Here is a 57,671-nt window from a genome sequence, read left to right as displayed (position 1 = left end):
CGGGCCGAGGGTCGCAGCAAGTTCAGCACGTTCTGGCACCGCGACGCGTCCGGCAAACTGGTGGTCAATACCTTCTGGAACAGTGACGCCGCGCCCAACTATTACGAACAACCCTGGCACAAGGGCGGCATGGCCACTCCACCGGGCAAATGCGCCTGGGCTGCGGCCTATAAAGATGACGCCAGCGCCGAACCGCGCACCAACTGCGCCATGGCCATCCAGAAAAACGGCGTGCCTTACGGCGTGTCCACCATCGACGTGACCCTGGGCTTCTTCAATGAGCTGGTGGCACGCAAGGAAGCCGACCTGAGCGCCGAGATGCTGATCGTCGAAGGCGACGGCAAGATCATCAGCAACAGTTCGCGCATCAGCGGGCCGATCGTGCTGAAGAACATCAGCGAACTGGCGGCCACCTCGCCATTCGCCGCCCAGGTCAAGGCGGGCCTGGCCCAGCGCGACCAGCCGTTGCAGCGGGTCGAGTTCGACAACAAGGGCGAGGCCAGCACCTTCTTCATGCGCCCTATCGAAGGTTCGCCGTGGTTCCTGGCGACCGCATTGCCAACCCGCCTGATCACCGCCCAGCGCGACGATGTGCTGAGCACGCTGAGCCTGCTGCAGATCCCGATGGTGATCCTGCTGGTCTTGATGCAGCTTTACGCGATCCGCCAGTTGACCCATCGCATGAAGGTGCTCAAAGGCAACATCGACGCCTTGTCCACCGGCGATGCCGACCTGACCCGACGCATCACCATCCGGGCCGAGGATGAATTGGGGGCGATCGGTCATTCGGTCAACCGCTTCATCGCCTACCTGCAAGGCATGATCGGTGAAGTCACCCAGGCCACCGGCGCCATGGCGTCGAGCCTGGGCGATCTGCAACGGACCTCGGCCCATACCAGCGAAATCCTGATGCGCCACGCCTCGGAAACCGACCAGACCGTGACCGCCATCACCCAGATGAGCTCTACGGCTGAAAGCGTCGCGCAAAACGCGGCCGAGACTGCGGCGTTCACCCAACGCGCCAACGAGCATGCCGATCGCTCCCGCGTCGTGGTCGGTGAGGCCTCCAGCAGTGTGGTGGCGTTGATCGATGAAGTCGCCAGCGCCACCCGCAAGGTCGAGAGCATGCAACAAGACGCCCAGCGCATCACCGAGATCCTGGGCGTGATCGGCGCCATCGCCGGGCAGACCAACCTGCTGGCGCTCAACGCCGCTATTGAGGCTGCCCGTGCCGGGGAGCAAGGCCGTGGTTTTGCCGTGGTGGCCGACGAAGTCCGCGCCCTCGCCGCCCGTACCCAGGCCAGTACCTCGGAAATCAACGAAATGCTGACCCGCCTGACCCAAGGCGTGAGCTCGTCGGTCTCGGCCATGGAAAACACCCAGGCCAGTTGCCAGTCGGCGGCCGATGCGACCTCTAGGGTCAACTCGGGCCTGGACGAAATGGCCGGCTCGGTCAGCCAGATCAACAGCCTCAGCACCCAGATCGCTACGGCCGCCGAGCAACAGAGCGCGGTGACCGAGGAGATCAATCGCAGCATGGTGCAAATCCGCCACATGGTGGAGGAACTGGTGGAAAGTGGCCTGGCCAGCGAGGCCAACACCCGGCAACTGCTGGACGCCAATAGTCGGGTGAATACGATCATGGGGCGGTTCAAGGTGCGCTGAAGCGTCTCCATTCACCTGTGTCAGATCTGTGGGAGCAAAGCTTGCTCGCGATAGAGTCGGATCAGTTGCAAGATTGTGACTGACAAACCGCTATCGCGAGCAAGCTAGCTAGCTCCCACAAGACTGCGTTCGTCCTTCCAGCCTGACAATTGTGTAATCCCCGCCTCAGCCCCCTGTCAGCTTGCCCTCGCTACTCTGTTATCCTCCCGCCAAACCGTTCGACACGAGACCTTCTTCATGGCCAACCCCCTGCACCTGCTCGCCTTGAGCACCCTGTTCATGACTACCTTGGCCCAGGCCGCCGAACCCGTCGCCATCGATGTGCACCGCGACGCCAATTGCGGCTGCTGCAAGAAGTGGATCTCGCATCTGCAAGAAAACGGCTTCAAGGTCAACGACCATGTCGAGGCCGACATGAGTTCGGTCAAGCAACGCCTGGGCGTGGCGCCAAACCTGCGTTCCTGCCACACCGCCGAAATCAACGGCAAATTCGTCGAAGGCCATGTCCCGGCCGATCAGGTGCTGGCGTTGAGCAAGCGCGATGACTTGCTCGGCGTGGCCGCGCCGGGCATGCCCATGGGCTCGCCCGGCATGGAAATGGACGGCATGAGCGATGCCTATCAAGTGATTGGCCTGAAGAAAGACGGGACCCAAACCGTAGTGGCGGATTACCCGGCCCACTGATGGGCGAAGCCTATATCGGCTTGTTCCTGGCGGCTTTCGGTGCGGCGACCTTGTTGCCGCTGCAGTCGGAGGCCTTGTTGGTCGGCCTGCTGCTCAGCGAGCGCCACGAAACCTGGCTGTTGCTGGGGGTCGCCACTGTCGGCAACGTCCTGGGTTCGCTGGTGAACTGGTGGCTGGGCACGCGCCTGGAGCACTTCAAGGACCGACGCTGGTTCCCGGTCAGCCCGGCTCACCTGGACAAGGCTCGCGTGCGTTACCAGCGCTTCGGCCGCTGGTCGCTGCTGCTCAGTTGGCTGCCGATCATCGGCGATCCGTTGACCCTGGTGGCCGGGGTGATGGGCGAGCCGTGGCGGCGCTTCCTGCTGATCGTGACCCTGGCCAAGGGCCTGCGCTATGGCGTGCTCGCCCTCGCCACGTTGGGCTGGATGGGTTGAACATTCGGTCCGTTCGGTTGCCTGTGGTTAATACCGCCATAATCGGGTCGCGCCAGGATCGGCCGCGGCCACAAGGAGATTGACCATGTCCCGAACCCCCACGCGCTGGTTGCCCAGCCTGCTCTTCACCGCCGCCCTGCCCCTGCTCGCCCAGGCCGCCACCCCGCCGGAAGGCCCGGCCTACGGCGCTCAGCTGGAGGGCTTCGAATACCCCTATACCCTCAAGCACTTCGCCTTCCAGTCCCAGGGCAAATCGTTGCAGATGGGCTATATGGACGTGCCGGCCCAAGGCAAGGTCAATGGCCGTACCGTGGTGCTGATGCACGGCAAGAATTTCTGCGCCGCCACCTGGGGCGATTCGATCAAGGTGTTGAGCGAGGCCGGCTACCGGGTCATCGCGGCGGACCAGGTCGGTTTCTGCACCTCGAGCAAACCCGAGCATTACCAGTACAGCTTCCAGCAACTGGCGACCAACACCCAAGCCTTGCTCAAGGCCCTCGGTGTACAGAACGCCATCGTCCTCGGCCATTCCACCGGCGGCATGCTCGCCACCCGCTACGCCTTGCAGTTTCCCGATCAGGTCGAGCGCCTGGCAATGGTCAACCCCATCGGCCTGGAAGACTGGAAAGCCATGGGCGTGCCCTATCGCACCGTGGACCAATGGTACGCCCGTGAGCTGAAAGTCACCGCCGAGGGCATTCGCAATTACGAGCGCACGACCTATTACGCCGGCCGCTGGAAGCCTGAGTTCGACCGTTGGGTGGACATGCTCGCCGGCTTGAACAAGGGCCCGGGTCATATGCAAGTGGCGTGGAACTCGGCGCTGATCTACGACATGATCTTCACCCAGCCGGTCTATTACGAGTTCAAGGACCTGACCGTGCCCACCCTGCTGTTGATCGGTACCTCCGACACCACCGCCATCGGCAGCGACATCGCGCCGCCGGCGGTCAAAGCCAAACTGGGCCACTACGAGGTACTGGGCAAGCAGGTGGCCGGGCTGATTCCCCGCTCGACCCTGGTGGAGTTCCCCAATCTGGGGCATGCCCCGCAGATGGAAGAGCCGGATCGATTCCACAAGGCCCTGCTGGGCTGGCTGGACAAACCCATTCCCTGACGAGGTGTTCCATGGCGGTGCAAATAGCAGTCATAGACGATTGGCAAGATGTGGCACGCGATGTGGTGGACTGGTCGGTGCTGGACAGCATCGGCCAGGTGACGTTTCTCCACGACTACCCCGCCGACCGCGACACCCTCGCCGAACGCTTGCAGCGCTTCGAAGTGATTTGCGTGATGCGCGAACGCACCGTGTTCGACGAAGGCCTGCTGCACCGCCTGCCCAATCTCAAGCTGCTGCTTACCGGCGGCATGCGCAATGCCGCCCTGGACCTGAAGGCCGCTGCCGAGCTGGGCATCCAGGTGTGCGGCACCGATAGCTACAAGCACGCCGCACCCGAATTGACCTGGGCGCTGATCATGGCCCTGACCCGCAACCTGGTGCCGGAAGCCACTGCCTTGCGCGCCGGCCTGTGGCAGCAAGGCCTGGGCGGCGACCTGCACGGCAAGACACTGGCGATCCTCGGCCTGGGTAGCATCGGCACACGGGTGGCGCAGTTCGGCCAGGTGTTCGGCATGCGGGTCATCGCCTGGAGCCAGAACCTCAGCGCCGAGCGGGCTGCCGAAGTCGGCGTGACCTACGTCAGCAAGCAGGCGTTGTTCGAACAGGCCGACATTCTCTCGATCCACCTGGTGCTCGGCGAACGCACTCGCGGCCTGGTGGATGCCCAGGCGCTGGGCTGGATGAAACCCGAAGCGCTGCTGGTCAACACCTCCCGCGGGCCGATCGTCGACGAAACCGCCCTGATCGACGCCCTCCAGCACCAGCGCCTGGCTGGCGCCGCCCTGGACGTCTTCGCCCAGGAACCCCTGCCTGCCGACCATCCCTTCCGCACCCTGGACAACGTACTGGCCACGCCTCATGTGGGTTACGTCAGCCGACAGAATTACCAACAGTTCTATTCCCTGATGATCGAAGACCTGCAGGCCTGGGCAAAGGGCACGCCGATTCGATTGCTGACGCCGGCGGGTTGAACCCGCTACATCACCCACCATCATGCCCCTTGTGGGAGCGAGCTTGCTCGCGATAGCGGAGGATCAGTTGCAAGGTTTGTGGCTGACACACCGCTATCGCGAGCAAGCTCGCTCCCACAGGAGACAGTGTGTTTCCCAGGGTGTTATTGGCCATTAAAACGCCTCTATTCCACCCGCCCCTTGATGGTGCAACACGCCATTCCATCGCGCACGCCAATGAACCAACCCCCTCCCCCTACACTTTTTTCTTTGCAGGAAACTGCACTTCGTCGGTGCGTATTCCTCTTCGTCGTGTAAGACATTGCCGCTAAAAAACGTGATTGTCGGACAATGCGACGAACCGAGGCGCACCGCTCTAGGATCTGACCTAGACTGCCTAACCGGGGGGAAAACCGACCGGTCATCCAGACGAAAAAAAGTCGAAACTTTTCGCAACGGCGACAGGTCAGGTTAGAGGTAGGGCAACAGCGACTGGTGCAGTCCTTGCACTGGTCATTGCAACAGCTCCTTCAGCTGATTCGCTTCGCCGCGTTTGGGTAGCCGTTCGCTTTCCTTGCGTTGCGCTTGTGCGCCTGGCCGCAGGATTTGGCCAATGAAACAACAGCTCTGGCGCGTGCCGGAAACAGATCGAGAAAATGGGAGATATGTATGATCAGTGCTGCCTTGGAACCACAACACGTCCGTTCTCAATTACCGCCGGCGGCCGAATCGCCGACGGCCCCGGTGCTGGCCACCGGCGGCAAGGCACTGCTCCCCGTCGTTCGACAGAACCCCAATCGCAAGAAAGTCCTGTTCGTCACCTCGGAAATCGCCGACCTGGTCAAGACCGGCGGCCTGGGCGACGTGTCCTCGGCACTGCCCCGGGCCATGGCCGGGCTGCATGATGTCCGGGTGTTGATCCCTGGTTATCCGCAAGTGATGAACAGCGGCAATCCGATCCACGTCGTCGGCGAGCTGGGCGGCCACGCCGCGCTGCCGCCCTGCAAGATCGGGCGCATGGACATGGCCGACGGCCTGGTGATCTACGTACTGATCTGCCCGGAACTGTTTGCCCGCGAAGGCTCGCCCTACGGTGCCAACAACGGCCGCGACTGGCCCGACAACCACATTCGCTTCGCCCGCCTGGGCTTGGCGGCTGCCGACATCGCCGCCAACCTGGCGCAGATCCATTGGTGCCCGGACCTGGTCCACGCCCACGACTGGCCAGCCGGGTTGGCGCCGGCGTACATGCACTGGCGCGGGCAACGCACCCCGACCCTGTTTACCATCCACAACCTGGCGTACCAGGGTGTGGTCAGCTTGGCCTCCTGCCCGGAACTGGGCATCCCCGAGCACGCCCTGCAACAGGAAGGCATGGAGTTCTACGGCAAATTGTCGTTCCTCAAGGCCGGGATGGCCTACTCCAGCCATATCACCACCGTCAGCGCCACCTACGCCCAGGAGATCACCACCCCGGCGTTTGGTTGCGGGCTCGACGGTTTCCTCGCGGCCAAGACCCAACAAGGCTTGCTCAGCGGCATCCCCAACGGCATCGATGAAAGCTGGGACTCGGCCACCGACACTCACCTGTTTCGCCAGTTCGCCATGGGCGACTGGGAAGGCAAGTCCGTCAACGCGAGCCATGTACGGGAACTGTTTGGTCTCGACGATTCCACGGGCCCATTGTTCGCCGTGGTGTCGCGCCTGGTCTACCAGAAAGGCCTGGACCTGACCGAAGCGGTCGCCGAGTTCATCGTCGAGTCCGGCGGCCAGATCGCCATCATCGGCCGCGGCGAACCCGAGGAAGAACAGGCCATGCGCGAGCTGGCGCTGCGCTTTCCCGGCCGCATCGGCGTGCGCATCGGCTTCAACGAAACCGATGCGCGGCGGATGTTCGCCGGCAGCGATTTCCTGCTGATGCCGTCGCGCTATGAGCCCTGCGGCTTGAGCCAGATGTACGCCCAACGTTTCGGCTCGCTGCCGGTGGCGCGCAATACCGGAGGCCTGGCGGACACCATCGAAGATGGCATCACCGGCTTCCTGTTCGATGAATCCACCGTAGAGAGCTATCAACAAGCCTTGAGCCGAGCCTTCAAGGTCTTCGAATTCCCCGACCTGCTCAACGCCATGCGCTGCCGGGCCATGTCTGCGCCGTTCAACTGGTGCAAGGCCGTGGAACCCTACGCCGAACTCTACGAACAGCTGGTGGCGAAGTCACTGGGAAAATCGGCCAGACAATGAGGTAACAATGACGTCAAGGACGCCTGAGACATGGACCCACGGGGCGGTCATGCTGGATGACGAGCACACCCGCTTCGCCCTCTGGGCCCCGGATGCTTTTTTTGTCAGTGTCGAACTCGACACTGGAGATTCAATACCGCTACTGCCCCAAGCCGACGGCTGGTTCATGATCCAGACCCGTTGCCCCGCCGGCACCCGCTATCGCTACAACATCGATGGCGAGCTGGAGGTGCCGGACCCGGCCTCTCGCGCCCAGGCCGGCGACATCGACCGCCACAGCGTGGTGGTCGACCCGCATGCCTACCCGTGGCGGCACACCCAATGGTCCGGCCGCCCCTGGCACGAAGCCGTGATCTACGAATTGCACGTGGGCGCCCTGGGCGGCTTCAACGGCGTCGAACAGCATTTGGCTCGCCTGGCCGGGTTGGGCGTCACCGCCATCGAGCTGATGCCACTGGCGCAGTTTCCCGGCGATCGCAACTGGGGCTACGACGGGGTCCTGCCCTACGCACCCCAAGCCTCCTACGGCACACCTGAACAGCTCAAGCATCTGATCGACAGCGCCCACGGCCATGGGCTGTCCGTCATTCTGGATGTGGTCTACAACCACTTCGGCCCCGACGGCAATTACCTGCACCGCTATGCCAAGGGCTTCTTCCGCGAAGACAAGCACACACCCTGGGGCGCGGCGATTGATTTCCGCCGCCGCGAAGTGCGGGACTTCTTTATCGACAATGCGCTCATGTGGTTGCTGGAGTACCGTTTCGACGGCCTGCGCCTCGACGCGGTACACGCCATCGAAGACCCGGACTTCCTCCAGGAACTGGCGGCCAGGGTGCGCGAACAGGTAGATCCGATCCGGCATGTCTGGCTAACCGTGGAAAACGAACACAACCAGGCCAGCCTGCTGGAACAGGGCTACGACGCTCAGTGGAACGACGATGGCCACAATGCCCTCCACGTGCTGCTGACCGGTGAGACCGACGCCTACTACGCCGACTATGCCGAGCAACCGACGGAACAACTGGCACGCTGCCTGAGCCAGGGTTTCGTCTTCCAGGGCCACCTCAATCGCCACGGCGAATCCCGGGGAGAACCCAGCGGTCACTTGCCACCGAGCGCGTTCGTGCTGTTCCTGCAGAACCACGACCAGGTTGGCAACCGTGCCCTGGGCGAACGCCTGCATCAGCTTGCCGCGCCCCAGGCCGTGCAAGCGGCGACGGCATTGTTGCTGTTGTCACCGATGATCCCACTGCTGTTCATGGGCGACGAGGTGGCGGCCGAACAACCGTTCCTGTTCTTTACCAGTCATCACGGCGAGCTGGCAGAGCTGGTGCGCGAAGGCCGACGCAACGAGTTCAAGGCGTTCAGTGCCTTTGCCGATCCGCAGACACGCGAGCGGATTCCCGACCCGAACGCGGCCAGCACCTTCGAGGCTTCACGGCCAAGCCTGGAACCGCAACGAGCGGAACAGCAGGCCAGCGAGGCGCTGTATCGCCAACTGCTGAAAATCCGCCGTGAAGAGATCGTCCCGCGCCTGCCCGGCGCCCAGGCCCTGGGGGCCGATGTGCTGGGCAACGGCGCCGTCTGCGCGCGCTGGCGACTGGGCGATGGCAGTGTGTTGCGCATCGACCTGAACCTTGGTGATCAGCCCGTCGAACACCACGCCCCGGAAGAGGCACGCATTCTTTTCGAACATCCGCAGCACGTCATGGGTCTGTTGCAACAGGGCGTCCTTGCGCCCCACAGCGCGCTGGTCAGTCTGACGCAGGCGACAACCTTGCCCAACATCACTGGAGAGCGCCTATGAGCGATGCGCAATTGGAAATCCTCGCCAGCCGAGCGGGCCTGGCGGTGGATTGGATCGATGCCAACGGCCGGCCCCAGAAGGTCTCGCCGGCCGTCTTGCGTTCAGTCCTCACTGGCCTGGGCCATCCCGCCGGCAGCGCCCAGGAAATCGACGCCAGCCTGCTGCAGTTGCAGGAAGATCAACAGAACCATCAGCTGCCACCGCTGATCACCGCCGACGTCGGGGCCAGCCTGGACTTGAGCCGCTACTTCGAGGCCGGGACACCTTGCGAAATCAAACTCGAAGACGGCGCGACACTGAACCTGAACCTCGATGCCGACGCCAAGCTGCCGGGGATGATCCCAGTGGGTTATCAGCACGTCAGCATCCGGGACCAGCATTTCACCCTCGCCGTCGCGCCCGCACGCTGCTACAGCGTGGCCGATGCCGTGGACGACCCGACGCCACGGGCCTGGGGCCTGAGCGCGCAGCTGTATGCCTTGCGACGCCCCGGTGACGGTGGCTTCGGTGACACCCAGGCCCTGGAAGAACTGGCCCGTGTGGCTGGCGAGCGCGGTGCCGAAGCCATTGCCATCAGCCCGATGCACGCGATGTTCAGCAGCGACACCGGGCGCTACAGCCCTTACTCACCGTCCAGCCGACTGTTCCTCAACAGCCTGTACGCCGCGCCCGGCACCATCCTCGGTGAACGCGCCCTGCGCTCCGCTATCGACGCCACCGGCTTGACCAACCAACTGCGCGCCCTGGAAGAGCAGCCGCTGATCGATTGGCCGGTCGCCGCCCAGGCCAAGCAGAAAATCCTCCGCGCCCTGTACGACGGGTTCAGCCAGGGTGCGCACCCGCTGCACGAAGACTTCAGCAGTTTCCGCCACACCAGCGGCGAAGCCTTGGAAAACCATTGCCGCTTCGAGGCCTTGCAGGCCGAACGCGCCGCCCGGGGCGAAAGCCTCGACTGGCGGCAGTGGCCGGAGGAATGGCGCGATCCGCGCAGCTCGGCCCTGGCCCACTTCGCCGAAGAAAATGCCGACGAGATCGGTTTCTACGCCTTTTGCCAATGGTTGATCGCCCGTTGCCTGGAACGCGCCCAGAGCGCAGCCAAATCCAGCGGCATGGGCATCGGCTTGATCGCCGACCTGGCGGTGGGGGCCGATGGCGGTGGCAGCCAGGCCTGGAGTCGCCAGGACGAACTGCTCGCATCGTTGACCGTGGGCGCCCCGCCAGACATTCTCAACCGCTCCGGCCAAGGCTGGGGCATTTCGGCGTTCTCCCCGGAAGGCCTGGTGCGCAACGGCTTTCGCGCCTTCATTGAAATGCTGCGGGCCAACTTCGCCCACGCTGGTGGCTTGCGCATCGATCATGTCATGGGTTTGCAACGGCTCTGGGTGATCCCTAACGACGCCCCGCCCAGCGACGGTGCCTACCTTTATTATCCAGTGGACGACCTGCTGCGCCTGCTGGCACTGGAATCCCATCGGCACCAGGCCATCGTCCTCGGCGAAGACCTCGGTACCGTACCGGAGGGCTTGCGGGACAAACTCAGCGCACGCTCGATCCTCGGCATGCGCGTGCTCTTGTTCGAACAGGACAACACCCACTTCAAGCCTATCCTCGACTGGCCGGACAACGCCTTGGCGACCACCAGCACCCACGACTTGCCGACGCTCAACGGCTGGTGGCACGGTCACGACATCGACTGGAACGCCCGGCTGGACCTGATCGATTCCCCCACCGAAATGGACTGGCGCAAACACCGCGAGCGCGAACGCGAAGGCCTGCGCCAAGTGCTCAACCAGGATCCGCAGAACTTTCGCGAAGAACATCGCGAGACCGACCAGGTGCTGGATGCCAGCGTGCGTTTCCTCGGCCACACCCGCGCGCCGCTGGTGTTGTTGCCGCTCGAAGATGCCCTGGGCATCGAGGAGCAGGCCAACCTGCCTGGTACCACCGACACCCATCCCAATTGGCGCCGCCGCCTCGCCGGGCAAAGCCAGGCGTTGCTGGATCACCCGGACGCCGCCCGGCGTCTGGAAATACTCGCCTGCGCGAGGCTTCAGGCGAACGAGCGTGACCGATGAAACAGACGTTGATCCAACCCCTGCGGGCAACATTGCGCCTGCAGTTTCATAAAGGCTTCACCCTGGACGATGCCATCCCCCAGGTGCCGTACTTCGCCTCGCTGGGCATCAGCCACATTTATGCCTCGCCGCTGCTCAAGGCCCGCGCCGGGTCCATGCACGGCTACGATGTCGTCGACCCGACCCTGGTCAACCCCGAGCTGGGTGGCGAAGCCGCGCTCAAGCGTCTGGTCGCCGCCTTGCGCGAGCACCGGATGGGCTTGATCCTCGACATCGTCTCCAATCACATGGCCGTTGGCGGCAATGACAACCCCTGGTGGCTGGATCTGCTGGAATGGGGACGGCTGAGCCCGTACGGCGAGTTCTTCGACATCCAGTGGCATTCCCCGGACCCGCTGATGGAAGGCCAATTGTTGCTGCCGTTCCTGGGCAGCGACTACGGCGTGGCCTTGCAGGAAGGCACCTTGCAACTGCGCTTCGACGCCACCCACGGCAGCTTCTACGTCGAGCACTATGAACACCGCTTCCCGATTTGCCCGATGCACTACGGCGAACTGCTCAAACCGGCCGAAACGCTGCCCGTCGAGCAAGCCGAAGCGCTCAAGACCCTGGCTGAGCGCTTCACCACGCTCAATTACCAGACCGATGCCCACACCCTCGCCCGCCCGTTGCAAACGGAGTTGCAGGCGCTGGCGGCACAAACCGGGATCCTGGCCGCCATCGAGGACAACCTGAGTGGCTATGACTCCACCCAGCCCCTGGGTTTCGAACGCCTGCATCAGTTGCTGGAGCGCCAGAGCTACCGCCTCGCCAGCTGGCGCACCGCTGCGGACGATATCAATTGGCGGCGTTTTTTCGATGTCAACGAACTGGGTGGGCTGCGGGTCGAGCGTCCAGCAGTATTCGAAGCCACTCATGCAAAGATCTTCGAGTTGATCGGCGAGGGACTGGTGGACGGGCTGCGGATCGATCACATCGACGGTCTCGCCGACCCTCGGGGTTACTGCCGCAAACTACGCCGACGCGTCGATTCACTGTCGCCGAACCGACACTTGCCGATTTTCGTCGAAAAGATCCTTGGTGATGGCGAGACCTTGCGGCGGGACTGGAACATCGACGGCAGTACCGGTTACGAGTTCATGAACCAGGTCTCGCTGCTGCAGCATGACCCGGCCGGCGCCGCTCCCCTCGCCGAGTTCTGGAGCCGGCACAGTGAGCGGCCGGCGCACTTCATCGAAGAAGCCCGCCTGGCCCGCCAGCAGATACTCAATGGCTCCCTGGCCGGGGATTTCGAAAGCGTCGCCCAGGCCCTGCTGCAAGTGGCCCGGGACGATGTGATGACCCGCGACCTGACGCTGGGCGCGATTCGACGGGCCTTGCAGGAGTTGATCGTGCATTTCCCGGTGTACCGCACCTACATCACACCCCTGGGACGCGCCGCCGAAGACGAAGTGTTTTTCAACCAGGCCCTGGAAGGCGCCCGGCAAACCCTCAGCGAAGCCGACTGGCCGGTGCTCGATTGCCTGGCCGGCTGGCTCGGTGGAATGCCCTGGCGGCAACGCCCGCGCGGCAGCCAGCGCAAACGCCTGCGTCACGCCTGCGTGCGCTTCCAGCAACTGACCTCGCCGGCCGCCGCCAAAGCCGTGGAGGACACCGCCCTCTATCGCTCGGCGGTGCTGTTGTCGCGCAATGACGTGGGCTATAACACCGAGCGTTTCAGCGCCCCGGTGCAGGAATTCCACCAGGCGTGTCTCGAACGCCTCGAGCATTTTCCCGACAACCTGATGACCACCGCCACCCACGACCACAAGCGCGGCGAAGACACCCGCGCCAGGCTGGCCGTGCTCAGCGAACGCGCCGACTGGTACGCCGCCTGCGTCGAACAATGGCGCATCCTCGCGCCTTCACTGCACAGCGATCCGGCGGCGCCCTCGGCCGGTGATGAGCTGATCCTTTACCAGGCACTGCTCGGCAGTTGGCCGCTGGACCTTGACCATCAGGAACACAAGGCATTGGCCGCCTACAACGAGCGCCTGTGGCAATGGCAACGCAAGGCCTTGCGTGAAGCCAAGCTGCAAAGCAGTTGGGCGGCGGTCAACGACGCTTACGAACAAGCCACACAGATGTTCCTCGAACGCCTGCTGCTGGGCGATGAGGGGTTGCCCTTGCGCAGCGCCATCGCCGAGGCGGTCCAGGCCGTGGCCCCGGCGGGTGCCCTCAACAGTCTGGCGCAAACTTTGCTGCGCATGACCGTACCCGGCGTACCGGACCTGTACCAAGGCAACGAGTTCTGGGACTTCAGCCTGGTGGACCCGGACAACCGTCGCCCGGTGGATTTCCAGGCACGCCGCGAGGCGATGCGCGCCGAGAACACCCCTACCGCGTTGGTACGCGATTGGCGTGACGGCCGGATCAAGCAAGCCTTGATCGCCAGGACACTAGCCGTGCGGGCCGAGTATCCGCAGTTATGGCGCCAGGGCCGCTACCAACCGCTGGAAGTGCTCGGCGAACAGGCCCAGCGGATACTGGCCTTCATGCGCGAGGACTCGCAACAACGGGCGATCATTGTCGTACCGGTCCATGCGGCGCACTTGCTGGAAAACAGTGCCGTGCCGCTGGTGGCTGCGTCGGATTGGGGCGATACCCGCATATCGTTACCGTTCGCCGCCCAGGATGAAAAACTGAAGGGACTTTTTTCAAGCGTCACAGTCACACCCCAAAGGGAGCTGCTGATCAGCACCGCGCTGGGGAATTTCCCGGTCAATGTCTTTATCCAATCTTGAGTTGAATCAGGAGCACTGCGATGAGTACCGACGATAAACGCATTCGCGAATTTGCCTATCAGATCTGGGAGTCCGAGGGTAAACCCACCGGGCAGGAAAAACGCCACTGGGAGATGGCGCGCAAACTGGCCGAAGCCGAAGCGCTGGCGCCCAGCAAGCCACCCAAGGCCGCGAGTAAATCGGCGGCCAGCAAAACCGACGGCGCCAAGCCTGCTGCCGCCAAGAGCACCACGGCCAAGCCTGCCGCAAAAAACACCACACCCAAGGTCAAGCCAGCGGCCAAGCCTACTGCGGCGACTGCCGCGACAGTGCCACCGGCGAACAAGACAGCCGACAAGAAGCCACGAGCACCGCGCAAACCGCCGGCGGTTTGATTCATCCTATCGGTCTCTTCGCCAGGTGGGAGCAAAGCTTGCTCGCGAAGCAGGCGCCTCGATGTCTGAAGGAGCGCATCTCTTCATCGCGGGCAAGCCTTGCTCCCACAAGGAAGCAACTTTGTCCCACATAACGGGATAAATCCCCTCGCTACAGGTGAAGGGTGATGCCATCCCTTTCAAGTGAACCGCACCGCTGTATCTGTCTGTTTTTTGCAGGAGCAACTATGACCCGTCCAAACAAAACCACGCCGCCGCCCGTTATCGAGGCCTCGCGGATTCGTGAAGGGCTGCCTTTTCCACTGGGTGCAACCTGGGATGGCCTCGGGGTCAATTTCGCGCTGTTTTCAGCCAATGCCACCAAGGTCGAACTGTGCATTTTCGATGATGCCGGCGAAGTCGAGCTCGAACGCATCGAGCTGCCGGAGTACACCGACGAGATTTACCACGGTTATCTGCCGGATGCCCATCCGGGATTGATCTACGGCTATCGGGTCTATGGCCCGTACGACCCGGCGAACGGCCATCGCTTCAACCCGAACAAACTGCTGATCGATCCTTACGCCAAGCAACTGGTCGGCCAATTGAAGTGGTCCGAAGCCCTGTTCGGCTACACCATCGGCCACCCCGACGGCGACCTCAGTTTCGATGAGCGTGACAGCGCACCGTTCGTCCCCAAGTGCAAGGTCATCGACCCCGCACACACCTGGGGCCACGACCATCGCGTCAGCGTGCCCTGGGACAAAACCATCCTGTATGAAACCCACGTACGCGGCCTCACCATGCGTCACCCTGCGGTGCCCGAGAACCTGCGCGGCACGTTCGCCGGGCTGATGGTCGACGATGTGCTGGAGCATATCCGCAAGCTGGGCGTTTCTTCGGTGGAGCTGCTGCCCATCCATGCCTTCGTCAATGACCAGCACTTGCTGCATAAAGGCATGACCAATTACTGGGGTTACAACAGCATTGCCTTCTTCGCGCCCGACCCGCGCTACCTGGCCAGCGGCAAGATCGCCGAGTTCAAGGAGATGGTCGCCCACCTGCACGAGGCCAACCTGGAAGTCATCCTCGACGTGGTCTACAACCACACCGCCGAGGGCAACGAACAGGGCCCCACCCTGTCCATGCGCGGCATCGATAACGCCTCGTACTACCGGCTGATGCCCGACGACAAACGCTATTACATCAACGACTCCGGCACCGGCAATACCCTGGACCTGAGCCACCCCTGCGTGCTGCAAATGGTCACCGACTCCCTGCGCTACTGGGCCACGGAAATGCACGTCGATGGTTTCCGCTTCGACCTGGCGACCATTCTCGGTCGTTACCATGACGGTTTCGACGAGCGCCACAGTTTCCTTGTCGCTTGCCGCCAGGACCCGGTGCTGCGCCAGGTGAAAATGATCGCCGAGCCTTGGGACTGTGGCCCCGGTGGCTATCAGGTGGGGCACTTCCCGCCGGGCTGGGTCGAGTGGAACGACAAGTTTCGCGACACGGTGCGGGCCTTCTGGAAGGGGGATGACGGCCAGCTCGCCGACTTCGCCAGCCGAATGACCGCCTCGGGCGAGATGTTCAACCAACGTGGTCGGCGCCCGTACGCCTCGGTGAACTTCGTTACCGCCCATGATGGTTTCACCTTGCATGACCTGGTGTCGTACAACGACAAGCACAACGAAGCCAACGACGAGAACAATCAGGACGGCAGCAACAACAACCTGTCCTGGAACCATGGCGTCGAAGGCCCGACGGATGATCCCGAGATCAACGCGCTACGCCATCGGCAGATGCGCAACTTCTTCGCCACCCTGCTGCTGGCCCAAGGCACGCCGATGATCGTCGCCGGCGACGAATTTGCCCGTACCCAGCACGGCAACAACAACGCCTATTGCCAGGACAGTGAGATCGGCTGGGTCAACTGGGACCTGAGCGAGGATGGCGCGGCGCTGCTCAAGTTCGTCAAACGCCTGATCAAGTTGCGCCTGACCTACCCGATCCTGCGCCGCGGACGCTTCCTGGTGGGCAACTACAACGAGGACATCGGGGTCAAGGATGTGACTTGGCTGGCACCGGACGGCAGCGAAATGAGCATCGAACAGTGGCAAGACGGCAATGGTCGCTGCCTGGGCATGCTGATGGATGGCCGCGCCCAGGAGACCGGCATTCGACGCAAGGGTGGCGATGCGACGCTGCTGCTGGTGGTCAATGCGCACCATGACATCGTTAACTTCCGCTTGCCGGAAGTCCCCGAGGGCAGTTTCTGGACCTGCATGGTCGACACCAACCAGCCGACCGTTCGTGGCCAGGAGCGCTTCGATTTCGAATCCGAATACTCTGTCACCGGACGCTCGTTGCTGCTGTTCGAGCTGCAACGCGAAGAAGAGGATTGAACGATTCGCAGTTAACCGATGGGAACCGCAAGGATGCGGTTTTTCCAGCCACACCATTCAGTTTGAAGAAAAAAATGCAGTTCAGACGCACATGTCACGAGACGAATCGGCTGACATGGTCAATACTTCCCCTGCGGTAGTCTCCAGGATTCGGAGCGCTGTGAATCGCAGTCATGCCCACATCGGTGCCATCGGACAGTAGGCCCGGTGCATGGCTGAAAGATTGAACACATACAAGGATGTCATTTATGAAGCCCGCCTCTCGCTTGCCTGGCCGGCAGCACCCGCAAATCTGGAACAGTGCTGCGCAACTGGCCGATATTCCGATCATCAGTACCCAGACACTCATTCCCGCTGGTGCTCGCGCCGTCATCCTTGCCCCGCACCCGGGCGATGAAGTCGGGGCCTGTGGCGGATTGCTGCAATTGCTGAGCAACCTGGACCAGCCTATGTTGCTGATCTCGGTCACCGATGGCGCCCTGGCCCACCCCGGCTCACCGTTGTGGAACGACGAACGCCTGCGTACGCACCGTCCCCACCCCCAGGAAAGCGTCGACGCCCTGCATCGCCTGGGCATCGCCGCCCATGGCCTGCAATGGGTGCGCGGCGGTTTTCCGGAAAAAAACCTGGCCGAACACGAAGCCGAGCTGACCTCTTTTATCGCCCGTCACCTGCGCCCCGGTGACGTGGTGTTCAGCACCTGGCGCCTGGATGGCGACAGCGACCACGACACCGTCGGACGCGCCGGGGCGCTGGCCGCCGACAGGATCGGGGTGGCGTTCAACGAGCTCCCGGTGTGGGCCTGGCACTGGCCGGTCCGCGAACAAAATAAAATCCCCTGGCACCGGGCCCGCAAACTGCGCCTCGACGTCTGGACCACCGCCCGCAAACGTCACGCCATGCACGCCTACGTCAGCCAACTCGCCGGCGAACCGGCGAGCGGCATCGCCCCCTTGTTGCCCAGGGTCATCCTTGACCGGATGGGTTTGCCCTATGAGATTGTCTTCATCTGAACACGCACCTGTAAAAGCTGGGTTTGTTCGCGGATGGCGGCGGTTCAGACCCACTGCCATCGCGAGCAAGCTCGCTCCCACATTGGAACTGCTACTTCTGTACGCCACCAGTCCCTGTGGGAGTGAGCTTGCTCGCGATGGCGATCGACAAGGGTATGAAAAATCCGGAACTGCCGGTGCCTTGGGTCAGTCGCATGAACAAGTACGTCTGATTCAGGAGTGAACGTGACTCAAGATCCCGATTGGCGAGCCGTCGAACCAATACAAAAATCGGACGCGCCTGCGGCGGTTCATCGACTGCGGGTCCTGACGGTCAACACCCACAAGGGTTTTACCGCCCTCAACCGGCGCTTCATCTTGCCCGAATTGCGCGAAGCGGTGCGCAGTACCGGCGCCGACCTGGTGTTCCTGCAAGAGGTACTGGGTGAACATGACCGCCACGCGTCACGCTACGACAACTGGCCCCAGACGTCCCAGTACGAATTCCTCGCCGACAGCATGTGGAGCGACTTCGCCTACGGCCGTAATGCGGTTTACCCCGATGGTCATCATGGCAACGCCTTGCTCTCCAAATACCCGATCCGCCAGTTTCGCAATCTCGACGTGTCCATCACCGGGCCCGAGCGGCGCGGGTTGTTGCATTGCGTGCTGGATGTGCCGGGCCACGCTGCGGTCCATGGGATCTGCGTGCACCTGAGCCTGTTGGAAAGCCATCGCCAGTTACAACTCAAACTGCTTTGCCAATTGCTCGATTCGCTACCCGAGGATGCCCCGGTGATCATTGCCGGTGACTTCAACGACTGGCAACTGCGCGGCAACCTCGCCCTTGCCCGCCGAGGTTACCTGCACGAAGCGTTCGAGCAGCACCTTGGCCGCCCCGCCAGGACCTACCCGGCCCGCTTCCCGCTGTTGCGCCTGGACCGCATTTACCTGCGCAACGCCAGCAGTCATTCCCCGCAAATACTGGGCAACAAACCCTGGACCCACCTGAGTGACCACCTGCCGCTTTCGGTGGAAGTGCATTTGTAAAGCGAGCCTTCCCTCCCTCTTTCTGAGCGTTGACCTGTAAGTTCTGACAGTAGCGACGCCCTTTAATCGTTGCTAGGGTGCCTTTCCATACAGCGAGCGTTGCCAGGCCCTGTGTGCCATCTGTTGCGCAACCGATGCTGGAACCGGTGTCCATGGGGATGCCGATGCAGAGGGATAGCACATGATTCGGCACGATAAAGGATTCAATCGGCTGTTCAACGCCTTGTGCGTATCGGCCCCCTTCCTGTTACCCGCATCCTCCGCCATGGCGGCCTGCACGCTGGTACCGACCGCAGGCAATGATTCCTATGTCTGCGACAGCGGCACCAGCCCCGGGCTGACGGACCTTTCGGGTAACAACAGCCTGACCATGCCCGCCAACGGCAGCGGCCTCATTACTGGCGACGTCACGTTCGGCGCCGGCGTCGACAGCATCGTGATCAACGCCAACGGCGTGATCGACGGCGATGTACAGCAGGGCTCTGGAGTGGACGATTTCATCATGAATGGCGGCAGGATCCTGTCCCTGGCCCAAGGGGACGGCCTCGATACGTTCGAAATGAACGGTGGAATCATCGTTGACGCATTCGAAGACGGCGACGTTGCGAAGATGACCGGCGGTACCATCGGCCGGGTCGACATGAAACTCGATGACAACGTTTTCGACATGTCAGGCGGCAATATCATTGGCAACCTGGTGACCGGTTTCGGTCAGGACACCATCATCCTCTCCGCGGGACGCATCGGCGGCAATGTCAGCGTCAGCGGCGGCAACGACAGCATCACCGTCAGCGGTGGCGAAATACTCGGCGAGGTCCGGGCCAGTGCCGGCGATGACCAGTTCCAGTGGAGCGGCGGCCTCATTCACTCCGCCGTTTTAATGGGTGTGGGCAACGACACGGCGCAGTTGAGTGCTCTCGATGAAACAACGCTCGCCACCACGCCCAGCGTGGACGGTGAGTTGGGCCAGGACGTCTTGACCTTCGAAGGCAGCACCTCCAGCACCGGCGCCCGTTACCTCAATTGGGAAACGATCAACCTCACCCAAGGCTCCCAACTGGACCTTAACGACACCCTGACCTTGGGTGACAGCGCCACCGCCACCGGGACGCTCAACATCGAAAGCGGCAGCACGCTGACGGCGACCCAAGGCGTCATCGCGCCTTTTACCGCCGGTCAACTGGCGACGCTCAACAACGCCGGCACGATAGACCTTACCCAGGGCAACACCCGCACCAACGACACGCTTACCGTCCAGGGCAACTACGTCGGCAACAATGGCCAGCTGCATGTGCAAACGGCCGTTGGTGCCGATGGTTCTGCCAGTGACAAACTGGTGGTCAATGGCGGGACGCTCACCGGCACTACCACCATCATAGTCACGAACCTCGGCGGCACGGGCGCACAGACGACCCAGGACGGTATCGAAGTGGTCCAGGCCCTGGGTGGCGCGGTCAGTGACATCAACGCCTTTTCGCAGGGGCAGTCCATCTCGGCCGGTGCGTTCGATTACCGCCTGTTCAAGGGCGGCGTGACCGGCAATGAAAACAACTGGTACCTGCGCTCCACCGTGGTCGCCGGACCAGTACCAGCCCCCATCCCGACCGCGCCTCCCGCGCCGGGTGCGCCACCCGTGCCGACGCTGCCGCCCTTGCCAACCGCAGTGCCCGGCGCGGCGCCCATCCCGTTGTATCGCCCGGAAGTGCCGACCTGGTCGGTGCTGCCTCCGGCGGCGGCGCAATTGACGTTGATGGCCCTCGGCACATTCCATGACCGTCAAGGTGACCAGCGCCTGCTCACGGAAACCGGCGCATTCGGCGCGGGTTGGGGCCGGGTCTATGGCACAGACCTGAATAAAACCTGGGCCGGCACGGTGACGCCGCAGTTCGATGGGTCGATCAAAGGGTTCCAGGTGGGAAACGATCTATACAGCTCGCAACTATCCGGCGGCCAGACCCAGCGCATTGGCTTCTTCGTCGGGCACACGGAATTGAACGGCAAGGTCAAAGGCTTCAACCTGGGTTTCGAAGGCCGACACGCCGGCAAGATAGAACTCGACGGCGACAGCTATGGGCTCTACTGGACGCTCACCGACCCTAGCGGCGGCTACGTCGATGCCGTGGTGATGGGCACGCGACTGAACGGCGACAACCGTTCCGAACGCGGCCTGAAAATCGATAATCGCGGGCACGCCCTGACCGTTTCGGCGGAGGCCGGCTATCCCTTCGCGGTAACCTCCGACTGGGTCTTCGAACCCCAAGCCCAGGTCATCCACCAGAAGGTTTCCCTGGATACGCAAAACGATGGGATCTCCAAGGTCGAATTCGATTCCGACGGCGCCTGGACCGGCCGTGTCGGCGCTCGTCTGAAGGGTCGCTATCAGGTCAGCGGCATGCCCGTGGAACCGTACTTGCGCGCCAATCTCTGGCACACGTTTTCCGGCACCGATTCGGTGACGTTCGACGATACGGAGCGGGTCGAGACCCAACAGCGCGCCTCCACTGGCGACTTGGGCGTCGGCGTCATCGTTAGCCTGGCGCCTGCGGTCAATGTTTACGCCGCTGTCAACTACAGCAACAACCTCGACAGCAACCAGCAACAGAGCACAAGCGGCAATATTGGTGTGCGGATCAGTTGGTAGGCAGACGCTGCGACGGAGGTCTTACGCTTAAACAGCCTTCTTAATAACCAATTTAAATCAGCGCTTTATTGGCGCTGATTTCATCTTGCCATTCATCGTTCAGTTTCTTGACGCACTGCCATCAGTCTTCTTGACTACACCGTACTACCCCCGGAAATACAGTCAGGGGCAGGCCTCTGGAACCCGTCAAGACGGGCCGCCAAAGGCTTGCCTCAATCCATTCGGTCGCCCCTCATTCGGGGTAGGAGAGACGCCAAAAAGCGAGAAATGCATGCGATTGCAAGGCAGGCCCCCATGAAAACTTCCCCCCGTCCACAAGCGTTCACCACCCCTTTCCATACCGTTTCTACGTCGTTGCTGCTGCTTTCATCCATGGAGGCCCAGGCCTGGCCTGCCGAGGAAACCGTGCAACCCTGGTACGACCGAACACCGCCCACCCACCTCGATACGGCACTCATCGGAAGTGAGCCTGCTTCCGGCAAAAGCCCCGCCCTGTTCACCTTGCGAAACGACAGCGGCCATACCCAGCGCATGGGGCTGACCAACGGGCATAACCAAATCATTTCAACCGGCGGCGGCGTGTTGGTGATGCCCGCGCAGGCCGAACCGGGCAAAGATGCCCTCAACCTGAAAGGTTCGAGCCTCGGTGCCTATTGGAGCCTCACCGGCCCTACAGGCTGGCACATCGACCTGAGCGCCAGCGGCGGCCGGGTCAACGGCTACAGCCGTACCGAACAAGGCCAGCGCCAGGCCACCGAAGGCCATGCGGTAACACTGTCGGTTGAAGGTGGCTTTCCCATCGGCATCAGCACCCACTGGGTGGTCGAACCCCAGGCACAACTGATCAACCAGCGCGTCACTCTCGACACACCGAACGCCGAGAACGGCAACGGCGATGAACTGAGCAGTTGGAGCGGTCGTGTTGGCGCACGACTCAAAGGGACCTATCAGGTCAACGGTCTCGGTGTGGAACCCTACCTGCGAACCAACCTGTGGCACACCGTCCAGAACGTTGGCACCGTGTCCCTGGATAAGGTCGACAAGATCAGCAGCAGCCGAAAATCCTCCACCGTCGAAGTCGGCCTGGGCCTGGTGGCACGGGTCACGCCGGCGGTCAGCCTGTATGTCAGCGCCGATTACAGCAGTGACGTCGACGACAACGACCTCAACGGCGTCATTACCAGCATGGGGGTGCGGATGCGCTGGTGATCCCTATCACGTAGCAGAAGCTGTGTAGGAGCTGTCGAGCGAAGCGAGGCTGCGATCTTTTGATCTTTCACTTGGGACTCAAGTGTTTGGGAAAAGATCCCAGCCTCGCTTCGCTCGGCGGCTCCTACAACGTCGTCCGGCGCAAGCAATCTGCCGCCACTTAAAAAAGGCGTATAACGCTAAAAGCGTTTCCTACCTGCAAGCCGTCCGCCCATGGCTCATTTCATTGATGGAGTAACGACATGACCACCGCCCCCTTCCTCACCAACCTGTTCCCCGGTGCCGCCGACATCCCCGACGCCTACCGCCTCGAAGGGCGGATCGAGCAGCGCGAATACCTGGTCGACGGCGTCTTGAAAACCTGGCAAGGGCCGCTGGCCGTTGTCCGCAGTCCCGTCTACCTGACCGGCGAGTTGGGCGATGAACAAGTGATTCTCGGCAGCACGCCGCTGCTGGATGCCGAGACCGCCCTCACCGCCCTCGACGCCGCCGTCCGGGCTTACGATCGCGGCCAGGGCCAATGGCCGACGATGCGCGTCGCCGAGCGCATCCGTCACGTGGAAACCTTCCTGGCGCGTATGCGCGAACAGCGCGAGGCCGTAGTCAAGTTGCTGATGTGGGAGATCGGCAAGAACCTCAAGGATTCCCAGAAGGAATTCGACCGTACCTGCGATTACATCGTCGACACTATCAATGCCCTCAAGGAACTGGACCGCCGCTCCAGCCGTTTCGAACTGGAACAGGACACCCTCGGGCAAATCCGCCGCGTTCCCCTCGGCGTGGCCTTGTGCATGGGGCCTTACAACTATCCGCTGAACGAAACCTTCACCACGCTGATCCCTGCCTTGATCATGGGCAACACCGTGGTGTTCAAGCCGGCCAAGCTCGGCGTGCTGTTGGTGCGGCCGCTGCTCGAAGCCTTCCGCGACAGCTTCCCGGCGGGCGTGATCAACGTGATCTACGGCAGCGGCCGGGAAACCGTCAGCGCGCTGATGGCCAGCGGCAAGATCGATATATTCGCCTTCATTGGCACCAACAAGGCCGCAAGCGACCTGAAGAAACTCCACCCGCGCCCGCACCGCTTGCGTGCCGCCCTGGGGCTGGATGCGAAAAACCCCGGGCTGGTGCTGCCGGACGTGGACCTGGACAACGCGGTCAGCGAGGCGTTGACCGGCTCGCTGTCCTTCAACGGTCAACGCTGTACGGCGCTGAAAATCCTGTTTGTCCATGAAGACGTGGCGCCGGCATTCATCGAGAAATTCAACGCCAAGCTCGCCAGCCTGAAACCCGGCATGCCGTGGGAAGACGGTGTGGCGCTGACGCCGTTGCCTGAAGCGGGCAAGGTCGACTACCTGCATTCTCTGGTGGCCGATGCGGTCGCCAAGGGTGCGCAAGTGAAGAATGCCCACGGTGGCGAGTCGCGCAACTCATTCTTCTATCCGGCGGTGTTGTACCCGGTGAACACGGCGATGCGGGTCTACCACGAAGAACAGTTCGGCCCGGTCGTGCCCATCGTGCCGTACCGCGACCTCAATACGGTGGTCGATTACGTACTGGAGTCCGACTTCGGCCAGCTGCTCAGCATTTTCGGCACCAACCCGGCACAAGTCGGCAAGCTGGTGGACACCTTCGCCAACCAGGTCGGCCGCATCAACATCAACGCCCAGTGCCAGCGGGGCCCAGACACCTTCCCGTTCAATGGCCGCAAGAATTCGGCCGAGGGCACCTTGTCCGTTCACGATGCGTTGCGCACCTTTTCCATCCGCACACTGGTGGCGACCAAGTTCCAGGACAGCAACAAGGCGTTGATCAGCGACATCATCCGTGAGCGGGGATTCCAACTTCCTGACCACGGACTACATCTTCTGATCCACGCCCGGACGGTGGGCTACGGCAGGGCTGGGCGACGCCACTTGATGCTCCAGCCCTGTTGCATGCCGGCAGCCGCCAGCAGGATCGCCGCCACCCCCAGCCATTGCAGCGGCTCGAGGCGATGGCCGAAGGCGAACCAGTCGACGAAGATCGCTGCGATCGGATAGATGAACGACAATGCCCCGGTCAACGCGGTCGGCAACCGTTGAATGGCGCTGTACAACAGCACGTACATCACGCCGGTGTGCACCATGCCCAGGGTCAATAGGCTGGCCCAGGCCTGGGCGTGTTGCGGCAACACCGAGAAGTTCGCCCAAGGTGCCAACAGCAGCACGCCAGTGCTGACCTGGATCAGCGCGATCAGATGGGGTGGCGTGCCGGTCAGGCGTTTGATGATCAACGCCGCGATGGCGTACAGCAACGCAGCCCCGAGCGCCAACGCAATACCCAGCAGATAGTCACCGCCGCCCTGCCCTTGGTCACCATGGGCACTGACAATGGCCAGCATTCCGAGAAACGACACCGCCAGCCAGAACAGTTTTTGCACGGTGATTTTCTCCCCCAGGAACAACGCCGCCAGCCCTACCAACATGAACGGCTGGACGTTGTACACCGCCGTGCCGATGGCAATCGAAGCACGGGAGTAAGAGGCAAACAGCAATACCCAGTTGCCGACGATCGCCACACCACTGAGCACCGCCAGCAGGAAGGTGGTACGGGTGAGGATGCCGGGGCGCAAAAAGCCGAAACCGGCGCAGATCAATAACAAGGTCACGGCGCCGAACACGCAACGCCAGAACACCACGTCCAGCACCGGCAAACCGGAAACCAGCACGAACCAACCTATGGTTCCGGAAATCAGCATGGCGGCGGTCATTTCCAGCGAACCGCGGCGTAAGGTCTTGTCCATCTTCAGGCTCCTTCAGCAAGTGGACACAGTATGCCGAGCCGACCGGGGCCTTCTCCATGGCTTGAAAAAGGCTAAACTGCCTTTCGACCTTTTTTATCAAGGCAACTTCACGCATTCGCCTAATGGAGCTGAAATGACTGACGACATTGACCAGATCCTCATCAGTGCCCTGATGGAAGATTCCCGACGCTCTCTCAAGGCCCTGGCAAATCTCAGTGGCCTGTCCTCCCCCAGCGTCGCCGAGCGCCTTCGCCGGCTCGAGGAACGCGGCGTGCTCAGGGGCTACACCGTCGAGGTCGATCCCAAGTGCTTCGGCTATCAACTCCAGGCCATCGTGCGTATCCGCCCGCTGCCGGGACAGTTGCAGGAAGTGGAGCGGCAGATCCAGGGCATCGCTGAATTCACCGAATGCGACAAGGTCACCGGCGACGACTGCTTCATCGCGCGCCTGCACGTGCGCTCGATGGAACAGCTGGATACGGTGTTGGACAAGCTCAATATCCACGCCGAGACCAATACGGCCATCGTCAAGAAGACCCCGGTCAAGCGGCGGTTGCCACCGATGGCGTAGGCGTCTGCCTGGTTTGCCCTGTGGGAGCGAGCTTGCTCGCGAAGAGGCCAGCCTGTTCAACCTCTTCATTGACTGCGAAACCGCTATCGCGAGCAAGCTCGCTCCCACAGGTTTTGCAGTGCACACGGATTTTGTGCCAGCCAAAGATCCAGTGTGGGAGCGAGCTTGCTCGCGATAGCGGTGGCTCAGCCACATAGATGCTGGGCATCCCCCCGCTCTTGCTTTGCTTTTGATCTTGATCTGGACGCCCCGTTAAACCACGCTGGCCGAACGCAGGCATTGCGCAGTGGGCTCTTCCAAAAGTGCCCCGCCGTCAGGGCGGAACCCTAAGTAGTCGTTACCGAAGAAACGGATATACACACCAACCCATCCAAAAAATGTCAAAAAAAACGGCGCTTTTCATCTCTGAAAAACGCCGTTTCCACTATGTGAACAGCATCACGCCGAAGCGGGCTGTTCACTCATCACAGTACAATCAGTCGTCACGCCCCATCAGGCCAAACAGCTGCAGCAAGCTGACGAACAAGTTGTAGATCGATACATACAGGCTGACAGTCGCCATGATGTAGTTACGCTCGCCGCCATGGATGATAGCGCTGGTCTGATACAGGATGCAGACCGACGAGAACAGCACGAAGCCAGCGCTGATCGCCAGTTGCAGGCCGCTGATCTGAAAGAAGAAGCTGGCCAGCACGGCCCCCATCAGGACGAAGAAACCTGCGGTGATGAAACCGCCGAGGAAACTCATGTCCTTGCGGGAAATCAGCACGTAGGCCGACAAACCACCAAATACCAGGGCGGTCATGGCAAAGGCCGAGCTGACCACTTCGGCGCCGCCCTGCATTTGCAGGTAGCGATTGAGGATCGGGCCGAGCAGGAAGCCCATGAAGCCGGTCAGGGCGAAAGTCGACACCAGGCCCCAGGCCGAATCACGGAGTTTGTTGGTGAGGAAGAAAAGGCCATAGAAACCGATCAGCACGACAAAGATGTTCGGGTAACCCACCCGCATCTGTTGTGCGACGTAGGCCATCACACCGCTGAAAGCGAGTGTGAGTGCCAGCAGGCCATAAGTGTTGCGCAGGACGCGGCTAACCTCTAGCTGCTCAGCCTGCACGCTGTTGTTCACTGCGTAATCCTGTTCGCGCATGGCGACACTCCTCCGGTTTTGAAACATTCAGTGGCAAGGATCATAACAGACGCTCTGTAACAAGCTACGTAGAGAGTTTGACAGTGTGTTTCATTCGGGTATTATGGCGCCCGCAACGCAATACGGAGGTGTGGCCGAGTGGTTTAAGGCAACGGTCTTGAAAACCGTCGACTGTAACAGGTCCATGAGTTCGAATCCCATCGCCTCCGCCATCTTCTAACGTTAAAGCCCTGATTATTCAGGGCTTTTTCGTGTCCGGCATTCGAAATACCTATTGCAGCTTCAGCATTGGAGATCGCTATGGCAAACCCCACCCCGCCACTCAAGGAAAGAAAAGTGACCAGCAAAACCATCGGCTCCATCGTTGCTGCAATCGTCGGCATCGTCTTGTTGTGCGTGCTGTTCGGCAGCTGGTACACGGTCGACGAGACCGAGCGCGGCGTGCTGCTGCGTAACGGAGCGCTGGTCGGGGTGGTTGAACCGGGTCTGTCCTTCAAGACGCCCTTCATCGAATCCGTACGTATGATCAGCGTCCAGAGCCAAGTCACGGCTTATGAAGACCTGCAGGCCTACAGCAAGGATCAACAGTCCGCCCAGCTCAAGGTCTCCGTGTCCTGGCATATCGCCCCTTCCGATGTGGCGAAGGTCTATACCCAGTTCAAGGACCTTGAAGGCATCCGTGACCGGATGATCAGCCGCCAGGTGCCGACCCAGGTGGAAAACGTCTTTGGCAAGTTCAACGCCGTGGCTGCCGTGCAGAACCGCGTTCAACTGGTCAACGATATTTCCACGGCCATCAAGGCCACCATCACCGGGCCCGTGATCATCGACAGCGTCCAGGTCGAAAACATCGACTTCAGTGACGCCTACGAGAAAGCCATCGAAGCGCGCATGGCCGCTGAAGTCCAGGTCAAGACCCGCGAACAACAGCTCGCCACCGAGCAGGTCCAAGCACAGATCCGGGTGACCCAGGCTCAGGCGGAAGCTGATTCGCAGGTAGCCCAGGCCAAGGCAGACGCGCTGGCGACCGAACTGCGCGGCAAAGCCGAAGCCGAGGCTATCAAGGCCCGGGCCCAGGCCTTGGCCAGCAACCAGAACCTGGTGGAACTGACCAAGGCCGAGCGCTGGAATGGCGTGCTGCCCACCACCGTATTGCCGAACAGCGCCCTGCCCTTCATAGACATCAAGTAACGCCACGGGCGCGGCCTGCCTGGTCGCGCCCGCTCCATCCCGGAGCGTCCTCGCAAGCATCGCCCCTCTCGTAGCGCTACACTCGGCAATGAACCCGACGTTCATCGTTAGCAGGGAGCTCAACGTGTACCCAGGCAAAAGCAGACCGACACGATCCACCGTACGACGATTACCTTGCCTCCCCTTCGGCTCATGCCTTGAGCATCTCCCTCTCCCCGGAAATTCACCGAATCCTTCGATCAGTGCCCACAGGAGAACAGCGTGACCACGCTTATAAAAAAATATAAATGGCCCGCCCTGCTGGCCGTCGCGCTCATTGTGTTTTCCGCACTGATATTCTTTTTGATCAAGTCATACACGTACGACTCGTCGACCTACTTCGAATCCCGCGACTTCATTCGTCAGCTCAAACAATCCGACGCGAACTGGAACAGCAAGATCCTGAGGAAAAAGATCGGCGTGAACAGTAACCTGTCACTGGCGCCGCCACCCGAGGCCGACAGTCGCTGGCAGCAGTTGGAACAGCTCAATAACTCCGGTCCTTTGTCGGCGCTTTGGGCGTCCCGGCGCAAGGGTTATGTGGATGCCGTCAAGAACAAGACTTTGCTGGTGGAGCAATTCGAACAACACAACGCCAATCTACGCACGTCCCTGGATGCGTTGCCGCAGGTCGAAGACCAGATTCAAACGCTGCTCAAGGACATGAATATCGAAAGCCCCATGGAGCGCCTGACCGCGGCGTCCAATGTGCTTGAATTGGCCCTGACAACGCTGGAGTTCGCGCTTTATGCCACCACGGATAAAGCCAAGGAAGTGCAAGGCAAGTTAACTGAGCTGGAACCGTACATCGACCGGTTGCCCGCGACCGATCAGACGCTCTTCATTAGCCTGATCCAGCACGTCAAGACCGTTATCCAGGAGCAACCGGTCGTCAATGACCTGCTTGACCGCATCAGCGTCATCCCGGTTGCCCAGGAACTGGACAACATCAATGAGCTGTTGAACGAGACACAGCGCAGGACGGCCGCAACCGACCGTCAATACCACATCTACCTGGCCGTGTGCGCGAGCCTGATGGCGCTGTTGATGATCTACCTGGCAGTGCGGTTGGTTCGCAGCTACGCCGTGATCAATCAGATCAACCAGGCGTTGCAATCGTCCAACGAACGCCTGGAAGAGCGCGTGCAGGAGCGCACCCGTGAGCTGATGGAAGCCGAGCGCGAACTGGTGGATGCGGCCCGAATGGCGGGCATGGCCGAAATCGCGACGAATGTGCTGCACAACGTCGGCAATGTGCTCAACAGCGTCAATATTTCTGCCGAGTTGGTGACCCGCAAACTAAGGAGCAGCAAAACGCTCGGACTCACGAAAGCGGTCAACATGATGAATGAACACGCCGAAGATCTTGGCCGGTTCATGACCTTCGATGAAAAAGGCCGGTTGCTGCCGCGTTACTTCAACGAGTTGGTCGACTCCATTGCCGCCGAGCAGAGACTGCTTATCGAGGAATTGGCACAGTTGACCAAGAGCATCGATCACATCAAGGAAATCGTCACGACTCAACAAACTTATGCAGGGGCCGCCAGGCTGATCGAACCGCTCAATATCAGCGACCTGTTCGAAGATGCGCTACGCATGAACTCGGGCGCCCTCAGCCGGCATCACGTCACCGTCATCAAGGATTACCAGGACGTACCCGCGATCATGGGGGACAAGCACAGGTTATTGCTGATCCTGATCAACCTGATCAGCAACGCCAAATTCGCCATGTCGCACATCAGCGAGCATCCGCGGGAAATGACCCTGGGAATCCGTATCCTCGACGAAACGACGTTGTGCCTGAGCGTCAAGGACCGTGGCGAAGGCATTTCCCCGGAGAACCTGGCGCGCATCTTCAACCATGGTTTCACCACCCGCAAGGACGGCCATGGCTTTGGCCTGCACAGTTGCGCCCTGGCGGCGGTTGAAATGAACGGCCGTCTGCATGTCCATAGCGATGGACCGGGGCAAGGGGCCCTGTTTACCCTGGAGATCCCGTTGGAGCTGGCGCGCGCCTGACTGTGTCGCAGCCCCTGTGGCCAGGGAGCTTGCTCCCGCTGGGCTGCGCAGCAGCCCCTTTTGTGAGCGCTTCGCACTCAAGCGGGAGCAAGGTCCCTCGCCACGGGTTTGTCGACTAAACAGTATTGGCGAACATCCACCTATTTGGTGTTTACAGGCCGGCCGCTACGGCTTCTCCGGGTCGGCAACGCAGCCGCGTAGGCCAGCGCTTCCTCGCGGGAAGCAAAGGAGCCCAACCGGTCAGCCTGGGTACAGACTCTCCAAGGGCCGCTGTTTACGCTGAGCACGTCATAACCGTTGATGTGCATTTTCGTCATCATCGCAGTACTCATACTCACCTCCGACTTTAACAAGGGTTCACCGCCTACCATACACGCTGATTGCCCATCGGGACCGACCGGACGTCGCAACACCGACTGCACTCGCGGTGCCTTCAATGGGAATCCGAATCCCACAACCAGTCCCACAGCCCCGGCAAATGGACGGGCTCAGCGCTGTGATCGACCGTCCGGGCCAAGGCCGCTCGCTCCAGTGCCTGGCGGTCATCATAGAACGGCCTGGCGGCGGTCCTCAGACCGGTCGCCTTGGCGCTATCGAGCAGGATCTGCAGGTATTCGCGGGCATGTCGGGCGGTATAACGATTGATGTCGTGAAAGGTCACCACCACCGGGATGACCCCATCCACCGCTGGCAATTGCCCGGCGGCGATGCGCTCGCGCACTTCGGAGAGTTGTCGGGTCAGGTTGATCCGCCGCCGAGGGCTCATCGTAATGCCCCAGACCTTGCCGTCATTTGCGCTCAAATCGGTCAACAAAATGTGCAGGCCATGTTGCCGATAGGCCGCAGCGGTGCGCCTGTCGAAGCTCCAGAAGGGAGGCCTTACCAGGGACGGTGGCGCGCCAGTCATGGCGGCAATATCACTCCCGCCCTGGGTAAGCGATTGCTCCAGCTCATCAGGGCTCAGGAACCGGTGATTGGTGTGCCAGTAGGTCGCCGTATGAAAGGCCAGCACATGGCCCTCCTGCTGCTCACGATGCATCACCGAGCGGCCAATATCGCTGCCACCGGCCCGTGGCGAGCGGGTCTGCAGAAAAAACACCGCCTTGATGCCGGGCTGTACCGGGTTGTCTGCGAGTGCGTCCAGCACCTCCAGGCTGGGGTTCCAGATAGACGAGGCGCTGGGCCCATCATCGAATGTCAGCAGGAAACGGATTGGGGGTTGTTCGTGCAAGCGTTGTTCGGTTTGCGGCGTCAGTTCGATGGGGGTGCCAATGCAACCCGATAAACCGATGGCGAGGGCTGCTATAAACAGGACCCTGGCGATTTTTTTCATGTTTTGCCTTTAGTTGATGCCGCGTTGCTTCGCCTTTGATCCCTGGCCGACGGTGTTTAAGCCCACCTTGGAGAAGGGTAACCGGGTTTGGTTCCTTGCTGTGAACAATGGCTGTGCGCAAAATTTGCCGTTGCCCCTCGCTTGAGCCTGGTCGGTATTAATGCGACCGTCTGGAAATTCGATGGAATTTTCCGATTGCCTTTGTATCCATCCGTATAGGACTAATTAGGGAGGATTTATGGGCGGGCCATCGCTTTACATCATTGACTACATGCTTCATGGCGAACCCAAGTCATTCATTATTCGCGCAGAAACGATGAATAACTCTGAGGCTTGGCATTGGGCCAGTTGCGACGCGGGGGTCGGGCGCATACCGAAATTCGGCAGGGAGAAGGTCAAGCGGGTTTCCAAGCCCCTTGCGGAAAAATACGGCATTACCGATGTGCGCTGGCGGGCGAGCGTCGCGCCAGCCTGGGTCAAGGAATCCGGCTGACATCACGCGTACCGTTTCCGGCGCGCCGGTTGTCTGACCGGGCGCCGGATTCTTCGACAGATCCGAAATAACTCAACTACGCTTAAACCACAGCATGACCCGCCCCTGGCGGGTTTCGTGCTGCCTCATCAACCCTGAATGGAGGTGTGACATGTCCGAAAAAGAGTCCATCACCACCCTGCTCACCCTGCTGGAATCCCGCCAGGCCCGGCTCACGGCAGCCTGCAAGGAAATCGCCGATTGGGTCGACCACCAAGGCGGTCACCCTACCGCAGTGCGTATCCGCGACCGACTCAACGACATCGAAAAAGACGCTCCGTCGATCCAGAGCGCGTTGACGTCACTCAAGCCCGCTGAGCCGCCGCTGCCCAAGTTCCGCTGACACGCCCCGTCAGAGGTGTTCCCCTTGAGTTCTACCGGTTGGAAAACCGATGGAACGCGGACATTTTTTGCGCCTCGAAATGGATAGGTACTGGTGCAAAAGCCGCAAAGGGAGAACCACATGAATGCCAGAATCCTGCTATTGATCGCTTGTGCGAGCCCCGCCGCCGTCATGGCCCAAGGCTGCGACGTCATCACCCAGTCCCAGAGCCAGTCGGTTCCGGTAATCGAAAACCATAGCTGCTACGAATACAAAGGCGTGCCCGCCGAGACCCTGGATTGGTCTTGCAGCAACGAAAGCAAGGGAACACTCAGCACCCAAAAACGTAAAGTCGAGCGTTGTGCCGAAGGATATGTAGCGACCTGCCAAGCCAGGCTGACCCAGGAAGCGTTGGCCAACCCGCGCTCAACCAGCAAAGACAAGCGCGGTGGATCGGCCAACCTTCCCGATAATGCCAAAGTGAACTGGTATTACTACGGTGTCGAGCAGTTGCAGCAGGCCCAGAAAGACTGCGAAAGCACCGGCGGTGAGTGGAAAAACCAATGACGGGCCGGCGCGTGCAGCGCAAGTTTTTTCGTTTCTAGCCCTTGCTGTGCTCCGGTGACGACGGCCCCTCCTTGACGCCACGAGGCCCGGCTACGCCCCAGATGACCAAGCCCAACACTGGCAGGATGATCAGCAGCAGCGCCCAACCAGCCTTGGTGCCGGCCGACTTGTCGCTTCGAAAGACGCTGACGATCGCCCACAGGTCCACGAGCAGCAAAAGCACCGCAACAGCGATCCAGAAGTAACTGGCTAATTCAGACATGGCCTAATCCTCTTGTTGGTCCAAGGATTAGGCCCAGCCGTTCAGGCGCCGTTCAAAGATTTTTCGCCCATGGCACCTAACTCCGCTCATTCAGATAAGCGACCCACTGCTCATAGGCTTCATGTTGACGCTGGACCGCTTCATCCCAAGTCGATCCGCTCATTTGATGGACACATATGAGCTTCATCATTTCCGCTGTCGCCGTATCGAGCTCCACCAGGAGCTCATGGGATTTGATCTTGAAGTCTTCAACGGTGGTCATATCTCGCTTCCTTCCCCTGGAGGGGCCGGCCAATGCACCCAACATGGATTCATTTTTTTGAAGCTGATTCATTTGAGGCGATAACCGGTCGAAAGCCTAGTGCTGGTGGTCGGAGAGATGGGATAGGGCGATGACTGCCTCAAATAAGCTCGGTCTTTCTCGCGCCGTCGCGGTCGTACTGGATAAGACATTGAAAAAAATCGACAGTTTGAGCAAAGCCAATTGATGTCAGGCTCAAATATTGCAGTTATATTTCAATTTAATGACAGTCACTGATTGAGCACGGCCATGAAAATTCGAGCGACCGTCATTTGCGAGGAAGATCGCCACGTTCTGCTGGTTCGCAAAGCCAACAGCAGCTGGACACTGCCGGGAGGCACCGTCGAGCGCGGAGAAACCCATGCCGAGGCTGCACTCAGGGAGCTGGCTGAAGAAACCGGGCTGTGCGCCGAACATCTGCTGTATCTGATGCGAATTTGCGACGGCGGAACCGAACACCATGTATTCGAAGCGTCGGTCAGCAACTCAAGGGCAGCCAGGCCACAGAATGAAATCAGCGATTGCCTTTGGCACCCACTGGAGGCCATTGCGCAATTGCAGATGAAAAAAGGCACCCGGGAAATTCTCGATGCGTTTCGGCGGCGGTTGTAACTCACTTTCCGTGATAGACGCCGTGGCGACGCCAGGACACCCATCAAGTCAGCAGCCAGGCTTCGCCGGACGGCCAAGGCTTGCATAAAGTACCGACGACTGTGGACAAGTTAGCTGGAAACGGCTACTCAGTTTGCGTGGTACAGGGATTGAGACTGAGGATTTCCTTGAGAAAATCGATAAATACATTGATCCGACTGGACCCACGATGATTGGGTAAATACAACGCGTTGATGCAAGTGCTGGCACTGCCGGGATTGACCTCGTAATGCTCAAGTAACCGGGTCAGCCGGCCGGCTGCAACATCATCGCGCACCAGCCAGTCAGCCAGCAACGTCACCCCGCCTCCGCCGATGGCAGCTTCGCGCAGGATGTCGGCATTGTTGCTTTGCAGGCGCCCGTGGACGTTGAGCTGAATGGGCGCTTCTTCATTTTGAAAGGTCCAGTGCTGGTGTGTGCCCCCGTAGTCGAAACGCAGGCATTGATGCTCAAGCAAATCCCGTGGGTGACACAGCGCCCCACTCCGGTCCAGATAATCTGGACTGGCCACCACCCACCGTTCGAAATGTCCCACGCGTTTGCTAACAATGTCTTCACTGACCACGGACGATCCCAACCGGACCGAAACATCGATCTGCTCGCTGAGCAGGTCACTGACCTGATCGCTCAGCGACAGACTGATCTCAAGACCCGGATGCCGCTCGAGCAAGCGATTCAGGTGCGGCGCGATAAGACGCCGACCGAACTCCACCGGTACGCTGATGCGCAGACGGCCCTGCGCTTCGCTGCCACGGTCAGCGACTACGGCATCGGCTTCGTCGATAGCCTCGAGAATTGCCACGGCTTTTTCGAAATAGGTCTGGCCGGCAACGGTCACGCTGGTGTTGCGCGTGGTGCGATTGAGCAGGCTCGCGCCAAGCTCGTGTTCCAGCCCAGCCACTTGCCGTGTCACTGACGACGTTGAAATCCCGAGTTTGCGCGCTGCCGAGGAATAGCCCCCGCAACGCACGGTTTCAACAAACATTTTCAGTGCCAGCAACTTGTCCATCAGCGAGGTCCGGTCGAAAGGGAACGCGGATAATTGTGCATCACTGTTCGCCTGTCGTCTTGTACCGCCGTGCTTGAACGCACCCGCCGGGAGTTCAGACATCGGCCTTGCGGCTCAGGAACAACCCGAGCGCGAGCGCTGGCAGTAGCGCCACCGCGACGGCGGACAGGTTCCAGCCGAAATGCTCGTACAGCGGGCTCGCGACCAGAGATCCCACCGCGCCGCCGACGAAAATGCTGGTCATGTACACCGCGTTAAGGCGCGCACGGCTGTGTGGATCGAGGGCGTACACCTCACGCTGGCCGAGCACCATGTTCAATTGCACGGCGAAATCCAGCAGCACCGCACACACCACCAGCCAGATATAGCCACTGCCCGGTAGCGCGGCGATCAACAGCGACACCGGCGCCAGCCACAACGCGACCAACGTGCCACGGCGACCATGTCCGGCATCGGCCAGACGCCCGGCAATCGGCGCCGCAATGGCCCCCACCGCACCGACCAAAGCGAAGATCGCCACTTGTGACTGGGTGAAGCCGTGGTGACGCATCAGTTCAATCGGTGCGAGAGTCCAGAACAGGCTGAAACTGGCAAACAGCAGTCCTTGATACAGCGAGCGCTGACGCAACACCGGATAACGCCGGGCCAAGGCAAACACCGAACCGATCAACGCAGCATACGTGGCTTTATGAGTTGGCAGCCGACGCGGCAGTGCCACCGCGGTAATCAGAGCGATGACCGCCATCAGGGTCGCAGCGCTGTAAAACACCCCGCGCCAACCGAACACTTCGACCAACAGGCTCGACAGTGGCCGCGACAACAGAATTCCCAACAGCAGACCGCTCATGATGTTGCCGACGACGCGGCCACGGCTGGCCTCGGGCGCCAGGTGCGCCGCCAGTGGCACAAGGATCTGCACGGCCACCGACGTCAGGCCGATCAGCAAAGACAACACCAGGAACATCGATGGCGAATGGGTCAGGCCGGCGCACAACAACGTGACACTCGCCGCGAGGGTGAAGCCGACGACCAGACGGCGGTTTTCCATCAGGTCGGCCAGCGGCACCAGCAACAACAGGCCCAGCGCGTAGCCAAACTGCGTAAGCGAAACGATCAGGCTGGCATTGGTGCTGGACAGCCCGATCTGCGGTGCAATCAGCTCAACGATCGGCTGAGCGTAATAGAGATTGGCCACGACCGCACCACAGCAGAACGCCAGGAACGCGACCATCAGGCCGGAAAGTGACGCCGACTGTTCGGCGTTGGTCGCAACGGCCGGGTTGCCCGTGAGCATGATGACACCTCATTAAGTTCAAGAAAGTGCTGCCAAGGCTACGGCCATGTGTCGATGCGCAGAATCCATGTGGCAGGCAACGCAGTAATGCGTCCCGCGCAACGTCACAGGCATTGCTTCTGGCGCAACGCGCTGTTGCGTGCGCGGCTAATTCTCCAGCGCTGGTGGTTTCTCTACGCTTTGGCCCTTGGCGCAGCCGTCCAGGTCGGCGCCCTTCCCCGGCCGTCACAAGGAGCGTTTTCATGACCCGTATCCCATCCGTTCTGCCATTGCCTGCCGCGTTTTTCTCCGTCCCATGAACAGCCACTTCCTGAAATCCAAAACGCTATGGATCTGCGTGGCGCTGGTCGCCGTGCTCGGCCTGATCAGCGCCGTTTTGCTGATGTGGCGCCCGCCGATTGCGCCCATCGAACGCCCGACAACATTCGATGCCGCGCAGTTGCAACGCGGGGCGCGGGTGGTGGAGGCAGGCGATTGTGCGGTGTGCCATACCCGCCCCGGCGGTGAATATCTGGCCGGCGGGCTGCCGCTGGTGACGCCGTTCGGCACCCTGTTCAGCACCAACATCACCCCGGATGCGCAGACCGGTATTGGCCTGTGGTCAATGCCGGCGTTCGAACGGGCGATGCGTCAGGGTATTGCTCGCGATGGCCACTTCCTCTATCCGGCGTTCCCCTACGTACACTACCGGCGCATGAGCGAAGCAGACATCGCCGACGCCTATGCCTACTTGATGAGCGGTCCCGCCGTGCACGCGCAGGCCAAGCAAAACCAGATGAATTTTCCGATGAACATTCGCCCACTGGTGTCGTTCTGGAACTTGCTGTACCTGCACGGAGAGCCACTGACGCCGGTAGCACAGCGCAACGAGGCGTGGAATCGCGGGCGTTATCTGGTCGACGGCCCGGGCCATTGCGCCGGCTGTCATTCGCCGCTGAACCTGATCGGCGCGGAAAAATCATCGGAATATTTGCAGGGCGGCAGCGTTGACGGCTGGCAAGCGCCAGCGCTGGTCGGTCTGGGCCAACGCGACAACCCGTGGAGTCGCGAGCAACTGGTTGGCTATCTGCGCGCAGACATAGTCGATGGCCACGGTACGCCCGCCGGCCCGATGCGTCCGGTCAGCTTGAGTCTGGCACGCTTGCCAGCCAGCGAAGCCGAAGCGATTGCCGAATTCCTGCTCAGCCTGGAGAGTCCGCACACAGCGACGCAGACGCCGCCGAAGACGCCCGCCAGTGAACCGGCAGGCCATGCGACCGGCGCCCTGCTCTTCAGCGCGGCCTGCGCCGGGTGCCATGGCCCGGCGGCGCCGATGCGCGTAATCGATGGTCGCCCGGGACTGCAAAGCACCTCGGCGCTGCAAGCGGCCAGTCCACGCAACTTCCTCAAAACCGTGCTCGAAGGCTTGTCCGCCACGCCCGGATCGCCCGGCCCGGTGATGCCTGCGTTCGCCGCCAGCCTAGACAACGCGCAACTCGGCGCCCTCGCCGCGTATCTGCGCCAGCAAGCCAGACCCGATCAGCCTTGGGACGAACTCTCTTCCACTATTGAAGCGTTACGTCAGGAGACGAAATGAGCCAGATCATTCTCAACGTCAACGGAGCCGTCCAACCGCTTGAGCTGGAGCCGGACATGCCACTGCTGTATGCGCTGCGCAATCACTTGAACCTCAACGGCGCCAAGTACGGTTGCGGTCTCGGTCAATGCGGCGCCTGCACGGTGATCGTCGATGATCAGCCGGTGTTCGCCTGCCTGACGCCCTGCGCCGGCCTCGATGGCAAAAAAATCCGCACCGTGGAAAGCCTCGGCAGCGCGGAAAAACCTGGCCCTCTGCAAGCGGCGTTCATCGAGAAACAGGCCGCGCAATGCGGCTACTGCATTGCGGGCATGCTGATGCGCGCGCAAGCGTTGCTTGAACGCAATCGACACCCGGACGAGACCACCATTCGCGAACACATGGCCGGCAACCTGTGCCGCTGCGGTACGCACTTGCGGATCATCGAGGCGATCAAACAGGTGGCCGGGCAAAACGGGAGCCTGACATGAGTGAGTCGAATGGTTTGAACCCGAGTCGGCGCGCCTTCCTGCGCGGCGGTGCGTTGCTGATGGCGTTCACCCTGATGCCGGTGGCGCGGCGCGTTTTGGCTGATACGGAAGTCGATACGCTCGGCACCGTGGTACTCGCCCCCGACCTCCCCGGAAGCCTGCGCACCAACCCCTATCTCGACGCCTGGATCCGCATTGGCGCCGACGGCATTACCGTCTACACCGGTAAGGTCGAATTGGGCACCGGGGTGAAAACCGCACTGCTGCAAATTGCCGCCGAGCGTTTGCAGGTGCCGGCAACATCTATCGACTTGCTCACCGCCGACACTGCGCTGACGCCCAACGAAGGCTACACCGCCGGCAGCCACAGCATTTTCGATAGCGGTACCGCGTTGTATAACGCTGCCGCGCAGGTGCGAGAAATGCTCGTCGATGCCGCTGCGCGCAGTTGGCATGTCGATGGGGCGCTGCTGAGCACCCGCAACGGTACGATCGAAGGCCCAGCCGGTCAGCGGATGAGTTACGCCGAGGCGATCAAGCATGTCGATTTGCACCAATACGCCAAGGCTCAGTCACCGGCGATGGCCACCGCCGACTTCAAACTGATCGGGCATTCGTTGCCGCGCCTCGACATCCCGGCGAAAGTCAGCGGCGGCGCGGCATTCGTCCAGGACATGCGCCTGCCGGGCATGCTGCATGCGCGGGTGATCCGCCCTCCGCGTCCGGGCTGCATGCTGCAAGCATTCGATGAAGCGTCCATCGAGGCGCTGGCTGGCGTGGTCAAGGTGATCCGCGACGGAAATTATCTGGCGGTGGTCGCCCGTGATGAGTGGCAAGCGATCAAAGCCATGCGCAGTGCCAGCGAAGTTGCGCAATGGAGCGGCGGCGAGGCGATTCCAGAGGCGGTGGAGATTCATGGCCTGCTCAAACGCCTGCCCTCGCGGCGCTATCCGATCAGCAACAACGGCACGCCAAGCGGCGAGGCCGGCACGCGTTTCCAGGCGCGGGTAACCAAGCAATATCTGATGCATGGTTCGATAGGCCCGTCGTGTGCGGTGGCCTGGTTCAAGGACGGCGCTCTCACCGTCTGGACCCACACCCAAGGCGTTTACCCGCTGCGCGCCGGCATTGCCGAAATGCTGCGCCTGCCCTCTGCGCGGGTGCGCTGTATTCATACCGAGGGCTCAGGGTGTTACGGGCACAACGGTGCCGATGATGCCGCCGCCGATGCGGCATTGATTGCCATGCGCGTGCCCGGTACGCCGGTGCGCGTGCAATGGATGCGCGAACAGGAAAATCTTTGGGAGCCCTATAGCTCGGCAATGGTCACTGAGGTCGACGCCGGCCTCACGCAGGGCCGCTTGCAGGACTGGGCCTACGAGCTATGGACCACTCCGCACAACGAACGCATCGTCAACGCTGGACGCCTGTTGCCGGCACGCCTGCTGGCGCAGCCCTACACCTCTGCGCCGTCGGTGCCGATCGCACAGCCCGAAGGGGATGGTGATCGCAACGCGGTGCCGCTGTACGACCTGAACTCGACGCGCATCAACATGAACTTTGTCACCGAAATGCCCTTTCGCACCTCGGCCATGCGTTCGCTCGGTGCGCATATCAATATATTCGCCATTGAGGCGAGTATCGACGAGTTGGCGATCAAGGCCGGAATCGACCCGGTCGCTTTGCGTCTGACCCATCTGAGCGACCCACGTGCCCGCGCGGTCGTGGAACGTGTACGTGATGCTATCGGCTGGCCGCAAAAAAGCAGCGAGCCCGGCGCAGGCATCGGTTTCGCCTTTGCCCGCTATAAAAACATCATGGGTTACTGCGCCATCGCGGTGAAGCTGCGGGTGCATCCGCAGAGCGGCGAAATCCGCATCGATCATGTGGTCACGGCGGTGGACGTCGGCCAGATCATCAGTCCCGATGGCCTGCGCAATCAGATCGAGGGCGGAATCGTGCAGTCTGCCAGCTGGACCCTGTACGAAAAAGTCGCTTACGACGCAGGGGGCATTCACAGCTACGACTGGAGCGGTTATCCGATTCTGCGTTTCACCCAACTGCCGAAACAAGTCGATGTGCATTTGCTCGACCAGCCCGGACAACCCTTTCTCGGTGCCGCTGAAATCGTGCAGGGACCGATGGCCGCCGCCCTTGGCAATGCCGTCGCCAATGCGACCGGGCGCCGCTGGCTGAACCTGCCGCTGACCCGCTCGACACAACCAGCCTGAGCCACGCCCGTGTTCATCGGTGATGAGCATGGGCGCCATTGCGTCATGCGCAAAACAGCGTGGCGTCGGTCACGGATTATCACCCTCGCGGCCCCCGGTTAATTTACCTGCACTGATTCGCAGCGCTGCTGCGTTTGAATCCCACTTATTAAAATCTGGAGCTACCCATGACCCGTCGTTTGTTCCAACCCATCGCACTTGGTCCTTACACCCTTGCCCATCGCGTCGCCATGGCGCCATTGACTCGCTCACGCGCCGGCCAACCGGGCGATGTGCCGACGGCGATGAACGCCGAGTACTACCGCCAACGTGCCAGCGCGGCGCTGATCATCACCGAAGCCACACAAATCTCTCGCCAGGCTCAGGGTTACGCGTGGACGCCGGGCATCTACACCCCGGGACAGGTCCAGGGGTGGCGAGAAGTCAGCACCGCGGTGCACGAGGCCGGCGGGTTAATCTTCATGCAACTGTGGCACGTCGGTCGTGTTTCCCATCCCAGCTTTCAACCCGACGCCGGCCTGCCCGTAGCACCTAGCGCTCTGCCGGTGCCCGGCAAGACTTTTATCGTCGATGAAAACGGCAACGGCGTCTGGGGTGATGTACCCGTGCCGCGCGCTCTGGAAACGGCGGAAATCGCAGACATCGTCGAGAACTACCGCCTGGCCGCGCGCAACGCGCTGAATGCGGGCATGGACGGCGTGGAAATTCATGCCGGTAATGGCTACCTGCTCGAGCAGTTTCTCAACAGCAACAGCAACCAGCGTGACGATGCCTATGGCGGCAGCGTGGAGAATCGCGCGCGTTTTCTGCTGGAAGTGGTTGCGGCAGTTGCTGAAGAAGTCGGTGCCGAGCGCGTTGGCGTGCGCCTGACGCCGATGGGGCGCTTCATGGGCATGGGCGATAACACCCCAGAGGCGACGTTCGGCCACCTTGTCGAAGCGCTCAACCAATGGGATCTGGCGTACCTCCACTTGGTCGAGCCAGCGATGGTCGGCACAGTCAAGGACGAACATTTCGACCCGCGCTGGGACGCGATCATCGCCCAACTGCGCCACACCTGGAACGGCGTGTTGATACTTGCGGGCGGATATGACGCCGACTCCGCCGAACAAGCGCTGACCTCGGGCCGCGCTGACATCATTGCATTCGGCAGACCATTCCTGGCAAACCCTGATCTGCCGCGTCGGCTTCATGATGGCCTGAGACTCAATACGGCGGACCCGAGCAGTTTTTTTGGAGGCGATCAGCATGGTTACATTGACTATCCATTTCATGCCTGACAAGAACATGCCGTTACGGGTTAATAACTTTTAAGGCGTGCTTAAGGACTTTAAATCTCGGCGGCGGACAGAACGCCCTAACGACCTGGAGAGCCGCCATGACCCCGCAATCGTTGAAGTCAGACCATCCCAGCGCGAAGCTTGGGACCCGTCGGGACACGCAACCGTTGGGATGACAGAGCAATACATCCGAATGCGAAAGGGCTTGAAGGTACCCCTACGAAGTAACTGACGGTCGCGAATTGTGGAAAGGGTTTTGATTGCGGAAAAAATAAGGGCCTGCATGAGGTATGTCATACAAGCCCTTGATGTTCATGGTGCCCGAAGCCGGAATCGAACCGGCACGCCCTTACGAGCGGGGGATTTTAAGTCCCATGCGTCTACCAGTTTCGCCATTCGGGCGGTAGCGCGGTAAGCCATGGGAACGTCGGCAAAATCCAATGGCCGAAGTCCTGGCTGGTGCAGCAAGAGGGGGAATATATACATCCCTCCCCCGTGAAGCAAGGTAGCTTGTGCCCTTTTCAACACAAAACCTTTCATTGCTTCGAAAATAAAAAAGCTCCGTAAATCATAGATCTACAGAGCTTTTTAAAAGTGGAGGCCGAAGTCGGAATCGAACCGGCGTAGGTGGATTTGCAATCCACTGCATAACCATTTTGCTATTCGGCCTCAAGACGTTTGATGCGATGCAGCCACATCAATCGCGGTACAAACCTGATCAGGAAATCAGCCACTTACTCAGTGCTATCTCCTTGAAAACATTGAGATTTTTTACGTCCCAGTGCGTTCGATGGGCGCAATTATGTACTCATTTGCCTAGGCTGACAACCCCTTGATTTCAAAAAAAATTCGTCCAACGGTCAGCTTCCGTCAGACAGCCACATGGGTGCGAAGGTTTTGGGCTGCTTCGCAACCCAGCGGGAGCAAGCTCCCTCGCCACGGGACCTTGCAGGCCTTGGAGGCAGTCGCAGCCCTGCACCATTATGGGTAACATACCGGCCTTCCCCGCAGCCCTTCTGCGACCTGCCAAATAAGCCCATTCCATGCCTTTCGAACTCAGCGTTGACCTCACTACCCTCGCTATCCTTGCCGTTGTCGCCTTCATTGCCGGTTTCATCGATGCCATCGCCGGTGGCGGTGGCCTGCTGACCACGCCAGCGCTGCTGACCGCGGGCTTGCCGCCCCACCTGGTCCTGGGCACCAACAAACTCAGTTCGACCTTTGGCTCGGCGACGGCCAGCTTCACCTTCTACAAGCGCAAGCTGTTCCACCCGAGGCAGTGGACCCACGCCCTCGTCGGTACACTGGTCGGAGCCCTGAGCGGCGCCATCGTCGCCCATTACCTGCCCGCCGAGTGGCTGAACAAGATGCTGCCGGTGATCGTCTTCGCCTGCGGCCTGTACCTGTTGTTTGGCGGCACGCCCAAGGCACCGTTGGACAGCGATGCACCGATCAAAAAGACATGGCAGTCGCCCCAGGGCTTCAGCCTGGGTTTCTATGACGGCGTGGCCGGGCCGGGTACCGGTGCGTTCTGGACCGTCAGCAGCCTGCTGCTCTACCCCATCGACCTGGTCAAGGCCAGTGGCGTGGCGCGCAGCATGAATTTCGTCAGCAACATCGCGGCGCTGTCGGTGTTCATCTTCTCCGGACAAGTGGACTGGGTCATCGGCCTGAGCATGGGCCTGTCGGTGATGGTCGGTGCGTTCTTCGGGGCTCGCACCGCCATCAGCGGCGGCGCGAAGTTCATCCGACCGGTGTTCATCACCGTGGTGCTGGGCTTGACCGTGCGCCTAGCCTGGCAGCACTGGTTCAGCGTGGCCTAAGCGCCGCGCCACGTAAAGGTCGATCAGGTAGCGGGCGATCGAGCGCGAGGCCGGCAACGGCGGCAGGTCGTGGACGTTGAACCATTGGGCGTCCTCGATTTCATCTTCCTGAGGCACGATGTCGCCGCCGGCATATTCAGCGTGAAAACCCAGCATCATCGAATGGGGAAACGGCCAGCATTGGCTGCCCATGTACTGGATGTTCTTCACCTCGATACTGACTTCTTCACGGACCTCGCGCACCAGGCAATCCTCCGCCGACTCGCCGGGCTCGGCAAACCCCGCCAGGGTGCTGTAGACGCCCGTGACGAAACGCGGTGAACGGGCCAGCAGCACTTCATCGCCGCGGGTAATCAACACGATCATGCTTGGTGAAATCCGCGGATAGTGGCGCAGCTCGCAGGCGTCGCAATACATCGCCCGCTCCAACGGAATCTGGCTCATGCGCTTGCCGCAACTGCCACAAAAGCGATGCTCCCGGGCCCAGGTGCCGATCTGCGCCGCATAGCCCAACACCTTGTACAGCGTGTGGTCGTCCTCGAGCATGAACGCCCGCAGGCCTTTCCAGTTGCAGCCGGGGATGTCCAGCGGGCTGTGCAATTCCAACAGGTAGACCGGCTCGCCATCCAGGTGACCGATGCCATGCTCGGCGAGGATCGCCAGGTCTTGGCGCTTGAGCCATTCGCGGGGAAACAGCGCGCCGTTGTCATCGAACAGAAAGCCTTCCGGGCTGCGGGCCACGGCCCAGCCGCCAGGAAGATCGGTATCGAGTACTGCGGTGGTCCAGCGTGAAATCATGGTCAGTCAATCCAGAAATTCGGGTTTCTGTTTGCTCATATGGGCGGCCATGGCCACGCGCAGGTCGGTCGATTGCAACATGGCGGCGTTCCAGGTGGCGACGTATTCCAGGCCGTCGTCGATGCTATGGTCGCGCATGTAGCTGATCATGGCCTTGGTGCCGGTCACGGCAATCGGCGACTTGGCGGCGATTTCCCGGGCGATGCCCATCACGCCGTCGAGCAGGCTGGCGGTATCACTGTAGACACGATTGACCAGGCCGATGCTGCGCGCTTCGTCGGCACCGAAGTTGCGCCCCGTATAAGCGAGTTCACGCAGCATGCCGTCCCCGATGATCCGGGGCAAGCGTTGCAATGTGCCAACATCGGCGGCCATGCCGATATCGATCTCCTTGATGGAAAACTGCGCGTCCTCGGCGGCATACCGCATGTCACACGCGGCAATCAGGTCGATGGCACCGCCCAGGCAATAACCCTGGATGGCCGCGAGCACGGGCTTGCGGCAATTGTCCACGGCGTTGAACGAAGCTTGCAGTTGCAGGATCTTGCGCCGCAGCAACCGTGCATTGCGTCCTACGTCCTTGCCCAGCTCGTTGGCCACGCCTGCCAACATCATCAGGTCGATCCCTGAGGAAAAATGCTTGCCGGCACCGCTGAGCACTACCACCCGCGCCTCATCGGTGTCTTCGATCCATTGGAAGATCTCGATGATCTCGCTCCAGAATGCGGCGTTCATCGCGTTGATCTTTTCCGGACGATTGATCTGCACATGGGCGATGTTGTCTGCAAGTTCGACGTGGAACGCTTGGTATTGCGACATGGCAGTGATCCTTTACCGGTTGAAAAGAGGCCTGAACTATAACAAGCCATCGCGACGGGACGTAGGCAGTGCATCGGCCAAAAGCGGGACTGACCTCACCGCAAGCCATTGTGGGAGCGAGCTTGCTCGCGATAGCGGTGGTTCAGTTTGCAGTGATGTCGATTGTGCCGCCGCCATCGCGAGCAAGCTCGCTCCCACAGGGAATCACAGCGTTCAGCCGTTATTCACTTGCCTGCAACTGCCCATCCCACCCACCACCCAACGCCGCAATCAACTGTACGCTGGCAATCAAGCGGCTCTGTTGCAGGCTCAGCATGCTGCGTTCGTTGCTCAGCGCGGTGGCCTGGACGGTGACCACGTCGAGGTAGGCAATCAGTCCGGCCCTGTACTGGTTCTGGGTCAGGCGCAGGGATTCCCGGGCGGCGTCCAGGGCTTCCTGGCGCACGCGGGCTTCGTCTTCCAGCACCTTGAGCTGGATCATGTAGTTTTCCACTTCACGCAAGCCGTCGAGCACGGTCTGGCGATAGGTGGCGACGGTCTGGTCGTAGGCCGCGACGGTGCGGTCGACTTCCGCCGAACGCTGACCGCCATCGAACAGCGTCATCGCCAATTGCGGCCCTACCGACCAGAAGCGGTTCGGCACGCTCACCCAGTTGTCGTAGGTACTGCTGCTGTAGCCGCCACTGAGGCTCAGGGTCAGGTCCGGGTAATACGCGGCCTTGGCGACACCGATGTTGGCGTTGGCGGCCATCACCGAGCGCTCTGCCGAGGCGATGTCCGGCCGGCGTTCGAGCAGTTGCGACGGCAGCGCCACCGGAATCTGCGGCAGCGACGGAATATCTCCAGTCTCGGCCAGGTTGAACTCGGCCGGTGGCAGGCCGATGAGTACGGCGATGGCGTTTTCGAACTGGGCCCGTTGCCAGATCAGGTCGATCAGGTCGCCCTGGGTGGTCTTGAGCTGGTTCTGCGCCTGGGCCACCGCGTCCTTGCCGGACACCCCGGCGCGGTACTGGTTTTCGGTCATTTTCAGCGAGCGTTGATAGTTATCGACGGTGGTCTGCAACAGGCGCTTCTGTTCATCGATCACCCGCAACTGCAAGTAGTTCTGCACCAGTTCCGATTGCTGGCTCAGACGCATCGCCGCCAGATCGGCGAAACTGGCTTGCGCGCTCGCCTCATCGGCTTCCAGGGTGCGGCGCAACTTGCCCCACACATCGGCCTCCCAGCTGACACCAGCCTGGGCACTGTAGGTGTCGCGAATGCCGCTGGACGAACTGCTCAAGCTCGAACTGCTGCTGCCGGTGCCCTGGCTGGAGCGCGTCTTGCCAACGGTCAGGTCCACGGTGGGGAAAAAGGCGCCACGGGCATTGCGCACCAGTGCCTGGGCCTGCCGGTACTGGGCTTCGGCCTGGGCCACGGTCTGGTTGGACGCGTTGAGCTTGTCCACCAGGCCATTGAGTTGCGTATCGCCGTAGAGCTCCCACCAGGCGCCTCGGGCCAGCGCATCGCTGGGGTTGGCCTGGCGCCAGCCCTGGGCCTCCTTGTACTGCACCGGGGCGGCCGCCGCGGGACGCTGATAATCCGGGCCGATGGCGCAGGCACTGAGCATCGCCACGCACAGCGCCAGGCTCAGCGCCCGCGAACCACGGACGGTCGCCAGTGTTGCGGCAAGATTGAAAGGCGAACGGTCGGTCATAGCGGAGTTTCCAGGGCAGCATCAGTGCGCACGCCACGCCAGCGGTTGAAGCGATGGCGCAGCTTGTCGAGATAAAGGTAAACCACCGGCGTGGTGTAGAGCGTCAGCACCTGGCTGAACACCAGCCCACCGATGATGGTCAGGCCCAGCGGCTGGCGCATTTCCGAGCCTTCGGCGGCGCCGAGCAGCAGCGGCAAGGCGCCAAGGATCGCCGCCAGTGTGGTCATCAAAATCGGCCGCAACCGCAGCAGGCAGGCGCTGCGGATCGATTCCAGCGGCGTCTGCCCGGCACGCTCCAATTGCAGCGCCAGATCAATCATCAGGATGGCGTTTTTCTTCACCACGCCGATCAGCAGGAACAGCCCCAACAGCGAGATCAGGCTGAACTCGCTACCCAATGCGTAGATCGACAGTAAGGCGCCGACCCCGGCCGATGGCAAGGTGGACAGGATGGTCAGCGGATGAATGTAGCTTTCATACAGCACTCCCAGCACCAGATACACCGCCAGCAACGCGCCGAGAATCATGAACGGCTGGCTCTTCTGGGTGGCCGCGAACGCGTCGGCGGTGCCGGCCATTTTCGCGATGACATCCTCGGGCATCCCGAGCTTGGTAATCGCCCGCTCGATGGCCGCGGTGCCCTGCTCCACCGTGACACCTTCGGCCATGTCGAAAGAAATACCCTCGGACGCAAACTGGCCTTCATGGCTGACCCGGTCATCCTCCAGGCTGTTCTCGTAATGGGCAATGGCCGACAGCGGCACCCTCGCGCCATCGGCGGTGATCACCTGGACCTGTTCGAGCGTACTCGGGTCCTGGGCGTACTTGGGATTGACCTCCATCACCCACCTGGTACTGGTTGAGGCTGTCATAGATGGTGGAAATCTGCCGCTGGCTGTAGGCGTTATTGAGCACCGCGGTGACCATATCCATGTCGATGCCCAAGCGCTTGGCCTGGTCGCGATCCACCACCAACGTCACCTGCTGCGCCCCGCCACCGTCGCGGGCGTCGATGGCAGTCAGCTCCGGCAAGGCCCGGAAGGCCGCCACGACCTTGGGGTACCAAGTGCGCAACGAGGCCAGGTCGGCGCTTTGCAAAATGTAGGAGTACTGCGAAGTGGTCTGTTCGCGACCGCCACCGAACTGCAAATCCTGGTCGGCCATCAACATCAATTGGCCGCCGGGGGACCTTGGGCATTTCCTTGCGCAGGCGCTCGATGACTTTCTGCGCGGAAATCCCGCGCTCCTTGATCGGCTTGAGGCGCACCAGCATGAAGGCGTTGTTGGTGCCGTTGTTGCCGCCGATGAAACCGGCGACGCTTTGCACCGCCTCGTCCTTGAGCACGGCACGACGGAAGATCTCCATCTTCGGCTGCATCACGTTGAACGACAGCCCATCGTCGCCACGCACGAAACCGATCAGTTGGCCGGTGTCCTGCTGCGGCATGAAGGTCTTCGGCACCACCACATACAACGCGACGTTCACGCCGATGGTCACCAGCAGGCTCAGCAAGGTCAGGCGCCGATGACGCAGCACCCAGTCCAGGCTGGTGGCGTAGCCACGGACCATCCGCTCATTGAGCCCCTGGCTCCAGCGCTGCAAGCGGTTTTCCTGCCCTTGCAGGTGGGGCTTGAGCCAGCGGGCGCAGAGCATCGGCGTGAGGGTCAGCGAGACCACCAGCGACACCACGATGGACGCCGCCAGGGTGATGGAGAATTCACGGAACAGGCTCTCGATGATGCCGCCCATGAACAGGATCGACAGGAACACCGCCACCAGCGAGACGTTCATCGACAGCAGGGTAAAGCCCACCTCCTCGGCTCCCCGGTACGCCGCCTCCATCGGTGGCACGCCTTCGTCAATGTGCCGGGAAATGTTCTCCAGCACCACGATGGCGTCGTCCACCACCAGCCCGGTCGCCAGGATCAGCGCCATCAGCGACAGGTTGTTCAGGGAAAAACCGTACAGGTACATCACCGCAAACGTGCCCACCAGCGACACCGGCACCGCCAGGGTCGGGATGAGTGAGGCGCGGAAATTGCCGAGGAACAGGAACACCACCAGCACCACCAGGGCCACGGCGATCAGCAAGGTCATTTCCGCTTCATGCAGGGTGGCCTTGATCACCGGCGAGCGGTCCATCGCCAGGTTCAGCTTGACGCTAGCCGGCAGCACCGCCTGCAACGCCGGTAGTTGCGCCTTGATCTCGTTGACCGTCTCGATGATGTTGGCGCCAGCCTGGCGGTTGATCACCAGCAGCACAGCGGCATCGTTGTTGAAGAAACCGCTGTTGTAACGGTCCTCGACGCTGTCGGTGACTTTCGCCACGTCCTTGAGCCGTAGCACCGAGCCGTCCTGGTAGCGGATGATCAGCGTTTCGTAGTCCTTGGCTTTTTCCAACTGGTCGTTGGCCTGGACCTGCCACATGCGCCGATCATCCTCCACCGAACCCTTGGGCCGGCGCACGTTGCTGTCGGCAATGGCCTTGCGCACATCGTCCAGGGCCACGCCGTACTGATTGAGCAACTGTGGCTCCAGCTCGATACGCACCGCCGGCAACGAGCTGCCACCGATCTGCACCTCACCTACGCCCGACACCTGGGACAGGCTCTGGGACAGGATGGTCGACGCCAGGTCGTAGAGCTGGCCTTTTTCCAACACATCCGAGGTCAGCGACAGCACCATGATCGGCGCCTGGGACGGGTTGACCTTCTTGTAGGTGGGCATGCTGCGCATGCCGCTGGGCAACAGGTTGCGCGACGCATTGATGGCCGCCTGCACTTCCCGGGCGGCGCCGTTGATGTCGCGGTCCAGGTCGAATTGCAGGATGACCCGCGTAGAACCCTGGCTGGAACGGCTGCTCATGGTATTGACCCCGGCGATAGCGCCGAAGGAACGCTCCAGAGGCGTTGCCACCGTCGATGCCATCACCTCGGGGCTGGCCCCTGGCAAGTTGGCCTGGACCACGATCACCGGGAAGTCCATTTGCGGCAGGGGCGAAACCGGCAGCAGGCCGAAACACACGCCACCGAGGAGCATGATGGCGAAGCTCAGGAGCATGGTCGCTACCGGGCGGCGGATGAACGGGCCGGAGAGGTTCATAAACGGCCGCCCCAGGCTTCAGGCGACAAACGATAAAGGCTTTTGTGGCGAGGGAGCTGGCTCCCGCTATGTGGGAGCAAGGCTTGCCCGCGATGGACGCGATGCGGTCTTGCAGAATCGAGGCGCCTGTTTCGCGAGCAAGCTTTGCTCCCACAGCCCAGCGGGAGCAAGCTCCCTCGCCACAGAAAGCCCTCAAGCTCCGGAATGCCGTGGGCTGCCGTCATACCCCCACCTCTTTCGCATCCGGCCTGGCGAACCGCCGCCCCAGTCGATCGAAGTACAGGTAGATCACCGGCGTGGTGAACAACGTCAAGACCTGGCTCACCAACAACCCGCCCACCATCACCAAGCCGAGGGGCTGGCGCAGTTCGGCGCCGGAACCGGTGGCGAGCATCAGCGGCACCGCGCCGAACAAGGCCGCCAGGGTGGTCATCAGGATCGGCCGGAAACGCAGCAACGCCGCCTGGTAGATCGCCGTCTGTGGGTCCATGCCCTGGTTGCGCTCGGCGTCGAGGGCGAAGTCGATCATCATGATCGCGTTCTTCTTGACAATGCCGATCAACAGGATGATGCCGATGATCGCGATCATGCCCAGGTCATTGCCGCTGAGGATCAACGCCAGCAAGGCGCCGATGGCCGCCGAGGGCAAGGTGGAAAGGATGGTGATCGGGTGGATGTAACTCTCGTACAGCACGCCCAGGACGATGTACATGGTCACCACCGCCGCGAGAATCAGCAGCAAGGTACTCGACAACGACGCCTGGAACGCCTGGGCCGCACCCTGGAATTCGGTCTGCACACCCACCGGCATGCCAATGTCCTGCTGGACCTTTTCGATCACCTCCACCGCATGCCCCAAGGCCACGCCCGGCGCCAGGTTGAACGACATCATCACCGCTGGAAACTGGCCGATGTGGGCAATCGCCAGTTGCGCCTGGCGCTCTTCGACCCGGGCCAGGCTCGACAACCGTACCTGCCCGCCCATCGGTGGTCTTGACGTGGATCTGGTCCAGCGCCTGCGGCCCGAGCCGCTCCCCGGCCTGGGCCTGCAATACCACGCGGTACTGGCTGGCCTGGGTGTAGATGGTAGAAATCTGCCGCTGGCCGAAAGCGTCATACAGCGCATCGGTGATGTTCGACACCGAGACGCCCAGGCGTGAAGCCGCGTCGCGATCGATCACCAGGTAGACCTGCAAGCCCTTGTCCTGCAGGTCGCTGGCCACGTCTGTCAGTTCCGGTTGGCGGCCCAGGGCCTCGACCAGGCGCCCACTCCAGAGACTGAGCAATTCGGCGTCCGGCGATGACAGGCTGAACTGGTATTGGGTACGGCTGACCCGGTCTTCGATGGTCAGGTCCTGCACCGGCTGCATGAACAGGCGAATGCCCACCAGTCGATCCAGCTGTGGCTGCAAGCGGGCAATGATTTCGGTGGCGCTGTCATCCCGCTCGCTGTGGGGCTTGAGGTTGATCAGTAGGCGCCCACTATTGAGCGTGGCGTTGTCGCCGTCCACGCCGATGTAGGACGACAGGCTCTGCACCGCCGGGTCGGCGAGAATCACCTTGGCCAGTTGCTGCTGACGCTCGCTCATGGCGGCAAAGGAGATCGATTGCGGTGCCTCGGAAATGCCCTGGATCACCCCGGTGTCCTGCACCGGGAAAAAGCCCTTGGGCACGGCCAGGTACAGCACCACCGTCAGCACCAGGCTGCCCACCGCCACCAGCAGGGTCAGCGGCTGATGCTTGAGCACCCACTGCAACTTGCGCCCATAGGCGGCGATCAGCCAGTCGATCCAGGCGCCGCTGGCACGGTAGAAACGGCCCTGCTCGGCCTCCTTGGGCTCACGCTTGAGCAAGCGGGCGCACATCATAGGCGTCAGGGTCAGGGACACCACCAGGGAAATCAGGATCGCCACCGCAAGCGTGATGGCGAATTCGCGGAACAAACGCCCGACCACATCGGCCATGAACAACAGCGGGATCAGCACGGCGATCAGCGACAGCGTCAGGGAAATCAGCGTGAAGCCGATCTGCTTCGCGCCCTTGAGCGCGGCCTGCAACGGGCTGTCGCCCTCCTCGATGAAGCGGGCGATGTTCTCCAGCATGACGATGGCATCGTCCACCACGAAACCGGTGGCGATGGTCAGGGCCATCAGGGTCAGGTTATTGATGGAGAAACCAGCCAGGTACATCACGCCGAAGGTGCCGATCAGCGACAACGGCACGGCCACCGACGGGATGATCGTGGCACTGACGCGACGCAGGAACAGGAATGTCACCATGACCACCAGGGCGATGGCGATCAGCAACTCGTGCTGCACGTCGGTGACCGAGGCGCGGATGGTCTGGGTGCGGTCGGTCAGCACGGTGACGTCCAGGCCGGCCGGCAGGTTATCGGTGATGCTCGGCAGCAGCGCCTTGATCCGGTCCACCACCTCGATGACATTGGCCCCCGGCTGGCGCTGGATGTTCAGCAGCACGGCCTGGTTTTCGTTGGCCCAGGCGGCAAGGCGTTCGTTTTCGGCCCCGTCGACGATCTGCGCCACGTCCTTGAGCCGCAACGGCGCGCCATTGGCGTAGGCCAGGATCAGCTCGGCGTAGTCCTTGGGCGAGGTCAACTGGTCGTTGGCGTCGAGCATCGAGACCCGGGTCGGGCCGTCGAAGTTGCCCTTGGGCTGGTTGACGTTGGAGGCACCGATCAACGTGCGCACATCCGCCAGGTTCAGGCCGTTGGCCGCCAGGGCCTCGGGGTTGACCTTGATTCGCACGGCCTGGCGCTGGCCACCGGCGATGGTGACCATGCCGACGCCGCTGATCTGGGCGATTTTCTGCGCCATGCGGGTGTCCACCAAGTCATTGAGCTTGGGCAGCAGCATGGTCTTGGAGGTGATCGCCAGGGTCAGCACCGGGGTGTCGGCCGGGTTGACCTTGTTGTACACCGGCGGCGCCGGCAGGTCCGTGGGCAGCAGGTTGGTGGCGGCATTGATCGCGGCCTGCACCTGCTGCTCGGCAACGTCCATGTTGATGTCGAGGTTGAAGCGCAGGGTAATCACCGACGCGCCGCCGGAACTGGTGGAGGCCATTTGCGTCAGGCCCGGCATCTGCCCGAACTGCCGCTCCAGGGGCGCGGTGACCGCACTGGTCATCACATCGGGACTGGCGCCCGGGTACAGGGTCATCACGCGGATGGTCGGGTAGTCGACCTGGGGCAATGCCGACACCGGCAGCAACCGGTAAGCGATCAGGCCGGCGAGGATGATCGCCAGCATGCTCAGGGTAGTGGCGACCGGGCGAAGGATGAACAGCCGCGAGATATTCATGCGCCGCCCTTGTTCGCCTTGTCGGCCGTGGCCGGCTCAGCAGGCGCCGCCGCGGACTTGCCCTGCAGGTGCTCGGTCGGCGTGGTGGGCACGTCCTGGCTGTCGTTGACCACTTCCACTTCACTGCCTTCCTTCAAACGATCGGTGCCTTCGAGCACCACCCGGTCGCCAGCGACCAGGCCTTCGGTGACCACGGTGTTCGCACCGTCGCTGGCACCGATCTTCAGCTTCTTGATGGTGACCTTCTTGTCGCCCTCCAAGGCGTAGACGAAGGTGCCATTGGTGCCGAACTGGATGGCCGCCGTCGGCGCCAAGACCACGCCTTTGAGAGTGTCGGCCAGTAGGTGGACATTGACGAACTGGTTGGGGAACAGCGACTGGTCGCGGTTGTCGTAGCGTGCCTTGAACTTCAAGGTGCCGGTGGTGACATCGATCTGGTTGTCCAAGCTTTGCAACACACCGCTGGCCTGGAGTTTCACGTCGCCCCGGTCCCAGGCTTCGACGGGCAGCTTCGCCCCGCTGCGATAACGGGCGAGCACCGTATCGAGGTTGTTCTCCGGCAAGGTGAACACGACGCTGATGGGTTGGGTCTGGGTGATGACCGCCAGGGCCGTGGTGTCGTTGGCCGCCACCAGGTTGCCGATGTCCAGTTGCCGCAAGCCTACGCGGCCGGCAATCGGCGCGCGGATCTTGGTGAATTCCAGGTTGAGCTTGGCGTCGTTGACCGCCGCCTGATTGGTCTTGACCGTGCCCTGGTACTGGCCCACCAGCGCGGCTGCAGTGTCGAGGGTCTGCTTGGCAATACTGTCTTCGGCGTACAGGCCGCGATAGCGCTCAAGGTCGACCTGGGCATTTTTCAGTTGGGCCTGGTTCTGCAACAACGTGCCTTCGGCCTGGAGCAAGGCGTTCTGGTACGGGCGTGGGTCGATCTCGGCCAGCAAGTCCCCGGCCTTGACCATTTGCCCCTCTTCGAAGGCGATCTTGACCAACTCGCCACCCACGCGGCTGCGCACGTTGATGGTGTTGAGGGCCGTGACCGTACCCAGCGCCTTGAAGTACAGCGGGAAATCCCCGGTCACCGCCGGCGCCACCCGCACCGGGATTGGCCCCGTCGCCCCGCCGAACCCTGGTCGCATGCCACCGGAGCGGCCCACGTGCCCCGCCGCAGCCTTGTCCCCTGCCCCAGGTTTCTGGGCCGAGCCACCGGGCCAGAATTTCCAGGCCAGCGCCGCAACGACCAGCAGGACGAACAGGCCGAACAGCCAGCGACGGGAATTGCGGGAAACAGAGGATTGCATGGAGTGATCAACCATTGGGCGCGTGAACTTCTTTTACGGGAGGCTGAACGATAAGCACTGGCGGGTATTTAGCAAAGCGCCTTTACCGGCAATTTACGTTGGGCTTACCTTTCGAATAGACAGCTAAGGCCTTGAAGCACAAAAGAAAACGGCCTGGACAAGGCCAGGCCGTTAACAATTGTAATAAATACCTTATTTCATGCCATTTATTTCAGAACAGCCAGGGCCGCGTCGTAGTTCGGCTCTTCAGCGATTTCCTTGACCAGCTCGCTGTGCAGCACGGTGTCGTTTTCGTCCAGCACCACTACGGCACGGGCGGTCAGGCCTTTCAGTGGGCCGTCGGCAATCGCCACGCCGTAGTTCTGAATGAACTCGGCGCCGCGCAGGGTGGACAGGTTCTGGACGTTTTCCAGGCCTTCGGCACCGCAGAAACGCGCCTGGGCAAATGGCAGGTCGGCGGAGATGCACAGCACCACGGTGTTGTTCAGCTCGTTGGCCTGGGCATTGAACTTGCGCACGGAGGTGGCGCAGGTCGGTGTGTCGACGCTCGGGAAAATGTTCAGCACTTTGCGCTTGCCGGCGAAGTCCTTCAGGGAAACGTCCGACAGATTGCCGGCAACCAGGGAAAAGGCTGGCGCCTTGGAACCGGCTTGTGGCAACTGGCCGTTGACTTGGACCGGGTTGCCTTTGAGGGTGACTTGAGCCATGAACGGATTCCTTCTGACAGTTTGAAAATGGTGAGGCCGGAGTTAACCACGAAATACGCCTGCGACCTATGGCCGGACATAAAAAGTCATGGCATCGACACCCCGGCGACGGCGCTGGCTATTTGGCCTTGAGCTGCAGAAACGACTGATGCAGATCCGACGCCCAGCCATCGATGACCCCTTTGACGTCATCGGGCTTCATGACCTGGGATTCGTTGGACAGTGGCTTGCCCGTGCCCTTGCGCACCACCTGGGCGACCACCGAGTTATTGCCACCGTCGAGAAAAACCGCTTCGGTGCCCAGGGTGGTTTCCTGGTCGCGAATACCGCTGGCGGTGCTGACAGCGGCCGCCACCAGCGCAATCGGAACCACCTCATAAGGTTTCAAGCCTTCGGTCTTGCTACTGACGGCAGTGATCGCCGCCCGTATCACCAGTACACCCGGCCCTGGAGCGGTCGCCAGGGGCAAGGATTTCCCGGCTTCCCGCATGAGGGCCTGATCGTAATAGGCGGTGATACCCGACAGCGTGGCCTGGGGGATCTTCACGGTTGCCTGCGGCTTGGGATAAAGCTGCGTCGGCTCGACATAGAGGCTGGTGTATTTGTCCAGGTCAATCTTCGGATCGACCCAACGCATGACCTCGGCCCCCGACGGCGACTTCTCTTCCTTGAGGCGGCTGTAATCGCCCAGGAATCCGGAATATTCATCCGGCTGGGTGACTTTGCTCGAACACCCCGTCAAGGCGAGCGAGGCCATGCAAACAAAGCCGATCATCGACGAAAACTTCATGCTGTCACTCCTGTAAGCCACACGAGGCGGGGCCGGAACTACAGGTATAGCCAATGGACAGGTTTTTGCCTGCCCTGAAAAGAACAAGTGATTCAGCCGCGCTCGCGGGGTATCAGGCTCTGTAATTGTTGTGCGAGGAAGTTTGCATCGAAGGCAAACGTGTCGGGGTCCTTCAACCCATTGGTCCGGCGCCATTGCCATTGCGTCGAGGGCGGCTGGCACACCAGGGAAATACTGCCGTGACGGGTCGCGGTCAGGCCGATGATCGACAAAGAAACCAGTCCGCCCGCGCCCATCACATCCGGCACGAACTCCACCGGTTTACCGGTAATGGCCAAGGTCAGTTTTTCGGTCTTGAAAGCGGATGTTTCTACCGGAACGTTCGAGCCGTGGGCCACATATGTCTCACGGCTCAGTTCCAGCAGGCCGAGCGTCATGACGGGCGCCAGCCATTGCTCGATTTGCCCGTACAGCGCCTTGATCTGCTCTGCCCAAACCGCCGACTGGGCTTGGTGCAGTTGTTTCTTGTGCGCTTCGCTGTCGGCGTAGTGACGAAGCATCTCGCCCAATTGCTGTACATCATCCATGGGCCGTTCCTCGATCAGGGAGTACTGCGAAGCTGGATGATGACAGGTCCAGGACGCCGGCGTACGTAAAAGCTACTTTGTCTGCGTGGCTGACCTCTCAGCGCAGCCGCGCCATGGCGAGGGTGTCCACCCAACGTCCGTCACGCACGGCATAGTCGCGCATCAGGCCTTCGGTTTCGAAGCCGAACTTGCGGTACAGCCCAATGGCCGCTTCGTTGTCGGCGTACACCGTCAGTTCGACCCGGCGCAGGTTCATCCAGTTGTCCGCAACGTCCAGCGCCGCGGCCAGCAGCCTCGACCCCACGCCTTTACCCTGCCAGGCGACAGCCACGCCCATGCCGAGGTTGCCGCAATGGGCCCGACGCACCCGCGAAAATTGCTCCAGCCCAAGGTTGCCGATGACTTCACCCGCGTGCAGGGCCACCAGTTTCAGCAAGCGCTCGTCATCCGTCGCCAGACGCTTGCGCCAGGTTTCGGTGGACTGAAAAGGCATTTGCAACACCTGGCGAGTCACCGCCGGGTCGTTGTAGAGCGCGGTGACACCGGCGATGTGGGCTTCAGTGAAGCGTGCTAGGGTGATCGAAGACTCGGACATGGGGGCTCCTTCCTGGAGGCGCGACAAGGCCGATCACTATAAGCCGCGTCAGGCTGCGGGGGAAACCTGTGGGGCGGTAGCTGTGGTAGCGGATGTGCCGGCCTCATCGCGAGCAAGCTCGCTCCCACAATGAGTAATGTATGAAC

43 protein-coding genes, 3 tRNA genes and 3 pseudogenes (1 of these 49 running past the window's edge) are annotated in these 57,671 nt (G+C 61.5%); 29 read left to right on the top strand and 20 right to left on the bottom strand.

The features are described 5' to 3' along the window. The 16 genes and pseudogenes from PSH84_RS18515 to PSH84_RS18440 form a co-directional block, all read left to right on the top strand. Positions 1-1,665, top strand: partial view of a methyl-accepting chemotaxis protein gene (locus PSH84_RS18515; protein WP_305471010.1) — the 3' portion only. Its footprint begins 330 nt before the window's first position; 1,665 of the gene's 1,995 nt are visible here — the last part of the coding sequence; its start codon lies off the left edge, out of view; the stop codon is at positions 1,663-1,665. Positions 1,666-1,902: 237 nt separating this feature from the next. Beyond that, entirely contained in the window at positions 1,903-2,349 is a 447-nt protein-coding gene (locus tag PSH84_RS18510; RefSeq protein ID WP_305481509.1) for a DUF411 domain-containing protein, read from the top strand. Continuing rightward, positions 2,349-2,783, top strand: coding sequence for a YqaA family protein (locus PSH84_RS18505; RefSeq protein WP_305481508.1), 435 nt, complete (start codon positions 2,349-2,351; stop codon positions 2,781-2,783). Before PSH84_RS18510 ends, PSH84_RS18505 begins: the two co-directional genes overlap by 1 nt. Before the next feature lie 85 nt (positions 2,784-2,868). Then, a complete protein-coding gene (locus PSH84_RS18500; protein ID WP_305471005.1) occupies positions 2,869-3,900 on the top strand; it encodes an alpha/beta fold hydrolase in 1,032 nt (343 codons plus the stop codon). 11 nt (positions 3,901-3,911) lie between these two features. After that, positions 3,912-4,874 carry a D-2-hydroxyacid dehydrogenase family protein gene (locus PSH84_RS18495; protein ID WP_305481507.1) on the top strand — a complete coding sequence of 321 codons (963 nt, stop codon included), beginning with the start codon at positions 3,912-3,914 and terminating at the stop codon, positions 4,872-4,874. A 648-nt stretch (positions 4,875-5,522) separates the two neighbouring features. Then, on the top strand, positions 5,523-7,094 hold the full coding sequence (gene glgA / locus PSH84_RS18490) for a glycogen synthase GlgA (protein ID WP_122564608.1): 1,572 nt from the start codon (positions 5,523-5,525) through the stop codon (positions 7,092-7,094). 7 nt (positions 7,095-7,101) lie between these two features. Next, complete coding sequence (gene treZ, locus PSH84_RS18485; RefSeq protein WP_122564609.1) at positions 7,102-8,904, top strand: malto-oligosyltrehalose trehalohydrolase; 1,803 nt, start codon at positions 7,102-7,104, stop codon at positions 8,902-8,904. Then, complete coding sequence (gene malQ / locus PSH84_RS18480) at positions 8,901-10,979, top strand: 4-alpha-glucanotransferase (RefSeq protein ID WP_122564610.1); 2,079 nt, start codon at positions 8,901-8,903, stop codon at positions 10,977-10,979. The genes treZ and malQ overlap by 4 nt, the downstream gene beginning before the upstream one ends. Continuing rightward, positions 10,976-13,762 (top strand): malto-oligosyltrehalose synthase, encoded by a 2,787-nt coding sequence (locus PSH84_RS18475; protein WP_305481506.1) that lies wholly within the window; start codon positions 10,976-10,978, stop codon positions 13,760-13,762. The genes malQ and PSH84_RS18475 overlap by 4 nt, the downstream gene beginning before the upstream one ends. A 20-nt stretch (positions 13,763-13,782) precedes the next feature. Next, positions 13,783-14,136 (top strand): DUF2934 domain-containing protein, encoded by a 354-nt coding sequence (locus PSH84_RS18470; protein ID WP_122564612.1) that lies wholly within the window; start codon positions 13,783-13,785, stop codon positions 14,134-14,136. 227 nt (positions 14,137-14,363) lie between these two features. Continuing rightward, positions 14,364-16,523 carry a glycogen debranching protein GlgX gene (gene glgX / locus PSH84_RS18465; protein WP_122564613.1) on the top strand — a complete coding sequence of 720 codons (2,160 nt, stop codon included), beginning with the start codon at positions 14,364-14,366 and terminating at the stop codon, positions 16,521-16,523. A 248-nt stretch (positions 16,524-16,771) separates the two neighbouring features. Continuing rightward, complete coding sequence (locus PSH84_RS18460; RefSeq protein ID WP_305481505.1) at positions 16,772-17,536, top strand: PIG-L deacetylase family protein; 765 nt, start codon at positions 16,772-16,774, stop codon at positions 17,534-17,536. A gap of 225 nt (positions 17,537-17,761) precedes the next feature. After that, the gene (locus tag PSH84_RS18455; protein ID WP_305470995.1) at positions 17,762-18,565 is read left to right on the top strand and encodes an endonuclease/exonuclease/phosphatase family protein; all 804 of its coding nucleotides are present in this window, start codon (positions 17,762-17,764) and stop codon (positions 18,563-18,565) included. 181 nt (positions 18,566-18,746) lie between these two features. Continuing rightward, the gene (locus PSH84_RS18450; RefSeq protein ID WP_305481504.1) at positions 18,747-21,206 is read left to right on the top strand and encodes an autotransporter family protein; all 2,460 of its coding nucleotides are present in this window, start codon (positions 18,747-18,749) and stop codon (positions 21,204-21,206) included. A 294-nt stretch (positions 21,207-21,500) separates the two neighbouring features. Beyond that, entirely contained in the window at positions 21,501-22,415 is a 915-nt protein-coding gene (locus PSH84_RS18445; protein ID WP_305481503.1) for an autotransporter domain-containing protein, read from the top strand. A 242-nt stretch (positions 22,416-22,657) separates the two neighbouring features. Continuing rightward, positions 22,658-24,284: pseudogene (locus tag PSH84_RS18440) on the top strand (NADP-dependent glyceraldehyde-3-phosphate dehydrogenase). 19 nt (positions 24,285-24,303) lie between these two features. Here the strand turns inward: PSH84_RS18440 and PSH84_RS18435 are convergent. Beyond that, positions 24,304-25,197 carry a DMT family transporter gene (locus PSH84_RS18435; protein ID WP_305481502.1) on the bottom strand — a complete coding sequence of 298 codons (894 nt, stop codon included), beginning with the start codon at positions 25,195-25,197 and terminating at the stop codon, positions 24,304-24,306. 133 nt (positions 25,198-25,330) lie between these two features. On the opposite strand from PSH84_RS18435, the gene PSH84_RS18430 reads away from it, so the two are divergent. Beyond that, positions 25,331-25,768: an Lrp/AsnC family transcriptional regulator gene (locus tag PSH84_RS18430; RefSeq protein ID WP_122564620.1), complete on the top strand. Its 438-nt coding sequence runs from the start codon at positions 25,331-25,333 to the stop codon at positions 25,766-25,768. Between the two features lie 475 nt (positions 25,769-26,243). Here PSH84_RS18430 and PSH84_RS18425 read toward each other — a convergent pair whose 3' ends face one another. After that, entirely contained in the window at positions 26,244-26,915 is a 672-nt protein-coding gene (locus PSH84_RS18425) for a Bax inhibitor-1/YccA family protein (protein WP_122564621.1), read from the bottom strand. Positions 26,916-27,039: 124 nt separating this feature from the next. On the opposite strand from PSH84_RS18425, the gene PSH84_RS18420 reads away from it, so the two are divergent. From PSH84_RS18420 to PSH84_RS18410, 3 genes are all read left to right on the top strand, one after another. Continuing rightward, positions 27,040-27,127 (top strand) — tRNA-Ser (locus PSH84_RS18420). A 124-nt stretch (positions 27,128-27,251) separates the two neighbouring features. Beyond that, a complete protein-coding gene (locus PSH84_RS18415) occupies positions 27,252-28,106 on the top strand; it encodes an SPFH domain-containing protein (protein WP_122564622.1) in 855 nt (284 codons plus the stop codon). Between the two features lie 261 nt (positions 28,107-28,367). After that, positions 28,368-30,164 (top strand): DAHL domain-containing sensor histidine kinase, encoded by a 1,797-nt coding sequence (locus PSH84_RS18410; RefSeq protein WP_305470988.1) that lies wholly within the window; start codon positions 28,368-28,370, stop codon positions 30,162-30,164. A gap of 140 nt (positions 30,165-30,304) precedes the next feature. Here the strand turns inward: PSH84_RS18410 and PSH84_RS18405 are convergent, their stop codons facing one another. Together PSH84_RS18405 and PSH84_RS18400 are read right to left on the bottom strand one after the other, a co-directional pair. Beyond that, positions 30,305-30,496 (bottom strand): DUF2188 domain-containing protein, encoded by a 192-nt coding sequence (locus PSH84_RS18405; protein WP_122564624.1) that lies wholly within the window; start codon positions 30,494-30,496, stop codon positions 30,305-30,307. Between the two features lie 101 nt (positions 30,497-30,597). Then, a complete protein-coding gene (locus PSH84_RS18400) occupies positions 30,598-31,497 on the bottom strand; it encodes a polysaccharide deacetylase family protein (RefSeq protein ID WP_305470985.1) in 900 nt (299 codons plus the stop codon). Positions 31,498-31,735: 238 nt separating this feature from the next. Here PSH84_RS18400 and PSH84_RS18395 point away from each other — a divergent pair, with 238 nt between their 5' ends. From PSH84_RS18395 to PSH84_RS18385, 3 genes are all read left to right on the top strand, one after another. Beyond that, a complete protein-coding gene (locus tag PSH84_RS18395) occupies positions 31,736-31,990 on the top strand; it encodes a DUF6555 family protein (protein WP_122564626.1) in 255 nt (84 codons plus the stop codon). A gap of 151 nt (positions 31,991-32,141) precedes the next feature. Beyond that, positions 32,142-32,372, top strand: coding sequence for a hypothetical protein (locus PSH84_RS18390; protein ID WP_092164357.1), 231 nt, complete (start codon positions 32,142-32,144; stop codon positions 32,370-32,372). Positions 32,373-32,492: 120 nt separating this feature from the next. Then, on the top strand, positions 32,493-32,918 hold the full coding sequence (locus PSH84_RS18385; RefSeq protein WP_305481501.1) for a hypothetical protein: 426 nt from the start codon (positions 32,493-32,495) through the stop codon (positions 32,916-32,918). Between the two features lie 34 nt (positions 32,919-32,952). Here PSH84_RS18385 and PSH84_RS18380 read toward each other — a convergent pair whose 3' ends face one another. Further along, positions 32,953-33,180, bottom strand: coding sequence for a PLD nuclease N-terminal domain-containing protein (locus PSH84_RS18380; protein WP_014338117.1), 228 nt, complete (start codon positions 33,178-33,180; stop codon positions 32,953-32,955). A 76-nt stretch (positions 33,181-33,256) separates the two neighbouring features. Continuing rightward, positions 33,257-33,442: a hypothetical protein gene (locus tag PSH84_RS18375; protein ID WP_305470982.1), complete on the bottom strand. Its 186-nt coding sequence runs from the start codon at positions 33,440-33,442 to the stop codon at positions 33,257-33,259. 288 nt (positions 33,443-33,730) lie between these two features. On the opposite strand from PSH84_RS18375, the gene PSH84_RS18370 reads away from it, so the two are divergent. After that, the gene (locus tag PSH84_RS18370; protein ID WP_305481500.1) at positions 33,731-34,093 is read left to right on the top strand and encodes an NUDIX hydrolase; all 363 of its coding nucleotides are present in this window, start codon (positions 33,731-33,733) and stop codon (positions 34,091-34,093) included. 124 nt (positions 34,094-34,217) lie between these two features. On the opposite strand, the gene PSH84_RS18365 is transcribed toward PSH84_RS18370, so the two are convergent. Both PSH84_RS18365 and PSH84_RS18360 read right to left on the bottom strand, forming a co-directional pair. After that, positions 34,218-35,141 (bottom strand): LysR family transcriptional regulator, encoded by a 924-nt coding sequence (locus PSH84_RS18365; protein WP_305483181.1) that lies wholly within the window; start codon positions 35,139-35,141, stop codon positions 34,218-34,220. 94 nt (positions 35,142-35,235) lie between these two features. Further along, complete coding sequence (locus tag PSH84_RS18360) at positions 35,236-36,435, bottom strand: MFS transporter (protein WP_305481499.1); 1,200 nt, start codon at positions 36,433-36,435, stop codon at positions 35,236-35,238. Positions 36,436-36,730: 295 nt separating this feature from the next. Here PSH84_RS18360 and PSH84_RS18355 point away from each other — a divergent pair, with 295 nt between their 5' ends. The 4 genes from PSH84_RS18355 (at position 36,731) to PSH84_RS18340 (ending at position 41,992) form a co-directional block, all read left to right on the top strand. Further along, on the top strand, positions 36,731-38,011 hold the full coding sequence (locus PSH84_RS18355; protein WP_305481498.1) for a cytochrome c: 1,281 nt from the start codon (positions 36,731-36,733) through the stop codon (positions 38,009-38,011). Next, positions 38,008-38,481: a (2Fe-2S)-binding protein gene (locus PSH84_RS18350; RefSeq protein ID WP_305470973.1), complete on the top strand. Its 474-nt coding sequence runs from the start codon at positions 38,008-38,010 to the stop codon at positions 38,479-38,481. The genes PSH84_RS18355 and PSH84_RS18350 overlap by 4 nt, the downstream gene beginning before the upstream one ends. Further along, positions 38,478-40,712, top strand: coding sequence for a xanthine dehydrogenase family protein molybdopterin-binding subunit (locus PSH84_RS18345; RefSeq protein WP_305481497.1), 2,235 nt, complete (start codon positions 38,478-38,480; stop codon positions 40,710-40,712). Before PSH84_RS18350 ends, PSH84_RS18345 begins: the two co-directional genes overlap by 4 nt. A 167-nt stretch (positions 40,713-40,879) precedes the next feature. Next, complete coding sequence (locus PSH84_RS18340; protein WP_305481496.1) at positions 40,880-41,992, top strand: alkene reductase; 1,113 nt, start codon at positions 40,880-40,882, stop codon at positions 41,990-41,992. 315 nt (positions 41,993-42,307) lie between these two features. Here PSH84_RS18340 and PSH84_RS18335 read toward each other — a convergent pair. After that, a tRNA-Leu gene (locus tag PSH84_RS18335) sits at positions 42,308-42,394 on the bottom strand. Between the two features lie 193 nt (positions 42,395-42,587). Then, positions 42,588-42,661 (bottom strand) — tRNA-Cys (locus PSH84_RS18330). A 374-nt stretch (positions 42,662-43,035) separates the two neighbouring features. Here PSH84_RS18330 and PSH84_RS18325 point away from each other — a divergent pair. Further along, complete coding sequence (locus PSH84_RS18325; RefSeq protein WP_305470946.1) at positions 43,036-43,815, top strand: TSUP family transporter; 780 nt, start codon at positions 43,036-43,038, stop codon at positions 43,813-43,815. Here PSH84_RS18325 and nudC read toward each other — a convergent pair. The 10 genes and pseudogenes from nudC to PSH84_RS18275 form a co-directional block, all read right to left on the bottom strand. Continuing rightward, positions 43,783-44,613, bottom strand: a complete 831-nt coding sequence (gene nudC, locus PSH84_RS18320; protein WP_305481495.1) for an NAD(+) diphosphatase — start codon at positions 44,611-44,613, stop codon at positions 43,783-43,785. The genes PSH84_RS18325 and nudC overlap by 33 nt on opposite strands. A 6-nt stretch (positions 44,614-44,619) precedes the next feature. Next, positions 44,620-45,432, bottom strand: coding sequence for a crotonase/enoyl-CoA hydratase family protein (locus tag PSH84_RS18315; protein WP_305481494.1), 813 nt, complete (start codon positions 45,430-45,432; stop codon positions 44,620-44,622). A gap of 220 nt (positions 45,433-45,652) precedes the next feature. Then, positions 45,653-47,128, bottom strand: a complete 1,476-nt coding sequence (locus PSH84_RS18310) for an efflux transporter outer membrane subunit (RefSeq protein WP_305481493.1) — start codon at positions 47,126-47,128, stop codon at positions 45,653-45,655. Next, positions 47,125-50,231: pseudogene (locus tag PSH84_RS18305) on the bottom strand (efflux RND transporter permease subunit). Before PSH84_RS18305 ends, PSH84_RS18310 begins: the two are co-directional and overlap by 4 nt. A gap of 220 nt (positions 50,232-50,451) precedes the next feature. Then, positions 50,452-53,548 (bottom strand): annotated as a pseudogene (locus PSH84_RS18300) (MdtB/MuxB family multidrug efflux RND transporter permease subunit). After that, entirely contained in the window at positions 53,545-54,861 is a 1,317-nt protein-coding gene (locus PSH84_RS18295) for an MdtA/MuxA family multidrug efflux RND transporter periplasmic adaptor subunit (protein ID WP_122564638.1), read from the bottom strand. Before PSH84_RS18295 ends, PSH84_RS18300 begins: the two are co-directional and overlap by 4 nt. Positions 54,862-55,052: 191 nt before the next feature. Next, positions 55,053-55,553, bottom strand: coding sequence for a thiol peroxidase (gene tpx, locus PSH84_RS18290; protein ID WP_024779993.1), 501 nt, complete (start codon positions 55,551-55,553; stop codon positions 55,053-55,055). Positions 55,554-55,671: 118 nt separating this feature from the next. Continuing rightward, positions 55,672-56,343: a DUF3313 domain-containing protein gene (locus PSH84_RS18285; protein ID WP_122564639.1), complete on the bottom strand. Its 672-nt coding sequence runs from the start codon at positions 56,341-56,343 to the stop codon at positions 55,672-55,674. Between the two features lie 92 nt (positions 56,344-56,435). Beyond that, positions 56,436-56,930: a hypothetical protein gene (locus tag PSH84_RS18280; RefSeq protein ID WP_122564640.1), complete on the bottom strand. Its 495-nt coding sequence runs from the start codon at positions 56,928-56,930 to the stop codon at positions 56,436-56,438. Between the two features lie 97 nt (positions 56,931-57,027). Then, positions 57,028-57,525, bottom strand: coding sequence for a GNAT family N-acetyltransferase (locus tag PSH84_RS18275; RefSeq protein ID WP_122564641.1), 498 nt, complete (start codon positions 57,523-57,525; stop codon positions 57,028-57,030). Positions 57,526-57,671: the final 146 nt, after the last annotated feature.

The organism is Pseudomonas beijingensis, from assembly GCF_030687295.1.
GTDB lineage: Bacteria > Pseudomonadota > Gammaproteobacteria > Pseudomonadales > Pseudomonadaceae > Aquipseudomonas > Aquipseudomonas beijingensis.
This window is presented reverse-complemented; position numbering and strand designations above follow the sequence as displayed.

Excerpts from the sequence above, each read along its gene's own strand:
- PSH84_RS18460 (WP_305481505.1), top strand. The coding sequence starts at position 16,772 with ATGAAGCCCGCCTCTCGCTTGCCTGGCCGGCAGCACCCGCAAATCTGG.
- PSH84_RS18370 (WP_305481500.1), top strand. The coding sequence starts at position 33,731 with ATGAAAATTCGAGCGACCGTCATTTGCGAGGAAGATCGCCACGTTCTG.
- PSH84_RS18435 (WP_305481502.1), bottom strand. The coding sequence starts at position 25,197 with ATGGACAAGACCTTACGCCGCGGTTCGCTGGAAATGACCGCCGCCATG.
- tpx (WP_024779993.1), bottom strand. The coding sequence starts at position 55,553 with ATGGCTCAAGTCACCCTCAAAGGCAACCCGGTCCAAGTCAACGGCCAG.
- PSH84_RS18360 (WP_305481499.1), bottom strand. The coding sequence starts at position 36,435 with ATGCTCACGGGCAACCCGGCCGTTGCGACCAACGCCGAACAGTCGGCG.
- PSH84_RS18510 (WP_305481509.1), top strand. The coding sequence starts at position 1,903 with ATGGCCAACCCCCTGCACCTGCTCGCCTTGAGCACCCTGTTCATGACT.
- glgX (WP_122564613.1), top strand. The coding sequence starts at position 14,364 with ATGACCCGTCCAAACAAAACCACGCCGCCGCCCGTTATCGAGGCCTCG.
- PSH84_RS18425 (WP_122564621.1), bottom strand. The coding sequence starts at position 26,915 with ATGCGCGAACAGGATTACGCAGTGAACAACAGCGTGCAGGCTGAGCAG.
- PSH84_RS18375 (WP_305470982.1), bottom strand. The coding sequence starts at position 33,442 with ATGACCACCGTTGAAGACTTCAAGATCAAATCCCATGAGCTCCTGGTG.
- PSH84_RS18385 (WP_305481501.1), top strand. The coding sequence starts at position 32,493 with ATGAATGCCAGAATCCTGCTATTGATCGCTTGTGCGAGCCCCGCCGCC.
- PSH84_RS18285 (WP_122564639.1), bottom strand. The coding sequence starts at position 56,343 with ATGAAGTTTTCGTCGATGATCGGCTTTGTTTGCATGGCCTCGCTCGCC.
- PSH84_RS18500 (WP_305471005.1), top strand. The coding sequence starts at position 2,869 with ATGTCCCGAACCCCCACGCGCTGGTTGCCCAGCCTGCTCTTCACCGCC.
- PSH84_RS18345 (WP_305481497.1), top strand. The coding sequence starts at position 38,478 with ATGAGTGAGTCGAATGGTTTGAACCCGAGTCGGCGCGCCTTCCTGCGC.
- PSH84_RS18355 (WP_305481498.1), top strand. The coding sequence starts at position 36,731 with ATGAACAGCCACTTCCTGAAATCCAAAACGCTATGGATCTGCGTGGCG.
- PSH84_RS18280 (WP_122564640.1), bottom strand. The coding sequence starts at position 56,930 with ATGGATGATGTACAGCAATTGGGCGAGATGCTTCGTCACTACGCCGAC.
- PSH84_RS18405 (WP_122564624.1), bottom strand. The coding sequence starts at position 30,496 with ATGAGTACTGCGATGATGACGAAAATGCACATCAACGGTTATGACGTG.
- PSH84_RS18430 (WP_122564620.1), top strand. The coding sequence starts at position 25,331 with ATGACTGACGACATTGACCAGATCCTCATCAGTGCCCTGATGGAAGAT.
- PSH84_RS18350 (WP_305470973.1), top strand. The coding sequence starts at position 38,008 with ATGAGCCAGATCATTCTCAACGTCAACGGAGCCGTCCAACCGCTTGAG.
- treZ (WP_122564609.1), top strand. The coding sequence starts at position 7,102 with ATGACGTCAAGGACGCCTGAGACATGGACCCACGGGGCGGTCATGCTG.
- PSH84_RS18495 (WP_305481507.1), top strand. The coding sequence starts at position 3,912 with ATGGCGGTGCAAATAGCAGTCATAGACGATTGGCAAGATGTGGCACGC.
- nudC (WP_305481495.1), bottom strand. The coding sequence starts at position 44,613 with ATGATTTCACGCTGGACCACCGCAGTACTCGATACCGATCTTCCTGGC.
- PSH84_RS18380 (WP_014338117.1), bottom strand. The coding sequence starts at position 33,180 with ATGTCTGAATTAGCCAGTTACTTCTGGATCGCTGTTGCGGTGCTTTTG.
- PSH84_RS18365 (WP_305483181.1), bottom strand. The coding sequence starts at position 35,141 with ATGGACAAGTTGCTGGCACTGAAAATGTTTGTTGAAACCGTGCGTTGC.
- PSH84_RS18315 (WP_305481494.1), bottom strand. The coding sequence starts at position 45,432 with ATGTCGCAATACCAAGCGTTCCACGTCGAACTTGCAGACAACATCGCC.
- PSH84_RS18340 (WP_305481496.1), top strand. The coding sequence starts at position 40,880 with ATGACCCGTCGTTTGTTCCAACCCATCGCACTTGGTCCTTACACCCTT.
- PSH84_RS18445 (WP_305481503.1), top strand. The coding sequence starts at position 21,501 with ATGAAAACTTCCCCCCGTCCACAAGCGTTCACCACCCCTTTCCATACC.
- PSH84_RS18505 (WP_305481508.1), top strand. The coding sequence starts at position 2,349 with ATGGGCGAAGCCTATATCGGCTTGTTCCTGGCGGCTTTCGGTGCGGCG.
- PSH84_RS18400 (WP_305470985.1), bottom strand. The coding sequence starts at position 31,497 with ATGAAAAAAATCGCCAGGGTCCTGTTTATAGCAGCCCTCGCCATCGGT.
- PSH84_RS18475 (WP_305481506.1), top strand. The coding sequence starts at position 10,976 with ATGAAACAGACGTTGATCCAACCCCTGCGGGCAACATTGCGCCTGCAG.
- malQ (WP_122564610.1), top strand. The coding sequence starts at position 8,901 with ATGAGCGATGCGCAATTGGAAATCCTCGCCAGCCGAGCGGGCCTGGCG.
- PSH84_RS18310 (WP_305481493.1), bottom strand. The coding sequence starts at position 47,128 with ATGACCGACCGTTCGCCTTTCAATCTTGCCGCAACACTGGCGACCGTC.
- PSH84_RS18390 (WP_092164357.1), top strand. The coding sequence starts at position 32,142 with ATGTCCGAAAAAGAGTCCATCACCACCCTGCTCACCCTGCTGGAATCC.
- PSH84_RS18395 (WP_122564626.1), top strand. The coding sequence starts at position 31,736 with ATGGGCGGGCCATCGCTTTACATCATTGACTACATGCTTCATGGCGAA.
- PSH84_RS18275 (WP_122564641.1), bottom strand. The coding sequence starts at position 57,525 with ATGTCCGAGTCTTCGATCACCCTAGCACGCTTCACTGAAGCCCACATC.
- PSH84_RS18325 (WP_305470946.1), top strand. The coding sequence starts at position 43,036 with ATGCCTTTCGAACTCAGCGTTGACCTCACTACCCTCGCTATCCTTGCC.
- PSH84_RS18295 (WP_122564638.1), bottom strand. The coding sequence starts at position 54,861 with ATGGTTGATCACTCCATGCAATCCTCTGTTTCCCGCAATTCCCGTCGC.
- PSH84_RS18450 (WP_305481504.1), top strand. The coding sequence starts at position 18,747 with ATGATTCGGCACGATAAAGGATTCAATCGGCTGTTCAACGCCTTGTGC.
- PSH84_RS18470 (WP_122564612.1), top strand. The coding sequence starts at position 13,783 with ATGAGTACCGACGATAAACGCATTCGCGAATTTGCCTATCAGATCTGG.
- glgA (WP_122564608.1), top strand. The coding sequence starts at position 5,523 with ATGATCAGTGCTGCCTTGGAACCACAACACGTCCGTTCTCAATTACCG.